Origin of the sequence: Luteolibacter arcticus (genome assembly GCF_025950235.1) — a bacterium.
Lineage (GTDB): Bacteria > Verrucomicrobiota > Verrucomicrobiia > Verrucomicrobiales > Akkermansiaceae > Haloferula > Haloferula arctica.
In genome coordinates, this window is the sequence record NZ_JAPDDT010000002.1 from 170931 (window position 1) to 228601 (window position 57671).

Sequence of the window (57671 nt, forward strand, 5' to 3'; positions counted from 1 at the left end):
CCTTCCTCATTCTGGGTGCGGCTGACCAGATCCCGAACGGCGCGCTCAAGGGCAGCGTGGCCAACAACGGCACCTTGAACGTCGGCGGGTTCAGCGAGACCATCAATGGCCTCAGCGGAGCGGGTGTGATCACCTCGACCGGCGGGGGCACTTTGAGCGTGGGCGACACCAATGCGTCCGCGACGTATACCGGCTCCACCGCTGGCACGCTCAACCTGACGAAGATCGGCAGCGGCTTCCAGACGATCAGCGGAGCCATCGGTCACCAGGGCGACACCACTGTCACCCAAGGCTCGCTGGCGCTGAACCTCGCCTCGACCTTTGCCGATGGTGCGGATGTCCGCCTCAACACCGGGGGCACGCTGATCCTCACCACCGCGGGGACCGATGTCATTGACCAACTGTTTATCAACGGCGCTCCGCAGGCCGTGGGTAAGTGGGGTCGTCCCGGATCGATCGCTGCGCTCGGCGCGAACTTCGAGACATCGCTGATCAGTGGCGATGGCTTGCTCAATGTCACCACCTCCGGCACCACTCCGTATGGCACCTGGATCAGCACCTTCTTCGGAAGTGAAACCAATCCGGCGATCGTCGGCCAAACCGCTGATCCCGATAAGGACGGCGTGGATAACGTCACCGAGTTCGCCTTCGCGGGCAATCCGAACAGCGGCAGCGAGAACGGCAAGATCTACGTCTTCACGGTCGACAGCGACTTCGACGGCGATACGGACAAGGAGCTGATCCTCACGGCGGCCATCCGCACCGGAGCCGCTGCCTTTGGCAATGGAGCGCCCTCGACCGCCGCCTCGGTGGCCGATGGCATCACCTACTCGATCCAAGGCAGCACCACGTTGACCAGCTTCCCGGTCACGGTGAATGCCGTGCCGACTCCCATCACGACTGACCTGCCACCCGCGGGAACCGGCTATAGCTATCGCAGCTTCAGCTTGGGCGGCTCGAATGGACTGACGCCCGGCAAGGGCTTCCTCCGCGCGACGGTCACTGCACCCTGATAGAATCTAGCAGCCTCATCATCCAAAGCGGCCATCCCGAAACGGGGTGGCCGCCTTTTTTGGGTTTCCCCGGGAGCGCCGGTCTTCAGACCGGCCCGAATGGTCCCTTCAAGCCGGTCTGAAGACCGGCGCTCCCGGGAGACCATCTAATGGCCATCCGCAAACGGGATGCGGCGTTCTTCACGCTTCCTCTTCCGTCGGCAGCATCAGTGCGAACAGCGCGGCGGGGATGAACAGCCATGATGCCATGAGCAGCACGCCGGCGAAGTCGCCCTGAACCTTGTTGAAGATCCCGAAGAAGACCACGCCCGCGGCGGAGAGGATGCGGCCGATGTTGTAACAGAATCCTGCGCCGGTGCTTCGCAGCAGTACCGGGAACAGCGGCGGCAGGCACATTGTGAAGAGGCCGAAGCAGCCCTGCATGAGGCCGGTGATGGCGAAGAGGAAATAGACGGTGTGCAGGTCGTGGCCACGCGAGAAGGTCAACCACATCACGAGGAAGTAGCCGCCGAGCATCAGCGCGATCGCTTTCCCGTAGCCGATGTGCTTGGCCAGGAGGCCCGCGAAGAAATTCCCGATGATGGAGCCGACCATGATCCACAGCAGCGCCATCACGGTCGCGTGGTCCTTGGCCTCCTTCGCCACGCCGACCTCGGGCAGGCTGCGGATGTAGCTCTGCTGCCAGAACATGAAGGTCCAGTGCGCGGTGAGCGAGACGGCGCAGATCAGCATAACCCGCAGCGTGATTCTGCGAACCCTGGGGCCGAAGAGTTCGCGGATGCGTGGGGCGGGCTGGCCCTTGCGCGCCTCGGTCCATTCCTCGGTCTCCGGCACCGACTTGCGAATCCACAGCGTGATGAAGGCGGGCAGGATGCCCACGAGGAAGATCCAGTGCGGTGGCTTGCCAGCGAGCAGCGCCCCGGCGGCGCAGGCGAGCAGGATGCCGCAGTTCACCGCGCTCTGCAGGGTCGCGGCAATCCACGGCCGCCAGGACTTCGGCCACGTCTCCGAAAGCAGCGACGCGCCGACCGCCCATTCGCCGCCGATGCCCAGCGCGGCGAGGAATCGGAAGACCAACAAATGCCACCACTCGGTCGCGAAGAACGACAGGCCGGTGAAGCAGGCGTAGGTCAGGATCGTGAGCACCAGTGCCCGGCTGCGGCCTAACAGATCTGCGACCCGCCCGAAGAACCCGCCGCCAAGCGCCCAGCCGACGAGGAACGCCGCCTGGATGATGGAGGCCTTCTTGCCCACCTCCGGGTCGGACTCGCCGGTCGCCAGCAGCCCCGCCACGAAGGCGGTGGCCACCAGCGTGTAGAGGTGCATGTCCAGCCCGTCGAAGAGCCAGCCGAGCCACGCGGCGACGCCGGAGCGCACCTGCTGCGGCGAGAGATCGCGAAGCCTGCTGACCTCGCGATCGCTGGCGGGCACGGGGAGGGTGCTCATGGGAGCACGACGTTTTCCAATCTCCGCACCATGACAAACCGATTCAGCGGCATGAGCCGCACGGCTGCCCGTTCGACCGCTTTACTCGCCGTTCCGCTTGTCGGCGGTCGGCGGCGTGGCGATGACTCCGCCACCGCCGGGTCCGACCGGTGCGGTGGGCGTCAGGTCCTTCTTGTCGGGAAGCCTGAGAAGCCGGTCCGTGGGGAGGCGCATGCCACCCTCTTGGATGACCAAGGGCGCAGAGTCTCCCTCTTTTGGCACCTGGCTGCCGGTGGGCTTGTTGGCCGGCTTGCCGCGCGTGCCCGTGGTAGCGGGCGTGTCGCTCTCCACGAGGATGGCCTTCTTCGGCGCGCACGCCGCGAAGCCGAGGGCAAGGAACAGGCAGCAGACGGGTTTCGTCATCGGACGGGAACGATGAAACAGCCGCCGCGGCTTGGCAATGGCGAAGCCGGGTCAGCCCGCAGGCTCAGTTTTTGGCGTTCGGGAGCTTCACCAGCCATCTTTCCACGTCTCCGATGACCTGCTCCTTCTTGTCGTCGTACATCAGCAGATGGTAGCTGTCCGGGTAGTATTTGTGGCTCCGTGACTCCTTGGGAATGTTGCCGTAGAAGGACTCCACGTCAGCGGCGCTGCTGAAGAAGTCCTTGCCGCCATTGAGCACCAGCGTGGGCACCTTGAAGGTCTGGGCGCACGCGGGCATGCCGTCGATCAGGTCGCTCAGCGCAACCAGCAGCCGCAGGGTGTGCTTGTCGATGTGCCAGGCGTTGGTCTCGGCCTGCTCCGAGTGCAGGGTGTCGTGGGTCATCTGCACCTGCTGGCCACCGGCGATCGTTTCCAGCGAAAGGCGCGCGGTCGGGGCGACCTCGGCGGCACCGTGGACGAGGTCCTTCTTCCACTTCGGGAAATCCTCGCGGAACTTCACGATCGGCGAGGAAAGGACGATCGCGTCGCAGGGCGGCGACTGGCCGGCCGCGATGGCATTCTCGTAGGCGTGGGAAACGATGAGCGCGCCCATGCTCTCCCCGAACCACACGATGCGGGCGTTCGGGTGCTTGGTGCGGACCATGCCGGAGAATTTCGCGAGGTCGCTGAACCACAGGTTCGGGTCGTCGATATCCCCGCGGCGTTCCTTCAGCGGATCCTTTCCCTGGCCGCGGACCTCGTAGGCATAGACGGCGATCTTCGGCTGATCCTTGAGCAGGCGCTTGCCGAGATTCTCGTAGTCGATGGCCGCCCCGCAGAAGCCGTGGACGCCGATCACCACCGTCTGCGGCGTGGCCTCAGGGCGCATCCATTTGCGGTAGCCGAAGGTCTCGTTGCGCACGGCTTCCTCCGGCCGCTCCGCCACCAGCGAGTAGTTCGTGGCGCACTGCGTGAGCAACAAGGGCGCGAGAAGCAGCCCGCCTAGCCGTGCGGCCATGCGCGCCCGGCTGCCACCGGATTTGCAGGAAATGCGCTTCATCCGTGGGCAAAATGCCATTTCTGGCCGGGGACGGCAATCATGCATTCCACAATATCAGCAGGGCCGGTCCGTTAGACAGCGACAGTTTCACGTTGTGGCAGACCGAGGCGGATCGCCGGCAGGATGTCGTCGAGCTCGTTGGCCACCACGAAATCGCCTGGTTTGCACATGTTGCTGAGGAGATTGATGAGCGGGTCCCAGAAGCGCACCCCGGCGGCATTGGAGCGGTTGAAAAGCACCACTGGCTTGCCGGTCATGAGCGGGTTTTGCTGGTGTTTGAAGATCATCAGCGCGAGCAGCTCCTGGACGGTGCCGGCCCCACCGGGGAAAATTACGAAGGCGTTCGAGTTCTCCATCATCACCTCCATGCGGGTGTAAATATCGGGCCGCAGCCAGAAGCTGGACAGACCGTCAGGCAGGCCTTCGAGCTCGATGATGTGCGGTACATTCGAGCCCGCGGTCCAGCCGCCGGCACCGACCGAGCCTTCGACCACGGCGCCCATGATGCCGGAGCGGCCGGCGCCGGAGACGCAGCCGAGGCGGTTCACGGCGAGCAGGCGACCGAGTTCGCGGCCATCGGCGAGGTAGGACGGGTCTTCAAGGGTCGCCGAGCAAAAGACGCAGACGTTCCCGGCGTAGTCGGGGGGCACAGCGTTTTCGAAGGAAGTGCCATTACACTCGCCGATCTTGTGGCGGCCGGCATCCGGGATGCCCTTCTCGCGGCCCAGCTCCAGTGTTTTCAACACGCCTTCCGGGTCTTCCGCCGTGAGCAGGAAGTCCCGGTGGTCCTGCTTGATGGTCCCCATCTTGTTCAGGTGGTCGAGCACCGAGAAAAACGGGTCCCAAGAGAAGTCGGTATTGAGGATGACCGTCGGCTTGCCGGCCAGGTTGCGGTCGAGCGTTTGGTAGCCGACGAAGATCGAGATCGCCTTGAACATGTCTTCCAGCGTCGCGCCGGGCGTGAACACGAAGGAGTCGGCCTCGATGATCTTGCGCTCGATGTTGGAAAGCGTGATGCGCTGGTCGCCGTTGGAATTGTAGATGTCCCAACCGGCTCCAAAAAGCAGATAGAGGAGGCGGGCACGGACCGCGCGGCCGGGGTCATCGTGGCCGAGCACGGTTCCAGAAAGTCTTACTTTAGGCATGGGATTCGCTAAGGTGGGGGTGATTTCAGCAGGCGCCGTGCCGGAGGGTGACGGACGGCCTTTCAACAGAGCAGACTAACGCCATGGATCCCTTTCTTCAAGCCGCCATCTCGGAGGCCGCCGCCGGCCTCTCCGAAGGCGGTATCCCCATCGGCAGTGTGCTCGTGCGGCAGGGTATCATCCTTGGCCGCGGGCACAACCGCCGGATGCAGCAGGGCAATCCCATCCTCCATGGCGAGATGGATGCCCTCCAGAATGCCGGCCGCCTGCCTGCCCACATCTATCGCGAGTGCACGCTCTACACCACGCTCTCGCCTTGCCCGATGTGCAGCGGTGCGATCCTGCTCTACGGCATCCCGCGGGTGATCATCGGCGAGAACCAGACCTTCATGGGCGAGGAGGAGCTGCTAAAGAGCCGCGGCGTCCAGATCGAGGTCGTGCAAAGCCCGAAGTGCGTGGACCTCATGCGCCGCTTCATCGAGGCGAATCCAACGGTGTGGAACGAGGATATCGGTGAGACGTGATCCATTTCGGGACCTGCCACTAGCGGTCATCAATCGTTCGGCCATGAGAACGAGCCGTCTTTACGGAACTCAAGTGTCAGGGCGCCGAACTCGGCGAGGCAGCGGAAGCGAGTACCCTTGAAGAAGAAATCGCGGCTGACGTGATGGTGGCCGAAGATCCATGCCTCCGGCCTGTGGTGGTCGAGCATCGCCTGCAACAGCGTGGCAGTGGAGGAAGGCGTAAAGAACAGCAATGCCATCGGCCCGCCCCCGGCGAACAGGCTCGCGGGACCATCGTGGGAAATCATCAGGCGTGGTCGCGCTTCGGCGTAGGCGTCGAAGGCAGCTTGCATTTGCGCGGCACTCAGTTCCTCCTCCGGCCACCAGTCGCGGCCTTCGATGCGCCATCCGCGATCGATGCTGAAGGCTCCCGAAACCCAGAAGATGCCGCGAGCGGTACCCCAGTCGCCGAGATAGCGTGGATCACGGCGACAGATCGCCGGATCGTCGTGATTGCCGCGGATGAACCGGAAGTCCTCGCGCTTCGTTACCTTTTCGCGGAAGGCCGTGGGTGATACGAACCCCGCGCCGAGGTCGCCGACTTGAATGACCGGATGCCCGGGTTTGGCCAGCCGCCGGAGATTCCCGTGGACATCGCCCTGGAAGGTCACTGACCCGGCGAGCGACTCCATCCAGCGGCAGGCATTGTCATTCATCTGTGGGGAGATTTCAGGCTTCGCAGGACCCATATCAAGCGTGCATCGTCCGCGGCGTGAGCCCCGCCTTGGAAACCCTGATGCTGCCATTTTCCCAAGGGGAGATCGCGGTGCCGTCGCGGGCCTTGTTCCTTGGCGCGGAGCCGCATCCGGATTTGAAGGATTGGCCACAGGTCACCGGTTGGCAGCCGCTCAAGCCGCTGGCGGACGCCTGGGAGAAGGCGGGCTTTGCCCGGGTGGACGAGCCCGTCGGCACGTGGCCGCTGGTGATGCTGCTGCCAGGCAAGTCGAAGGACGAGACGCTCGCGGCCCTCGCGAAGGCGCATGATTTGTTAGAAAACGGCGGCACGCTGGTGGTGGCGATGGCCAACACGGCGGGCGCGCAGCGCTTTGAGAAGGAGCTGGAGAAAGCGACCGGCAAGATCGCCACTCTCTCGAAACACAAGTGCCGCGTCTTTCATGCGGTGAAGGACGGCACTTGGGACGAGGGCTTGCTCGCGAGTTGGCGCGCGCTCGGTGAACCGCGGGAGGTGGACGGCTTCGTGGTGGAAGCGGGTGTCTTCAGCGCGGATCACATCGATCCCGGCTCGGCCTTGCTCGCGGCGAACTTGCCGAAGAGCCTGCGCGGTACGGTGGCCGATCTTGGCGCGGGCTGGGGCTATCTTTCCAAGGCGGTGGCCGATGGCTGCTCCGGCGTGAAGGCGATCCACCTGTTCGAGGCGGATGCACGGGCGCTGGCCTGTGCGCGCAAGAATCTCGGCGAAGGCAACTTCGAGTTTCACTGGCACGACGTGGCCGCCGGCCTGCCGGGGAAGTACGAGACGATCGTGAGCAACCCGCCCTTCCACACCGGGCAAACGTCCGACCTTTACTTGGGGAAGGCCTTTCTCCGCACCGCCGCCGCGGCGCTGCGCACCGGCGGACGATTGTTTCTGGTGGCGAACCGCCAGCTCCCCTACGAACCGGAACTCGAAGCGCTCGGATTGGTCTGGCGCAAGCCGCTCGAGAACGCCACCTACAAGCTCTTGTTCGCGGAGAAGCGGATGGGAACCACCAACGATTTCCGCAGATGAAGCTGGTCAAACTGCTCGCCAACCTCGGCTACGGCTCGCGCAGCCAGGTCGAAAGCCACCTCCGCAAGGGCGTGGTGACCGACATCCGCGGCCGGGTCCTCGGCACGAAGGATTTCCCGCCGCACGCCGAGATCCTCTTCAAGGGCGAACCACTCGATCATCCCGCGCCGCTCACGCTGATGTTCCACAAGCCCGCGGGCTATACGTGCAGCACGGAGGATCCCGGCGACACGATCTACGACCTGCTGCCGGTGCGCTACGCCCTGCGGAACCCGGTGCTTAGTCCGGTCGGCCGGCTCGACAAAGATACCACCGGCCTGCTGCTGATGACCGATGATGGCCAGCTCCTTCACCGGCTGATAAGCCCGAAGCACCACGTACCGAAAACCTATCAGGTCACGCTCGACCGGCCCTTGGAGGGGCACGAGGCCGCGCTCTTCTCCGGCGGCGAACTCATCCTGCGCGGCGAAGACAAGCCGCTGTTGCCTGCGGCGCTCGAGGTGCTTGGAGAAAAGGAAGCGCGGATCACCTTGGAGGAAGGACGTTATCACCAAGTGCGGCGGATGTTCGCCGCCGCGGGGAATCATGTCGTGGCGCTCAAGCGAGTGTCGATCGGCGGACTGGCCTTGCCTAATGACCTTGAGGAAGGGGAGTGGCGGATCCTGGGAAGTACGGAACTTGTCGTAGTTGGCTGACCTTGGCCGCATCATCTACCCAAGCCTCGTTCCCCTCCAGGACCGCTACGTGGTCGGGGAGCCGGCGCGGATCCCCGAAAACTGCGAGCAAAAGCCGCTTCCAGTTCATTTCAGCGCCGCGTGAACCGCTCCACCGCCAGCCGGATTCCGGCGGCCTTGTGCAGTGTCTCGTCGTATTCCTTCTCCGGATCCGAGTCGGCCACGATGCCGGCGCCGACGTGGTAGCTCAGCGTGTCGCCGTCACGGACCAGCGTGCGGATGACGATGTTGAACTGGCTTTCGCCGTGATAGCCGAGATAGCCGAGCGCGCCGCAATAGACGCCGCGCGGGACTTCTTCCAGCTCCGCGATGATCTCCATGGCGCGCTTCTTCGGCGCGCCCGTGATGCTGCCACCGGGAAAGCAGGCCGCCAGTGCCGCGGCGTGATCGACCTCGCTGCGCAGCCTGCCGGTCACGGTTGAGACGAGGTGGTGGACCTGTCCGAGCGTCTCGAGCTGGAGCATCTCAGCGACCTGCACGCTGCCGAATTCACAGACCTGGCCGAGGTCGTTGCGCAGCAGGTCGGTGATCATCACCAGCTCGGCGATCTCCTTCGGGCTGGTCTGGAGCTCGTAGGCGGACCGCCGGTCCTCATCGGGATCGGCGAAACGGGGGCGTGTGCCCTTGATCGGCCGCGTCTCGATCCCCCGGCCGGACAGCCGCAAGAAGGTTTCCGGCGACGACGACAGGATTTCCTTCCCGCCGAGCGAAAGGAAGGCCGCAAGCGGAGCAGGGGAGCATTCGCGCAGCGTCTCGTAGAGGCCATAGAGATGCGGTCCGCGGACCTCCGCCACGAACGCCTGGGACAGATTCACCTGATAGATGTCGCCCGCCGCGATCCACTCGTGGATGCATCGCACCGCATCGAGGAAAGTTTCCCGCTCCATCAAGGCGCGGAACGGCCCGATCTCGGGACGCGGCATCGGAGCCGGGCGACGTTCCGCCGAAAGCCGGCCAGTCTCGTGCCAGCGGCCGCTCCGGTGGTCATGGACCAGCATTTCCGGGAAATCTCCGAACACGAATTCGCCATCGTAGCCGATCCATCCGCACAGGCCGCCGAGCGGAAAGCCGCGGTCCGGCGCGGGCGAGGAAGCGCCCTTCGCCAGCGCTGCCCGAAGCTTCTCGCGATCCGCCGCCTCGTGGATCGAGCCGCTGAGCACCTCCCGCGGCCGGGCGGCGATGATCGAGACCGGCGCGCCGTAGCTGGCGGGCAGGTTTCCCGCTGTGTCGAAGAACACCAGCCCCGGCAGGTGCGCGAGCGAGGCAGCCACTTCCGCCGGCGTCAGGCCGTCGAGCGGGACAAGGGCGGTGGCGGCAGGGTCCACGCCGCGGAAGGTGGTCGCGTCCGGGCCGGAAGTCCAAGTCTCAAAATTGCCGAGAGGCTCGTTTTGAACCGGACGGCTCCCGAGCGACCTTCCGTAGGCGCGGTGGTGACGCCGCGGAAGCCACGAGCAAAGCGGGCTCCACCCTTGCTCCCGCGCTCTTACGAGCGCGCCTACCTACATTTCCGGGGTCAGCGCTTCAGCCAGGTGTCGAGCAAGGCCGGCCACGTCGCGAGGTCGCCCTTGCCCTTCAGTCCGTAGCCGTGGCCGCCCTTTTCGAAGCAGTGCAGGCTGACCGGCACGCCATTGGCCTTGCAGGCGGCGGCGAAGTCGAAGCTGTTGCGGCAGTCGACAAAATCATCCGCGGTGGTGAGCAGGAAGACCGGTGGCGTTTCCTTGCTCACCTGCTTTTCGGTCGAGCATTTCTCCATCATCTCCGGCGTCGGTGCTTTGCCTAACAGGTTGGTCCGGGACCCGCCGTGGGCATTCGGGCCCATGCTGATGACCGGGTAAACCAGGATCGAGAAATCCGGCCGGGCGCTGAGCTTGTCGATCTCGTCCTTGCCCTCCTCCGGGAAGGTGTCGGCGAAGCGCGTGGTGCAGAGGCTCGCGAGATGGCCGCCGGCGGAGGAACCCATCACGCCCACCTTCGCGGGGTCGACGCCCCACTCCTTGGCATTCGCGCGGACCGTGCGGATGGCGCGGCGGGCATCCAGGAACGGCACCGGAAACTGGTAGCCGAGCTCGGGCTTGCCGCTGACGCGGTACTTCACCACCACGCCGGTGATGCCGCGCTCGTTGAGCCATTTCGCGTAGTCGTGGCCCTCGTGGTTCATCGCGAGGATGCCGTAGCCGCCGCCGGGAAAGATGACCACCGCCTGCCCCGTGCGCTTCTCGGCGGGGGCGGGATGGACGATGTACTGGGGCACCTCAATGTCGCCGTAGCGCCAGCCGTCGGTGACGGTCTCCGAGCCCGCCGGCGGGCGCTTGGCACCGGGAGCCTCGCCGGGCCACAGGGGCTTCCAGTCATCGGCGGCGGAGAGGGCGGTCACGAGGCAGCAGAGCGCGAGCAGCGGTTTCATGGCGAGACCCGTTACCGATGTCAGCGCGGAGATGTTTCGGCAAGCCTGCGGGAGTGCCAGTCTTTTAGGATCCGCCGCCTTCCTGCATCCCCAGGAACTTCAGAGCCGCCTCGGTGCGGCAGCGGACGTGGAGCTTCTCGTAAATCTGCTTGAGGTGCCAGCGGACGGTCTCGACCCCCATCGACAATTGGTCTGCGATCTCCTTGTTGGCCAAACCTTTAGCGAGTCCCTGGAGGACCTCGGTTTCCCGGCGGGAGAGGCTGGTCGTTTCGGTGGAAGCTGCTGCGGCGGGTTTGCGGAATGACTCGACCACCTTGAGCGCGATCTCCGGCGTCATCGGCGCACCGCCGGCGAGGATCTCGCGGATCGCCTCGATGATGTCCTGCGGCTTGCTGCGCTTGAGGATGTAGCCGCTCGCGCCGGCCTTGAGAGCGTCGAAGATCTTGTCGCCGTCTTCATAGACCGTGAGGATGAGCACCCGCAGTTCGGGGAGCTGTTGCTTGAGCTTGGCGGTGCACTCGATGCCGGAAAGATTCGGCAAGTGAATGTCCATCATCACCAGGTCGGGCATCAGCTTCGGGATCCGCCGCAGGCCTTCCTCGCCCGTGGCGAAGCTGCCCACGCATTCGCAACCCGGGATCGACTCGACCAATTCGGCGAGGCTGGCGCGGACGGTCGTGTTGTCTTCGACGATGGCGATGCGGTTCATTTCGGGAGCGTGAGAGAGAGTGGAAGTTCGACGGCGACGACCGTGCCGGTAGCTGCGGGGGTGATTTGAACGGTGCCGCCCGCAGATTCCATGCGGCGTTGCATATTGAGCAAGCCGTTCCTTTCCGCCGCGGCGGCGGTGTCGGGATCGAAGCCCTTGCCATTGTCGGCGATGTCCACGAGCAGGCGGTTGTCCGTGAATCGCAGCGTCAACCCGACTTCGGTGGCACGCGAGTGCTTCATCGCGTTGTTCACGGCTTCGTTCACGGTCATCAGCAGGTGGTGGCGCTGTTGGGAGTCGAGCGTGCACTCGGGCAGGTCTTCGTCGACCTCCAGCCGGCAGCGGATGCCGGCGGCGGTGAGACTTTCCCGGACCCGAGAGCACAGGTAGTGGACGGTGGAGGAAAGCGTGTCGTTGTGCGGGTTGACGGTCCACACGATTTCATCGAGCGACTTCGCCATGTGGCGGGCACGTTCCACCATGCCGAGCACCTTGTCACGCGGCGGGCCTTCCTGCATCGCGCCGCCGGCCAGCGTGCCGAGGAAATTGATCTCGGTGAGGCTGGCGCCGAGGTCATCGTGCAGGTCGCGGGCGATGCGGGCGCGTTCCATTTCCACGCGACGTTCCTGGCGCAGCGCCTCGACCTTCCGTCGCAGCCGCCGTCGCGACCACTTGTAAACGACGAAGACCAGCGAGGTGACGGTGGCGACCATGGCGGCGAGCTGGAAGCCGAGGCGTTGCCAGAAGTACGGCTCCTGTCGTACTTGGATGGTGGCGGCTTTCGGACCCCACGACCCATCGCGCCCGGCGACCATGAGGTCGAAGCGGTAGTTGCCCGGCGGCAGCGACGCGTAGCTGACGGTGCGGGCACCCTCGATCTCCTGCCATCCCTCCTCCACGCCGTCCATCCGGCAGCGGAAGCGGACTCGCTCCGGAGCGACGAACTCCGCGGACGTGAAACGGATCCGCAGGGTCCCCGAACCCGGAGCGACCACGATGCCATCGCCCGCCGATGAAACACTCCGGTCCCACACGGTCCCATGGTCGGTGGCCGCGGACTCGATCCGCACCGAGGGCGCGCGCGGTGAGGTCGTGAAGTTCTTCGGATCCAGGTGGATGGCCCCGGAAGCGAGCGAGAACCACAGGGTGCCATCGCTCGCTTTCGCGCACAGGTTGCCGTGTTCGCCGCTGAATTGCGGCGTGGGCAGGCCGTCCTCGCGTCCGAGCCGGATGCCGGTGAGGCGCGTGCCGGATTCCAGTTCATCGCGCGAAACGCGCTGCAGGCCGGCCGCGCTGCCGAGCCAGAGATTCCTTCGTTCGTCTTCCTGGATCTGGACGATGGAGTCGCTGAGGAGGCCCTTTTCCATGCCCCAGCGGACCTGTTGACCGTCCTGATAGCGGACCAGGCCCTGGCCCAGCGTGCCGATCCAGAGCTCGCCAGCGCGTCCCTCTAACAGAGCGACCGCATTGAGCACGTCCTTGCCGTCCCCTTCCCCGGCGCGGTTCCACACGTTGCCCACCCGCCGCCACAGCCCGTGGGAACCGCACGCTGCCCAGACCTGACCCTTGCGGTCTTCGAGCACATCGTGGAAGGGAAGCTCGTGAGCGGAGGGTCCCTCAAAGGCAGGGTCAAACTTCCCGTCAGCCCAGCGCAACACGCCTGTCCCCTGGACGCCCGCCAGCAGCGTGCCGTCGTGCATCTCATGGAGCGCGGAGACTTCCTTGTCCGCCGCCGCAGCAGGCAATGCGATGGATTCCAAGGTGTCGCCGCGGATCTTCAGCAAGCCTTCGCGATAGGTGCCGGCCCAAAGTGTGCCATCGCCGGTGGCGCAGAGGGACCAGATCAGGCCCTTGCCCGGGAGCGCGAGTGAAGGAAATGCCGGCACGAAGCGGTCGTCGCGGTGGCGGAAGATCCCGCCCCCGTCCGTGCCCACCCACACCGTTCCGGCGCGATCGATCACCAGCGCCGAGGTGACCGTGCGTCCCAGCCCTTCCTTGGCCGCGTAGCTCTCAAACATCCGGCGGCGCAAGAGATCCAGGCCACCGCCATTGGTGCCCAGCCAGACTAGTCCCTCGTCATCGATCAGCAGCGAGCGCACATCATCCAGCGAGAGCTGCGTGGTCGAATCGATGGTCGACCACTTGCCATGGTCGAGCAGCATCACGCCGCGGTCACGGGTGGCGATCCATAGCACGCCATCCGGTCCGGTGGTGCAGACGAGATTTGCCCCGGGGCCGCCGGGCATGGAGTCGCCGAGGTTTTCCCAGCCGTCCTCGCTTTCGCGCAGCAGCAGGCCGGTGCCGCAGACGATCATGCGGCCCTGGGCATCGCGGCACAGGTCGCGCAGGTCGTAGCCGCTCCACGGGCCGGGCACCACGCGGGCAACTCCCGGCTGGTCCGGTGACCATCGGCAGAGATGACCGCGGGTCAGGATCCACAGCCCGCCGTAGCCATCGTCGAGGAACGACCGGGTGTCCGCGGGGATGTCACCGAGATCGACGCGGGTGGCCTTGCCCTGCGACCAGCGCCAGCACTCGGTATAGGTGCCGAGCCAGATCGAGCCGTCCTGAGCCTCGCCCAGCGAGTAGATTTGCTCGTTGGGAATTCCTTGGGGAATGAGCCATTTGCCGTTTTCGCGATAGGCGGCACCGCGCCGCGTGCCCACCCAGATCCGGCCGCTGCGGTCGAGGTGCAGCGAGTGGATCATCGTGTCCGGAAGGCCGTCGACGATCGAGTGCAGCTCGAAGCGCAGGCCGTCGAAACGCGCCACGCCGTTGCCGGTGGCGAGCCAGAGGAAGCCTTCGCGGTCCCGCACAACGCCATTGACCGAATTGCTCGGCAGGCCGTCGCCGGTTTGCCAGATGCGGTTCAAGTACGATGCGCCTCGTACTGGCGACCACCCGGTCAGGATGGCGGACAGCATGAGCAGCAGGCGGACGGATTTTCTTCCCATGCGGACAAACGGGTTACCCGGAATCTGGACTCGTTTCCGGGTCTCCGGCAATGGCTTCCAGCGAAGGGCCCCGCGGTCGAGACGATTCCGAGCGACCACTCCGAATGAGGGGGCGTCGCTTCCGGCGCAGCGCCTCGTTCACCCCGGAGGTCGTGGGACACCGGGGAGCCAAGCCCTTTCGGATTTGCGAAAGCGGTTCCAAGGTTTCTCACTCCCGATTTTTTTGGGTGCAATTTTATGCACAAAGAGCTTGCGCCCGACCGGGGCATTCGGGTAGGGAGTGCATTACCCAAGATTTGTATGACGACTTCCAATGGACTGGAGGTCGGTGGAGGAAGGCCAGAAAGCCCGCCGCCACGGCACCCAGTCCGATGATGCAATTTCAGGCAATCCAAAGTCCGCCACCGGCGGGAGACCTGACCAACCACCGACAACAACCCATGAAACCCTCCACCGTCTCGCCGCGTCCCTGCCGGACACTCGTGTTCCAAGCGTCATTGGCGCTTGGCCTCCTCGCCACCGTCCACGCCCTAGAATGGACGAAAGTGGATAACTTCGCCACCTATGCCATCGGAAGCAACATCAACGGCCAGGGAGGCTGGGTGGCGACAAACACCAACACGGCCCAGGTCGTGATCGATCCCGATCTGAACTACAACAAGGTGCTGCACCATCCGGCAACCGCCTCCAACACAGGAGTCGCCATCGCCCTCGCGGCAGGAAAAACGATCCCGAACAATTCCATCGGCACCCTTTTCCTGCGCGTTCGCAAGGGGAATACGACCCTCGACAATTCCTTCGGATTGAACCGCACCGGCGCGGCCAGCCCGGGCACTGCTGGCAACTTCGAAGTGATGGCTCAAATCGGTGGAACCGGATTTTTTCGCGGCCGCGACGGAGGAACGAACCAGCTTAATCCGGCTACCCAAATGGTCGTGCAACCGGCCACGTGGTACAAGGTATGGCTTGTCGCGAACAACGCCACGGCCAACGGTGACGACACTTGGAAGTATTTCATTCAAGGCCCAAACGATTCGTCGAAGATCGAGTTGGTGCCGCCTACCGCCAACGGTCCTTGGAATTTCCGGAATGGCACCGCGTTGTCTTTGATTGCCGTCCAACTGTTCTGCGCCAATGCAACGGGATCAATTTATTATGACGACATTTACATCGACAATTCCGGCGAGAATCTCGGCGACCCAACCGCCGTTGCCAATCCAGACACCGACGGAGACACCCTGAATGACGCGTGGGAGGACTTCCATTTCGGCAATCTCAGCCGTGACGGCACGGCCGATGCGGATACGAATGGCGGTGCCGACGGACTGACCGATCTGGAGGAATACATCGAGAAGACCGATCCCAACGACAGCGATACGGACAACGACCTGCTGAAAGACGGCGACGAAGTGGACGGCATCTCCAATCTGTGGAGCGGCGTGGCCTATGAGCGCACCAATCCGCTCGTCGTGGACTCCGACGGTGACGGGCTGACGGATTTCCAGGAAAATGGATCGCTCAATACGGCCTTCGGGAGTCAGGCGACCAATCCGAATGACGTGGACACCGATGACGACGGCCACACCGACCGGGCCGAGATCGTCTTCTACGGCACCAACCCGAACAACGCCGATAGTACGCCGATGCTGCTCAGCTTGATCAGCACGGACGTGCGGAACGGCAGCTTCGAACTGATGGGCCCGGCACCGGGCGTGCCAAATGCGGCGAAGGCGGAGAATTGGGACACCGATCCCGATGGCGATGTCCCCTATTGGAACTTGTGGACCGGCGAATCCACCGCCAGCGCGAACAGCGGGGCAGAGACCGGCGGGACGAATACTCACGGCATCAAGCACGCTTACATGGAAAATGGCAACGCCGCCTACAACCTCACCGACTACATCGTGGCCGCAGGGGACGTCATTGCTTTCAGCTACGATCATACTGGTTCGGGCAGCACGGTGCGCGGTGGACTTGTCTATAATTCCGGCACGGATCTGGCACCGGCCATCAGTCGCTTTCCTCTCGACCAGCAGGCCCTGACAGAGGTGACCAGCACGTCCTACCTGAACGGTCGCGGCAATATCTACGTGGTTCCCGCGGGGAGTCCCGCGATTGGCAAGAAGGTCGGCTTCGGCCTGAAATCGACGAGTGGATGGCCGTACGTTGACAAGGTGATACTGACCATCCCGGCAGCCGATGCGGATCACGATGGCCTTACCGACGATTGGGAAGACCAGTACTTCGGCAACGACGACGGTATCCCGACGACCGAGGAAATCGCGCTTTACGATTCGGACGACCAGGCACCGGACAACGACGGCTTCACCAACCTCGAGGAACAGGCGGCTGGCTCGAATCCCACCAATCCCAATTCCATTCCCGGCGACATCGACGCGGATGGACTCGCGGACTCCTGGGAACTTGCCTTCTTCCAGAGTCTTTCGAACCCGAACGGCGATCCCGGCGACGACCCGGATGGCGACCACGACACCAACGCGGTGGAGGAAGAACACGACAATAACCCGAACAACCGCGGGGACTTCTACAGCTCCACCGAGGACTCGGTGCCGGACTCATGGAAGGCCTTCCACGGCATCTCCAGCCAAACGGGCCTGGACGATCTGGAGCCCGGCGATCCGGTAGGTGACGGGCTGATCAACGGGGCGGAGTTCACCCACAACACCAATCCGAACCTCAGGGATACCGATGGCGACGGACTTGAGGACGGTGACGAGATCACTGCCGGGGCCAACCCGCTGGTACAGGATTCCGATGGGGATGGCCTGCTGGACGGAGAAGAAGGAGTGGACGAGGAAGAGCCGCGAAACACCCTCAGCCCGATCCTGGCGGACACCGATGGCGACAGCTTCAGCGACAAGTACGAGCTCGACCACGGCACCTATCCGAACGACGCGAACAGCTTCCCAACCCAGCCCACGGGCTTCTCGCTGGTGGAGGATTTCCAAGGTGCCGGGATGACTGTCGGACAGACCTTCAATGGCGTGAACGGTTGGTTCGCCACGATCAATGAGTGGGCCACCGTCGCTGCGGAACCCATCGCGGGCGGTGCCGATCAGGTCGGCTATCTGGTCAAGCCGGGCGCGGTCGGCTCGCCGCTGCGCAAATCGCTCGCGGACTCTGGCATCCAGATCCGCCAGGGTCAGACGGGCACGCTGTTCTTCCAACTCCGTTGCGCCAGTGCGGTCCTCGACCACAGCTTCGGTCTCAGTGACGTGGGGTCAGCGGCCGCAGGATTCGGGGACTTCGAGGCCCAGCTCATCGCTACCGCTGGCACGCTAAGGGTACGCGACGGAAACACCGCGCCGAACTTCTATGACAGTCTTCTTCCGTATCAGCCGGCTACGTGGATGAACATCTGGATGGTGGCGGACAACACCACCGATACCGTGCGGGTCTACTATCAACTGCCGGGCGGCTCGCAGACCGAGATCGTCAATCCGGCCAGCCCCTTCAACCCCTTCGACTTCCGCAACGGAGTGGCGGGGAACCCACTGAACAGCTTCCTCATCGTGGACAATGCTGCCGCGGGCAATCCGGTGTATATCGACAATATCTTCGTCGATCCCACCGCGACGAATCTCGCGATCCCCACCGGTGCCACCAAGCCGGGCTTGGGCGGATCGGACAGCGACAATGACGGCCTGCCGGACACGTGGGAGAATACCTACTTCTCCGGCCTCGGTCAGGGCGCGGCGGACGACTTCGAGCACGATGGCACGGACAACCTGACCGAGTTCCGGCTCGGCCTGATCCCGAACAACGGCTCCTCCCGCTTTGCCGCCATCCGTGGCAGCGGCGGAGCGATCCAGTGGCCGAGCGTGGAAGGCGTGACCTTCAAGATCGAACGCAGCACCACGCTGGGTGCGGGGTCGTGGTCCACGCTGCAACCGGCGTGGCCGGGCACCGCGGGTTCGGCCAGCTTCACCGATCCCGAGCCGCCGCCGGGCAGGGCCTTCTACAAGATCACGCTCAACCCCTGAGCGAGCTAACTCTCCATGGGCCAACGGGTGCCGGGAATCGCACGGGCGGTTCCCGGCTTTCTTGTTTTTCCGGCGGGCGGACCTCCAAACAGCATCCTTTCCACCGCTTCTGGCGAGTGCTATCGAAGGGGGAACCCGACAAACGCCCGGACTCCAACCCGAACTTCCACGATCATGAAAACCGCCCGTGTGGCTGCCGCCTTCCTGCTCTCCCTCGCTGCCGCTCACGCCCAGGACGTGCGGAAGGTCGCCTTCCGCACGCTGGGCCTGGAGGTTTTGCCCGGGCTGAATGAAGTCCATCTGCTGGCCGCCACGCCCAAGGGCAAGGCGGTGACGGTACCCGTCCATGCCCTGTCGATGTCACCGGTGGTGGAGGGTGAGTTCAAGGGCGACGAGGCCGTCTTCTTCGCGAAGGCGGGCGACACCGCCACTCCCGTCGCCAAAGGCAAGCTGACGAAGTCGAAGCGACAGGTGCTGTTCTTCCGGCCGGTGAAAAACGAGCAAGGTGAGGGCAGCTACGAGATCCACGCCTTCGATGACGATGTCGCTGACTTCAAGCTCGGCTCGGTCCGGGCAATCAACCTCTCGCCCAAGACGATTCGCTTCAACATGGCCGGAAAGGAACTGTCATCGATCCCGCCCGGCGGCAATGTGGTGTATCCGCAGCCAAAGGAGGTCGATGAATTCGGCATCTATCCTGCGATCGTGGAGGCCCAGGGCGATGGCGACGCGTGGGCGAAGGTCTACTCGTCGAGTTGGAAGTCCAGCGACCGGCGGCGCGAGATCGTATTCGTGGAATACGAGGACCGGTTCAAGCAGTGGTCGATCAAGCTGATGAGCGATGATCCACCGTCGCAGCAGGGGAAGTGATTGGGCGGCGCATCTCGACAGGGAGCGCGGAATTCATTCCGCACGAGTCCACGGTAAAGTCGGCAGTTCTCATGGCTCCGGGTGGAATGAATCCCGCTCTCCTAGTTCCCGAGGCGCTGCCTACTTCCGCTTCGTCACCGCCGTGCCGTCCTTCACGGTATCGGGCGGGTGAAGCAGCACCTCATCACCTTCGGAGAGCCCGGAAATCACATCGGTGAAGTGGCCGTCGGACTTCCCGGCTTCGAGGGAAACGGCCTGCGCCTTGCCATCGCGGAAGACGAAGGTCTTCCAGGCATTTCCTTCGCGGAACAAGGCCCCGGCGGGAACGACCAGCGCGTCGTCGCTGTGCCATACGGCGACTCGGACTTCGACGCGGTAGCGGTCACCCAGTGCCTTGGCCTCCTCCGGCGGATTCACCAGATCGCACAGGACGAAAACGCGCTGCTCTTCCACGCCGAGCGCGGAGATCTTGGTGAAGGCCGCGGGTTCGATGCGGCGGACCCGGGCTGCGAGTGGCTGGGGCCCTCCCCATTGCTCGATGCTGACGGCGTCGCCCGGTTTCATCGCCACGGCGTCACGCGACAGGATCTCCGCCTCGATCTCGATGTCCGCCGGATCACCGATCTCGGCGATGGGCGTGCCGGCGGTGACCACCGTCTCGCTCTCCTGCATCACATTGAGCAAGCGGCCGGAGACAGGTGCCTTCACCTCGATGGCGTTTCCTTCGATCGTGACGGCCGGGCGGTCGAGCGCGGCATGAGCTTGTGCGATTTCGTGCTCGGCGACCTTGAGCGCGAACTCCGCGGCGCGGACATCGGCCGAGCGCATCGAGCCTTCCATCTCCGCCCGATCGCGGTCGGCTTGGGAAACGGCGCCGCCTCGCAACGAATGGATGCGGGCGAGGTTGGCATCCGCCATGAGCTGAGCGCTTTGCGCCGCCTTGAGCGTCTCGGTCGCGCGGCTGCGCGCTGCCTCGCGGGTCGCGACGATCGCTTCGGCCAGTGCCTTTGCCCGCGGATCGAGCAGGGGAGCAGCCACGGGTTCGATGGCGGTGAGAAGCGTCTCGCCGGCCTTCACCTCGTCGCCCGCCTTGAAGTGCACGCGGCGCATGCGGCCGGCAAGCGGCGCGGCCACCACGTAACGGTTGCGGATGCGCGTCTTGCCTTCTTCCGAGATGCGGACGGTCAGTGGTGCCCGGGCCACGGTGCCGGTCTCGACTTCGACCGGCTTTGGTTTCAGGCCCATTGCCACGACGGCCACCAGTGCACCGCCGATGAGCCATGGCACCAGCCGGCGCAGCAGGCTTTTCGCGGAGCCACTGCGTTTGCCTTCCCAGGGTGGAGTTTCGCCATTGCCGTTGGACATGTTGCTTGTGGGTGAACGTGAGAGTGAAAGATCAATCGCGCGCCTTCAAGACGCCGACGAGGTCGAGTTTAGAGAGCATGCGGCTGACCAGCGCGAATGACAGCGCCGCAGCGGTCAGCACCACGCCGATGGCGACCGAGTAGGTCGAGGAATCGATGACGATCGGCATGCGCACCGTTTCCGTGCTGAAGGATGCCATGATGAACATGGCGAGCCCCTTGCCGAACATCAGCCCGAAGGGCAGCGCGCACAGCACCAGGATGCCGAGCTCGCCTAACAGGACACTGCGCACTTCCGACAAGCGGAAGCCGACCACGCGCAGCGTGGCGAGCTCGCGGCTGCGCTCGGATAGGGCGATGCGCGCGCTGTTGTACACCACGCCGAAGGCCACGATCACGGCGAGCACAAAGTAGAGCTTGCGGATCAAGCCGATGCTCTGGGCGGTGGTCTTGCGGAAAGATTCGAGCTGGTCGCGCTTCACCATCACCAGCGCGGCGCGCGGCGTGTCCTTTACCTCGCGCATGAATTCATCCCAGCGCGCGTGGTCGATGGTGAGGTAGGCACCGTTGATCGTGTCGCCCTCCTTCAACAGCCGCCGCAGCGCGCGGATGTCCATGTAGGCGGCCACGCCGGCGAAGTCCGTGACCAGCCCGCGGATCGGGACGCCGAGCACCGGGCGGCGACCTTCCATGACCTCCACCTGCACCTCATCGCCAATCCGTGCGCCGATGACTTCGGCGAGCTTTTTCGACATCAGCAGGCCTTCCTCCGGCATCACGATCGGTTCGCCGTTTTCGTCTAACAGGCGATTGAGATCCGTGCCCGGTGCGATGCCGGTGATCGAGAGCTTGCGGTGATGATGGGCGAACCGCAGCCGCGTCGGCACGCTGCGGATCGGTTCTGCGCGGATCACGCCGGGCAGGTGCTCGAGATCGTGGAAGCCCTTTTCCGACGAAGGCTCGACGAGGAATACCGCCGCATCCTGCCGCTGCTGGCGGTTCCACTGGAAGGTGAGCAGGTAGTCGATGCTGTCGGACATCGCGCCGGGCAGCACCATCAGGCCGGTGGCCAGGGCGAGGCCCGCCGTGGTGAAAACCGCCTGCCACGGCTTGCGCTCGATGTTTCGCAGCGCCATCCGGAAGGCCGGGCTGAAGAAGCGGGTGAGGCCGATGCGCTCGAACAACGAGGGCTTGAAGTCCGCCGGCGGCTCCGGACGCATCGCCTCGGCCGGTGGAAGTTTCACCGCCTGCCATACCACCGACAGCACGCCGATCACCGAGGCACCGGCGCTGATGCAGAGCGCCAGCCCGAGCGCGCCGTAGTCCATGCGAAACTCAAGCGAGGGAAAGCGGAAGAAGATCGTGTAAAGATTCACCAGCCCGCCGCCCATGAAGCGTCCGGCGATGCCACCGATCAGCGTGCCCAGCGCGCCGATGACGAAGACGAATTTCAGGTAGTGTACCCCGACCTGCCGCGATGAATAGCCGAGCGCCTTCATCTGCGCGATCTGTTCGCGCTGGAGTCTAACAATCCGTGCGAGCACCGCATTCACCATGAACGCGGCCACGCTGAGGAAGACCAGCGGGTAGGCCACGGACAGGGCCTTGAGCACGCGCAACTCGTCATCCAGCCGCTGCGCGGACGCCTGGTCCTTTCTCATGTAGGCTCCGCTGGCACCGTAAGGAGCGAGCAATCGATCCATCTGCGCAATCACCGGCTCGGCCGCCGCACCGGGAGCCATGTCGAGAGCGATGTCATTGAAGGCACCATCCAGATTGTAGGCAACGGCGAGCGCGCGATAGGGCATCCAGATCACGCTGAAGCGGCGATGATCGGGGAGAGTCTCACCGGCCCGCGCCTCGAAGACAAACTCCGGCGACAGGCCGATACCACAGATCTGCAGCGTTTCTCGGTGGCCATTGATCACCGCCACCAGTGAGTCGCCGGGGCGCAGGCCATTTTCGTTTGCGAAGGACTCTCCGACCACCACCTCGCGCCGCGTATCCGTCTGCGGCATGCGACCGCTGCGGAGGAAGATGCGGTTGAGCTTCGGTTCGCTGCCATCCTCCGGCAGCGAAATGATGTGCCCTGTCGCGGGCTCGGCGAGGCCAGGAAGGTCCAGCGTCACATCCACCGCCACCCGCGCCTCGACGGTGGAAACGCCGGGCAGCGCCGCAACGCGGTCCGCCATGGAGAGCGGCGCGCGCTTCAGCGTGGCGAAGACATCAGCCAGCGCGAATTGCTGGTAATAGGCATCGCGCGTTGACTCCAAGGTGAGGATCAGGCTGCGCGTCATGATCATCATCGCCAGCCCGCAGGCCATCACCAGACTGACCGCCACGACCTGGCCCTTCATGCGGCCAAGATCGCGCAGCAGCTTGCGATCGAGCGGGTGGATCATGGGAAAAGTTGAGAGTGGATGGTCGAGAGTTGAGAGTGAGCGGGGGTGAATTGAGTGGCGGCTGTTTGGGATTCGCTCTCAACCATCAACCATCAACTCTCAACATCTGCGTCACCACTTCAGCTCGCGTGCCGGAAGCCGCACCGCGTTGCGTTGCTCGTTGACGATCTTGCCGTCGGAAAGGTGCAGCACCCGGTCCGCCATTTCCGCCATCGCGGCGTTGTGAGTGATCACCACGGTCAGCGTGCCGAGCTCGCGGTTGATGCGCTCGACCGCCTCCAGGACGGTGATGCCGGTCGTGACGTCGAGCGCGCCGGTCGGTTCGTCGCAGAGCAGCACCTCCGGCCGCTTGGCGATGGCGCGGGCGATCGCGACGCGTTGCTGCTCGCCGCCGGAAAGCTGCGAGGGGAAATGATCCATGCGCTTGCCGAGGCCGACCATATCCAGCGCGTCTTCCGGCGTCATCGGGTCGGCGGAGATGTCGGTGATCAGCGCCACATTCTCCCGCGCGGTGAGGCTGGGAATGAGATTGTAGAACTGGAAGACGAAGCCGACGCAGTTGCGGCGGAAGGAGGTGAGCGTGCCCTCGTCCGAGCCATCGAGCGGCCAGCCCTTGTAGCGCAACTGGCCGGAGGTCGGCACATCGAGGCCGCCGAGGATGTTCAAAAGCGTCGATTTCCCGCTGCCGGAAGCGCCCAGCAGACAGACCATTTCGCTGGCGCTCATTTCCAGATCCACCCCGTGCAGCGCGACCACATCGAGCTCGCCGGTGTGATAGACCTTGCGCAGTTGTCGCGCTTGAAACACGACACCGGTGGAAATCGGGACGCTCATCGGCGGCGCGACGATAACCGGGATCGCTGGCGTGACAACCGATTGCCTGCGGATTGCATGCTCGGTCGGTCGGGTTTGACAGCACCGGCGGCAGCCCCTTTCCTCCGGACGTGTCGCCGGACTCCCGACAGGACTTCGCCTTCGCCTTCCTGAGCATTCTGTTCGAAGGCGCGCCGTTCATTTTGTTGGGCACGCTGATCAGCGGGTTCATCGACATCTATCTGCCGGCCGGCACCATGGACCGCCTGCTGCCGCGGCGGAAATTCCCGGCCATCTTGGTGGCGGGATTGTTAGGCTTCATCCTGCCGGTCTGCGAATGCGCGGTGGTTCCGGTGATCCGCCGGTTGGTAAAAAAGGGCCTGCCGGTGTCCTGTGCGCTGACCTACATGCTCGCCGCGCCGATCGTGAATCCGATCACAGCCCTGAGCACATGGAAGGCCTTCAAGGGCCCGGAGATCCCGTTTGGCGAGGGGGTGACCTATTCCGCCAGCCTGGTGATGACCGCCTCGCGGCTCGGCCTCGGGTTCCTGGTGGCGGTCGCGGTCGGCCTGATCGTCTCGCGGATTCCCATGGTGAAGATCCTCCGGCAACGGCTGGTGGACAGCCTGGCCAAGGACAACACGCCGGTTCCTGCCCACGCGCACGATCATGGCCATGATCACAAGAACTGTGGCCACGATCACGGCCACGACCATGGTCACCACCACGAGCATCACGAGGGCTGCGGTCACGACCACCATCACCACCACCACGACGAAAAAAACGACAACCGGCTGGTGGCGGCGTTCCGCTCGGCGATGCGGGATTTCGTGGATGTCGGTGTCTATTTCGTCATCGGCGTCGCGATCACCGCGCTCTTCAATACCGGCATTGCTCCCGGTGCGGAGTGGCTCGACACCCTGGCGAAGAATGATCTCGTCGCTCCGGCCGCGCTGATGGCCCTGGCCTTCGTGCTCAGCCTGTGCAGCACCTCGGACGCGTTCATCGCCGCCACCTTGGACAAGTTCACCTACGGCGCGAAGCTTGCCTTCCTGGTCTTCGGGCCGATGCTGGACGTGAAGCTGCTCTTCCTTTACCAGACGGTGCTGAAAAAGCGCTTCATCCTGTGGCTGGCGCTTGGCCTGTTCGTTGCCATCGGAGCGGCGTCCATCGCCTGGCAAGCCGCCATCTTCACGCTCGCCAAATAGTGAATCCGAAATTCCAGCGCGTGCTCTTCTCGCTCGCCCTGCTCACCTGGGCGGGAGTGCTGATCTACTTCTACGCCAGCGGCCGGATCGTGAAGTACCTCGCGCCGGACTTCCGTCCGCTGGTGATCGTTGGCGGCCTCGGCCTCGCGGTCGTCGGGCTGTTCAATCTGCTGACCGCCACGCAGGACGCCTCGTGCGGTCACGATCACGGACCGGACGACACGCACGACCACGAGAGCCTCGACGTCCATCCGGTGGCGGCCTTCCTGATCCTGCTGCTGCCGCTTTGCGTCGGCGTGGCGTGGACGAAGGACGCCTTCTCGCTCGGCTCGCTCACTCGCAAGGGCCTCATGGATAGCCCGGCGGATGCCAGCTCGCTGTTTCTCGGCTCGTCGATGCCGAAGCTGACCAAGGAGCTGATCGAAAAGCAGCACCCGAAGAACGCGGACGGCTACCACACCTTCGGCCTCATGGAGCTGTTCTTCAGCGCCGGCGACCCCGAGATGCGCGATCTCGTGGAGGGCATGCAGGTCGAAACCGAAGGCCGCGTGGTCAAGGACCCCGATGCCGCCTTGCCGACCCAGCGCCGTCTCTACCGTCTCTTCATTACCTGCTGCGCCGCCGACAGCCGCGCCATCCCAATCATCGTCCGCTTCAAGGGCGAGGCCCCGCAGGTGGAGGAAAACGCGTGGATGAAGCTGTCCGGCACCATGCGCTACCCGGATGAAGGCGAGGGCAATATCCCGGTGCTGGAAGTCGATCACGCTGCCGAGGCCGCCGCGCCGCCGGAAGAGTCCTTCATGCGGTCGAATTTCTAACGGAACAGCAGCCTCAGGCTGTTCAGCACCACTAGGACCGTCGAGCCCTCGTGACCGAGCACGCCGATGGGAAGGGGAATCCATGAGCCGAGGGCGGCGAGGGCGAGCAGCACCACCACGCCGAGCGAGATGGCCAGGTTCTGCCGGATGATCTTGCGGCAGCGGCGGCTGAGCTGCAGGGCATCGAGGATCCGCTCCAGCCGGTCCTGCGTGAGCACCACGTCAGCTTGCTCTAGCACGGCATCGCTGCCGCGCAGGCCCATGCCGATCGAGATGTCGGCGGCGGCGAGGCTCGGTGCGTCGTTCACGCCGTCGCCTGCCATCGCGACGATCTCGCCCTGCGCCCGCCACGCCTGGATCGCGGCCACCTTGTCCTCGGGATGAAGGCCGGAGCGATAGTCTGACAAACCGAGTTCGTCCGCCACCAGCCGCGCCGATTCCTCACGGTCGCCCGTCAGCATGGTCACGCGAATGCCTTCATCGGCGAGCTGCTTGATGAGCGGTGCGGCCTCGCTGCGGGGCGCGTCGCGCAGGAGCAGCCGGCCTTTCAGATCGCCCGCCTTCACCAGCACCTCGGTCAGTCCCGGCGCGGGATCGGGCAGCGCGGAAAGCCATGAATCGTCCGCAAACATGGAACGCCGGCCCTGGCTCGCGGACACACCCCCCACCATTGCCCGCAGGCCTTGGCCCGCCAGCGATTCGAATTCCGTCGCCTGCTTCCGCTCGATGCCCCGGCGCAGGCTTTCCTTCACGATGGCCCGCGACAGCGGATGGGTGGAGTTCTCCGACAGCGCCGCCGCGACCGCCAGCAGTTCGTCCTCTTTTCCCGGTGTTTCGGACTTGCAGTCTAACAACTCCAACTCGCCCTTGGTCAGCGTGCCGGTCTTGTCCACGGCGAGCCGCTGGATGGTGGCCAGGTTTTCCACCGCCACGCCGCCGCGGAAAAGGATGCCGCGCCGCGCTCCGGCGGCGATTCCGGCGAGCACCGCGCTCGGGATGGAAATCACCAGTGCGCACGGTGAGCAGACCACCAGCAGCGTCATCGCACGATAGAAGGCCGACTTGCCATCATGCTCCATGAATGCCGGCACTCCCGCGACGAAGTGCCACCACAGGAACATCACCAGCGAGAAGCTGAGGATTCCTACGGTGTACGTCGTACCAAACCGGTCGGTGAAGCGTTGCGACGGAGCCTTGCTCGCCTGCGCCTCGCGGATCAGGCGGATGATGCGGTCGTTCGCGCTGTCGCCAGGGGCGCGGGTGATCTCGGCCTCCAGCACGCCCCAAGTGTTGAGCGTGCCGCCGAAGACGGTATCGCCGGGGGTCTTGTCCACCGGCACCGATTCGCCGGTGATGGTCGATTCGTCGACGGCGCTCTCGCCCTTCGTCACCCTGCCATCGGCGGGGAATTGCTCGCCGGGCAGCACGCGGACAGTGAGGCCGGCCTTCAGGGTGCCAACCGGGATCTCGCGGGTGCCACCGTCCTCGACCAGCAAGGCCTGCTTCGGTGCTTCGCGGAACAGGCTGCGGATCTCGCGCTCGGTGCGCGCCATCGCCATCGCCTCCAGCGCACCGCTCAGTGAAAAGAGGAACAGCAGTGCGGCGCCCTCCCACCACGCGCCGATCAATGCCGCGCCGACTGCCACGGCGAGCATCAGGAAATGGATGTCGAGACTCAGCCGGCGGAGCTTCCCATAGGTCTCGATCGCCGCCTCCCACCCGCCAGCGAGGTAGGCCACCGCATAAAGGCCGGTCGCGACGTTATGTGGGGCACCGGCTCGCTCGGCCATCACCCCGGCCAGCGTCGCCAGCCCGCACACCGCCGCCGACATAAGCAACCACGGCCAGGCCTCTCTTTCCCCGCTATCCATGATTGCAGCATGCATCACCGGTCCGCTCTACGGCAAGGTACCGCTTTCCAAAGCCGCCGCGTGGATTATCGCGGGTAGGATCTTGTCCGCGCGACCGTCGCGTGATAAGTGGTTCCGGTCGCCCATGTCCTCTCGTTCCGCCATCCGGATCGCTGCCACCGTATTGCTCGCGGTGTCCGCGACTGCGTGCCGGAATCCCCAGCGCGAGGCCATGCGGGAGCTGGAGAAGCGTGGGGTGGAGGTTTCGGGCGCGTCGCTCCTTGCGGCAGTGCAGGATGGCAATACGGATGTCGCCCGCCTGCTCCTCCAGGCGCAGGTTTATTCAGGCCAGCGTGATGCCACGGGCCATTCGCCGCTCCACCTCGCCATCGACCGCGGCTTCTCCGCCATCGCTTGGGAACTGATTGAGAATGGTGCCGATCTCGCCGCGACCACTCCCTCGGGAGTCACCCCCGTTTCCCTTTCCGTGGCCAAGGGCGAGACAGCCATGACCGATCGCCTGCTCGATGCCGGCGCTCCGCCAGAGGGCCTCACCCCGGATGGCGACAAGGTGCTGCCGTGGGCGATCCGCAACGGCCGGCTCGCCTTCGTCCGCCGCCTCATGGAAGGCGGTGCGGATCCGCATCAGAAGGACGCCGCGGGCAATCCGCTGCTCCACGTGGCGATCGAGGCCGGCCGCCGCGACCTCATGGCGGAGCTGCTTGCGCTCGGCGCGGATGCCGCTGCAGTGAATGCCGTGCACGAGTCATCTCTGGTCGCCGCCCTGCGGAAAGACTGGCGGGACCTCGCCGGACCGCTGGTGAAGGCTGGCTCCGATCCGAACCTGCCCGACCGCTCCGGCCGCACGCCGCTGGAGACGGCCATCGATTCCCGCGATCTCGGCCTTGCGAAAACGCTCGCCGCCGTGGGTGCTCGTCCGCTCGGCGGCTCGTGGGGGGATGCGCTCTGGAAAGCCTACGATCGCCGCGAGCTCGATGCATGCCGGCTGCTGCTTTCGCTCGGCGTCTCGCCGGAATCCCGGAACACCCGTGGCCGCCGGCCCCTCGAGGCAGCGCTCGCCGATGACCGCGTGGACTTCCTCCATCTCTTCCTCTGCTATGGCGCGGATGGTCGGCCGCTTTACTACGAGGCTTGTCGTAGAAAGCGCGACTACCATGCCGCGTTGATTGCGGCGCATGGCGGCCAGCCGCGCACCTTGCCCGCACCGTTTCTCGATACGCCGCTCGGCCTCGCCATCCGCGAGGGCGATTCCCGCACCGCGGCGCGTCTGCTCGACCGCGGCGCGCGGCCGGACCAACCGGTCGCCGAGGGACAGTCGCCATTGCACCTCGCCATCGTCCTGCAACGGGCTCGCATCGTGAAGGAACTGCTGAAGCGTGGAATCGACCCGAACACGCCGCTGTCCTCCAAGGTCTCGGATTCGTTTCTCCAGGTCGTCCGCGGAGGCACCCTCCGCTGGCTGCTGAAGAACGACACCAACGTGACACCCATCATGCTCGCCGCCGACAGCGGCTGTACTGACACCGCCCGCGCCTTGCTCGCCGCCGGCGCGCGCTCCAGCGTGTGGACCAAGCGCAACCGCATGTGGCCGCTCAATATCGCGGCGCGGAAGAGCGACGTGAAGATGATGCGTGTGCTGCTCGGCAAGGATCCCGTGGTCGAGCAACGCCGCATCATCGTCGATCTCTCCGACCAATGCGCGGTGATCTACGACTCGTCCGGCCTGGAGCTTTTCAAGACCTCCATTTCCACCGGCCGCAAGGGCTACGCCACGCCCACCGGCACCTTTGCCATCACCAACAAGTACCGCACCTGGACCTCCACGCTCTACGACGCGAGCATGCCCTGCTTCCAGCGCTTTAGCTGCGGTGATTTCGGCTTCCATCAGGGCAACGTTCCCGGCTACCCGGCATCCCACGGCTGCATCCGCGTGCCGGCGGGCAATGCCCAGAAGCTCTTCGCCCTGACCGAACTCGGCGACCGGGTGGAAATCCAGCCGTAGTCACTCGGAAAGGGCGACCTTCACCCGCGCGAAGCGCTGCGGTCCGTCCGAGGGCCATGTGATGGTTCGCTTCACGAAGCCGGGTTCGTCGGGCGAGTAGGCCGCAGTCGAAGATGAGGCACCGACCGGCAATGTCGTGCTGCCGGCGAGATCAGTGAGGTCGCTGGAAGTTTCCACGATGTACGAGAGACCTCGTACTACGGCATCGCTGCGCTCCGGGTAGGTCAGGGTGATCGTCCCGCCCGACTCCGAAAGCATGGGCAGCAATGGGTTGCCGCCGGGCAAGAGCATGGTGCCGCTTTCCGGATCGCCGCCGAGGGCATACTCGAGAAGGTTCTCCAGCCCGTCGGAATCCGGATCATCGCCTTCATCCGCCTCGGTCAATCCCGCTGACCACGCGGCGTAGGATGGTAGCAACGTGAATGATGGTTGCGGGTTGGCCGTGGCGGTGGTGTCGGACTCGACGGCCACGTTTGTATCCAGCGAAGCCACCGCCGGTAGCGACGCCCAGGTCGCCGTGGCCACGATGCTGTCGCCGGAGGACATGACTGCCTTGCGGATGGACCAGACGCCGCCGCCCATCGACTCGACGATCCAGCCGGGCGCGGTCACCGAGTCCGGGGCCTCGGCCGGATCGAAGGAGAGCGTGAGTGCCACGTTCCCGGTCGTTTGGCCGCCGGTGTTTCCCAGTGTGAACGTGAGATCGCCGGCATGAGCCTGCCGCAAGGTGCCGGGCACCGCGGCAGATGCCAGGGACAGCGTGGTGGGCGTGTATTCGGCCGGCCGCATGCGGTAGCCCATGGGGTTCAGGATCGAGTCGATCTGAGTGATGTAGTGGGGTACAAAAGTACAGTAGCCGTAGTACTTCGACCCATCGTCGTCCGCTTGGGCGGCGAGGCCGACCAGCGCCGGCTCGTTGTTGTACTCGACAAATACCGGGCTGCTGGAATCTCCGGGACCCGGTCCATAGTGGCAGTCATCAGGAATTCCGCTCGCTATCGCGTATTCGAATTCGAACATCCGCGTGATGTAGTTGGGCGCATAGGGGGCATTGGCGAAGTCATCGATGCTCGAGAGGCCACCTGTGACGGAGTTTCCAGTCACTACAGGGTTCTTTCCCAAGACCATGATCGTGTCGCTCTTAAGCTGTCCCTCCGTCAAATTGTTCCGATAGCGTACCGGCCTGACGGTGACTGGCAGCGGCGAAGAGAGCTGTGCGACCGCGAGGTCCACCATAGTAGCTCCGTCGAGGATGCTATTGAACGGGCTTATGATCCGGGTATGGACCTGGCCATCCGAGGCGACGAAGCGGGCCGACCAATTCCCGTTGGTGAAGGCGCCCTCAAGATGCCGGACCGACAATACATGCCGCGGTGAGACCAGCGTGAACTGCGTGGCGCTTGCCGCCGGGTTGCCGTTAATCCACCACCACCCCACGCCCGTGAACTTTGAGGCGTTGTGCAGGAACCCCGGGTTCATCACCGGGTTGTTTGGGAAGCCCGAGGAGAAGCGATCGTGCAGCCCGGCATTGTAGGTGCGGAGTTCAAGACCTTGCACTGGCACCAGAACTGATAGCGCCAGCAGCGAAAGATGGAGAGGGTGATTCACAGCAAACGCAACATAGACAGGGAATCGCTCGGGCGCCAGCCCCGCTCCGTTACGATTGCTTATGGGCTTATTCTTCGTCGAAGGTCCACGTCCTGCCCGTTCCCTCATCCCCCTCCAGCCGGGTTTCGCCCTGAAACGAGACCAGCTTGACCCACTTCGCCTCGCAGCGCTCCCGGATTCGCTCGGCCAGCTCGCGGGCGTGGGTCACCACGATGAGCTGGGTCTCCGGCGGCACTCTCGCCATCAGGTCGGCCAGCGGTTCCAATAGTGACGCGTGCAAGCTGCTCTCCGGTTCGTTGAAGACCAGCAGCGGCGGCGGCTTCGGCGTCAGCAACGCGGCGCACAGGCAGAAGAATCGCAGCGTGCCATCGGAAAGTTCGCTGGCGTCCAGCCAGCGGCCGAGTTCGTCGCGCGAGAGCTGGAGTTGGAACCGGTGCTGGTCATCCACCGGCCGCCAACTGCTGCCGGGAAAGGCCTTCGCCACCACCTCATCCAGCATTTCCCTCCGCCCGGACTCGGCGATGCTTTGCAGGTTCGCCGCGAGGTTCGCGCCGTCGCTTGCCAGCACTGGCGACCAGAAGCCGACCCGCGACCGCCGCAAGGCGGACTCCGGATCGACGCGGAAGTGATGGTAGAAGCGCCAGGCTAACAGTGTCTCGCGCACCGCCGTGAGCGCCGGGTAGCGCAGTCCATCGCGCACCTCGCTGAGCATCGATTCCGGCAGGTGATAGGGCAGGGGGATGGTCTCCATCTTCCCATCGTCCCCGCGCACGCTGATCGCGGTGGCCATGCGCTTCGCCATCGGCCGGCCCTTTTTGCCCCCGAGGCGGATGATCTCCGTCTTGATGTCGGGATCGGTGCGGAACATCGTGGGGTCACCCGGTGTCGTGGGGATCAATCCGCACTCGTGGGAGAAGGCGAAGTGATCGTCCTCGATCTCCCAACCGACGCGCCGCGGCTCGTCCTTTTTTCTCTGCATGCCGGCCCACATCAGGCCCGGCATGCCGCCCTCGGCCTCCACCGCTTCGGCGAAGCTTCCTGCCGCCATCCGCTGCAGCAGCGCGAGGGAGCGATAGAGGTTGGATTTCCCCACACCATTTTCGCCGGTGATCACGGTGATGCGCCCGAAGCGGATCCGGAAATCCCGGAGCGAGCGGTAGCCGCGGACGTGGAGGGTGCGGAGCACCGGAAATGCCTGTCCGATGTCGGGTGCCTTGGCAAGCAGCCGCCGCGGACCTTCCCCTTGTTGGTCCGCGGAATCCGGCTTACGGGGAGGAGATGAACGCTGCATTCCAGACCCTCGCCGCCATTGCGCTGGCCTTGCTTGGTGGAATCCCATCCGCATCGGCGGACGAGCGTCCAGGCCGGGAGAAGGCATTCGCGGAAGGCATGGCCAAGCTCGAGTCGCGGCACGGCGGACGGCTTGGCGTGACCGTGTTGGAATTGGACAAGCGGGCAAGCCTTTCCCACCGCGGCCGCGAGCGCTTCGCGATGTGCAGCACCTTCAAGTTCCTCCTCGCCGCCGCGGTGGCGGCACGAGTCGATGCCGGTGACGAGCAGTGGGACCGCAAGATCGCCTACGGGAAGAAGGACCTCATCCCGTGGACGCCGGTGACCGGCAAGGAAGAGAACCTGAAGGCTGGCTTCATGACCGTCGACGCCTTGTGCGAGGCCTCCATGACGTGGAGCGACAACACCGCTGCCAATCTTCTCCTCGCCACCATCGGTGGCCCGGAAGGTCTCACTCGCTATCTCCGGTCGATCGGGGACGCGACCACACGGCTCGATCGCATCGAACCCGACCTCAACGCGAATGTCCGCGGCGACGAGCGCGATACCAGCACGCCCGATGCGATGATCGCGACCATGGAGAAGCTCTTGTTCGGAACGCCTCTCACGGACGCGTCCAAGGAAAAGCTCATCGGCTGGTTGGTCGCCAACCATACCGGCGACAAGCGCATCCGCGCGGCGATGGATCCCGCCTGGCGGACCGGCGACAAGACGGGCACCGGTGAAAACGGCGCCGCCAATGACATCGCGGTCGTTTGGCCGGAGGGCCGCAAGCCGTTCCTCATCGTCGTCTTCTACGATGCCGCCGAAGCCACTCCCGAGCAACGCGAGACCGTCATCGCGGACGCTGCCAAGCAGGTCCGCGAAACGCTTGTGATAGAGAAACGATGAACCTCAGCTCACTGCGATGCGCGTCCGCAGCACGTGGTGAGCACCAGGCTCGATCGTGACCTCTGCACCGGGTGCGTTCGCGGTTTCGACGCAGATGAAGCGCCGGAAATCCTCCGCCGGCAGGTCGCCGAGGTTCGCGGCTTTTTCCGGACCGGGGTTCCAGACGATGGTGGAAGCGCTGCCGTGCTTGTGGATCTGGAGGGTCCGCCTGCCATCGCGGATGGTGGCCGTGGATGTCGAGGCGTAGATCCGGTCGATCTCACCTTCGACTTTGATGTGGCCTGCCTGCACGCCGGGCTCTCGTCGGCCACCGGCGGTTTCGACAAATGAGGCACCGTCCAAGCCGGCGATTTCCACGTTCGCGATGTCATCGACTGCGAGGTAGGTGTGCAGCGCTCCCGTCATGCAAAACGGCGTGCTGCCGGGATTGTGCGATGAGAGCGAAACGTGGAGTTCCGCACCGAGCCGGACCTCGACGATGGCATGGAATTCCTGATCCCAGATCGCCCGGGTGGCATCGGCGGATTTCAGCTCAAAGCGGAGTTCGACCGATTCGCCGCCATCCTGGCTATCGGTCAGCTGCCAGAAGCGGTTGCGCGCGATGCCGTGCGCGGGCTTCGAGGGATCGGTCGGGTGGGCATTGAACCACGGCCAGCAGATCGGGATGCCCCCGCGGATCGCCTTGCCCTCCCGCAAGACCGTCTCCGGGCTGCAATACAGCACCGGCTCGTGGCCGGCGGGCTGCCACTCCATCACGTGCGCCCCGTGCAGGGCCACCCGCGCCCGACAGGATGGATGATCGATCTCCAGCACCGGGTAATCCTTCGCGGGATAGGTCAGGCGGACGCAGGCGGGCGTTGCGATCATGGCACCCACGCTAAGCCCCGATGCCCGTCCCGCAAGGGGCAGGAGGCGATCGATGGATGAGATTCTCCCATGTCGCCCATGCGTCCCAGCCGCGAACTCCTCGAGATGGCGATGCGATTCGCAGGAGCCGAGAGCTAGGCGTCTTGGGCCGGCCCGCAGCGGGCGGCCTCGGCGCGGGAAGTGCTTCGCGATTGTAAAATATTCGCAGTTATGACCTTATCGACTTTAACCTGATCCGTCGCCTTCATGCTTCGCTCTTGCCTGATCCTCTTGCTGCTCGTTCCTCTCCCCGCCTTCGCGGAGGTGGACTTCGTCGCCGATTTCGAAGCAGGCAGCCAATGGTTCACCGAGCCATGGTCAGCCGCGGCCCGCACGGAGATGGAGGCGTTTCTCGAGGACGTCGGCCCGCTATTCGACTCCGAGGCCACGGTGCGGGTGCGCATCACCGATGACGAGGACGTCGCCTATGCCTCCGCCTTCAGCACGTGGCACGAACGGATCCCCCACGAGACGACCGGGGGTGAAATCTTCGCACCGGCCCCCTGGATGATCATGGTGAAAGGAGTCCACAAGCCGGCAATGACCTCCGATGTCACGCTGAACTGGAACCTCAATGTTGCCGCCCTCTATGCCGGCAATTCGGCCGACTTGATCGCCAATATCCGCGGCCTCGGACGGCATGAGATGCACCATGCCTTCGGCGCTTCTACCACTCTCTATCTCGAAAGCGGGGTGTACGACCCGCGCGGCAAACTGATCAATGCGAGTCTGATGGATACGCTCGTCCGCGATCAGGACGGCAATACCTTGCTTGGAACGTACAACGTCGTGAGCGGTGCCTACCTCGTCAAATCCTTCACCCTGGCAGGGGACTGGCAGTTGGCTCCCTACCTCACCGGTCTCTATTTTCAAGCCCGCGACCGGCAAGGCAGGATGGTGCCGATGGCTCCCATCAGCGGGAGCAACTACATCGACTTCAGCCACATCAAGGGCATCTCGTACGTGAACGATCACCCGACCTGGAGCACCTACGTCGATACCGATCTCAATTTCCTCCGCGCGCTCGGCTATCCACTGGCCATCGACTCCCCCCTGCTCCAGCAAACGGTGCCGGTCACGGGCTACACCTTCACAGCCAACCAGGCTTCGCTGACCTTCAACACGGTCATCGGCCGCCACTACCGGCTCGCCACCTCGACCGATCTCAGTCACTGGAGCGTGCTCCCGGTCGGGAAGCCTGGCACCGGCGCATCGGTGGGTTTGACTTCTCCCATCAATCGCTCGACGGATCCACGGCGATTCTTCCAAGTGGTGGAGATCGCCGAGTAATCACCTCGCCGGCATCGGCGCGCCCCGCTGCACGCGGGAAGCCTCCGCGAGAAAGGCGAGCCGGTGGCCCGCCAAGCCATCCAGCCCAGGCGGCAGTGCCTGCGGACCTTGGAACAGGCGGTCGAGCGAATCGACGATGCCGTAGTCGCCGCCGCCATGGCCGGCATAGCCTTCGTCGGCGTTCTTCACGATTTCCACAGGCTCGATCCGCCCATCGTCGTGATGCCGCAGCCACAGCTCTGGCGATCCCGCTTCGTGGTACGGGAGGCCGCCTTTCAGCGACGCCTTCGTGCCGTAGATCTCGATCGCGCGACCGAAGTCGAAGGCGGTCATCGTGTGGGTCATGGTGATGCCATTCTCCATCACGCAGGCGAGCACCTGGTGGTCCACGACGTCGTTGTCGCAGCGGTAGGCGCAGCGGCCCCAGGGCGAGGTGCGCAGGAAGTCGAGGATCGTCTCATCATCGGCCCCATCCGCGCCATCCATGACCATGCCGAGCCAGCGGCGCTTGTCGGTGAGGTAGCGGTGGCTGTCGTAGAGGCAGTCTTTCGCCACCGGGCAGCCGTCGGTGCAGCGTGCCGGTGCTCCGGCCGGCGCATTCTCCTCGCGGAACCAAGTACGATCCCCATAGGAGGAAAGCGATGCCGCGGGCGAATCGCCGAGCCAGCAGAGGAGGTCCGCATCATGGGAGCACTTCGCCACGATCATCGGCGTCGAGCCCCGCGAGCTGCGCCAATGGCCTCGGACGAACGAATGCGCCTGATGGAACGGCTCCACGCCCTCATGGGTGCGCACCGAGATCACCCGGCCAAGACGACCACTCTCGATCTCCCGCTTCACCGTGGAGTAAAAGGGCGTGTAGCGCAGCACGAAGCACAATGCCACCCGCCGCCCCAACTCGCGGGCGCGGCGATCGATCGCCTCGCAGCGTTCCAGCGACTCCGCCGCAGGTTTCTCTAACAACACATCGTAGCCCGCCTCCAGCGCCGCCATCGCGTGGCCGAAGTGCTGCGAATCCTGGGTGGCGATGATCAGCACGTCCGCCTGCTTGCCGCCGGTGAAAAGTGCTTCCGCCGAGCCGAACGTCTTCACCGCCCCTTCCGGTGCCAGCGCCGCCACGGCCTCGCGCCGCACCGCCACCGGATCAGCAGCGGCCGTGAGGCGGTAGCGCTCACCGAATGACGCGGCAATCTTTGCATAGGTCCGGCCGCGCGAACCGCAGCCGAGTACGGCGATGGACAGGGAAGAGGACACGGGCAAAGGCTTATGCTCAGCCAGCGGTCACCGTCCAGCCGACGTCTTCTGGGAACGACGGTTTTTCCACGGATCAAAGGCCCTTTCCGGAAGGGTTCCCGGAATGATTTTGACCACTTTTCTGACCAGAGTAATGTGGTCCCATGAACGTCCGCCAGATCAGCATCAGCGAGTTCAAGGCGCACTGCACTGAGGAGATCCGCGAGGTGGAGAAGGGCGACCTCGTTCTGGAACTCACCCGGCACGGGAAAACCGTCGCCATGGTCCTGCCGCCGTCTGCCGCACCGTCCGCGCCCACGCTGGAGGACTGGGTGGGCAGCGGTAGGGGAACCGTCACGTTCGCCCCTGGCTACGACCCCGCAGCCTCGGCCTTCGATCCCGGGGACTGGGAAAGTTGAAGCTGCGTCATGGACTGTTAACCCAGCGGCGCGAGCAGCGCCGACAGCGTTCCCTCGTCCGGCGCGGCGGCGCGGGCGGCGTCGGAGAGGAGGCTGTCGGCGAGCTGGCTTTTCTTGGCCTGGAGCTGGTGGATGCGTTCCTCGACGGTGCCTTGGCAGATGAGCTTGTGGACGAAGACCGGTTGGGTCTGGCCGATGCGGTAGGCGCGGTCGGTGGCCTGGGCTTCGGCGGCGGGGTTCCACCAGGGGTCGTAGTGGATCACGGTGTCGGCGGCGGTGAGGTTGAGGCCGGTGCCTCCGGCCTTGAGCGAGATCAGGAAGACGGGGAAGCTGCCGCCCTGGAAGCGCTCGACGAGTTCGCCGCGGTTCTTCGATTCGCCGGTGAGCTTCAAGTACGGCGTCTTTCGTAGTTGGAGGAGCTGCTCGATCAGTTCGAGCATCGAGGTGAACTGCGAGAAGATGAGAATGCGGCGGCCTTCCTCGATGAGGGTGTCGAGCAACTCCGCGAGGTAGTCGAGCTTGGCGGAGCCCGCGGAGTCGGCCTCGAGTTTCGATTCGCCTTCGAACTTCAGCAGCTTCGGCTCGCAGCAGATCTGGCGGAGCTTGAGGAGGGCCTCGAGGAAGACCATGCGCGAGCCTTCGAGACCCTTGATGGCGATCGATTGCCGGACGCGCTTGTCCATGGTGGCGCGGACGGTTTCGTAGAGGTCCTTCTGCGCGGTATTCAGCTCGACCGGGTGGATGAGGATGGTCTTCGGCGGGAGCTCCTTGGCGACCTCGGTCTTGTTGCGGCGCAGGATGAGGGGCGCGACACGGGTCTTGAGGGCGAGGCGGCGGTCTTCGTCGCCGTCCTTCTCGATCGGGTTGCGGAAGCGCCGGTTGAACTCCTCCTGGCCGCCGAGGAAGCCGGGCATGAGGAACTTCATCAGGCTCCACAGCTCGCCGAGGTGGTTCTCGACCGGCGTGCCGGAAAGGCAGAGCCGGTGGCGGGCATCGAGCTGGCAGGCGGCTTGCGCGACCTTGGACGTCGGGTTCTTCACATACTGCGCCTCATCGAGCACGGCGAGGTGGAAGGTGTGGCTCTTCAGAGCGTCGATGTCGCGTTGGACGAGCGCATAGGAGGTGAGGACGAGGTCGGCGTAGGGGATGGAGCGGAAGTACTTTTTCCGCTGTGGGCCATCGAGCATCAGGATGCGCAGCGAGGGCGCAAATTTGTTCGCCTCGGCACGCCAGTTCGGCACCACGCTGGTCGGCGCGACGACGAGCGTGGGCTTGCCCTGCGAGCGGCCGCTCTCCTTCTCGGCGAGGATGTGGGTGATCGTTTGCAGCGTTTTGCCAAGGCCCATGTCATCGGCCAGAATGCCGTGCAGCTCGTGGCGGGCGAGGAACTGCATCCAGTGGAAGCCCGCCATCTGGTACTCGCGCAGCTCGGCCTTGATGCCGCCGGGCTGGGGCATCTTCTCGATGCCGGAAAAGCTGGTGAGCTTGGTGGCGAGCTCGGCGAGACGTTCGGGAGCCTGGATGCCGAGTTCATCCGACGTCGCGATGGCTGCGGCGTCGAGCGGGTGAAGCTTGAGCTTCGAGCCCTTGAAGCGCCGCGGGTCGATCAATGCGGCGAATTGCTTGAGGATGCGGCGGATCCGCGCTGCGGGCAGACGCAGCGCGCGGCCATCTTCCAAGTGATGGAGAAAGTGGCCATCGGCCGGAAACTCCAGCGTGGTCTCCATCGCACCGCGCTCTAACAACTGCGCGAGGATCGGCAGGAGGTCGAGCTGCTTGCCCGCGACGTCGAAGCCGACGGAAAGGTGGAACCAACCGGTGCCATCGTCCTCAAGCTGATAGACGAAGTTCTCCGGATCCAGGTCGATGATCTCATGGCCGACCTCATCGGAGAAAGACACCGTCCAGCCGCTGCCTTCGAGGATGGGTCCGCCGGTGGCGCGCAGCCACGGCCAAAATTCAGCGAGCGCGCCGTGGCTGGGATTCGGAAACCACAAGCCGGCTTCCGCTGCGGAAGACGACTTGCCCTTTCCCGCGAGGCCGAGGAGGAAGCGGAACTGGGAATGCCCGGCGAGACTGGCAAGGCCGGCCTGCTGGAGAGACAGGATCGCATTCATCTCCGCGGCGATGTCGCGACGGAGAACGAGCGGCCCTTGGGGTGTATCGAGCCGGTGCTCGCGCGGGCCAGGGATGCCACCGAGTGAAATACGATGTTCGCCGTATATGGCGACCGGCCGGGCCACCACCCAGTCACCGGTGTCGGGAAACTTGAGGGCCTGGAGCAGCAGCCGGATGACCTTCGTTTCGGTCGCTTCACGGACCACGTCGAGGTGGAAGGTCGGGGTGACTTCCAGATGAGGAAGATCGGCCGGATCGACGGGATTTCCGATCGCGCCGGGAAGCGTGACCTGGCTGCTGCGGACCGGCCGGCCATCGAGCAGGCGCGACAGGTTCTTCGGCTTGCCCGCTTCCTCCAGCATCGCCGCGGCATGCGGGCAAAAGCTGCGGATCTCGCAGGAGCAGGTGCTCTCGAAGTCCCACTCGCCACCCGACGGCCACAGCACCACCTCACAGCGCTCGCCGCCGACCTCGGCGCGGAGGGTGAAATTGTCCTCATCCGGCCACTCGCCGTGGAGTTCGCGGACCTTCGCCCGCAGGCGCTGGCCGGCTTGCAGGCAATCGTCATCGAAGCGCTCGTGCCAGAGTGTGTCGTCGAAGAACGGGTGGATGTCGGGCGGCGTATTCAGGTGAGCGCGGAGAGTCAGGGAAAGAGCCGCGACTTGGCAAGCGGTGCCTCCATTGCGCGCGGCGTTCTCCGGTCACCGCCTGGCGTATTGCTCCGCTAGGGTCTTGGCCACCCGCCGGATAAGCTCGTAGGGAATCGGCTGGTCGAAGGGAAACTTCAGGTTGTTTTTCGGCCCGAGGTAGGGCGCGAGTTCCCGTTGCAGGGCCTCATCGCCATTCACCGGCGGGTAGATGCCGAGGTGCTTCTTGAAGGCCGCGAAATAGAAGAAGATACGCTCCACCTTGAAGGCGGGCATCTGGTAGCCGATGGTTTCGGTCGCTTCGGGGACCTCTTCTTTAACGATCCCGCGGACCGTTTCGAGAATCTCACGAATCTCGGGCGATCGCCCCGCAAGATACGCATCGATCGTTGCGGCGGCCGGTTCTTTGCTCATCGCCACGTCACGGTTTCACAGAAATCACCCCCGCCACTCGCCGCGCTCGTCATTCTCGAGCTGGATGCGGTCTTCCAGATTGCGGGCCTTCACGCGGTGGCTGCGTTTGGCCCAGCGCTCCACGGTCATCTGGCGTTTCTTGATCTGGTGGCGCAGCTTTTCGATCTCATCGTCGAGGCGGAGAAAGCTTTCGAGGCGTTGGAGATCGACCGTGCCGGCTTCGACCGCGGCGCGGATCGCGCAGCCCTTGTCGTTGCCGTGCTTGCAGTCGGCGAAGCGGCACTCCTGCGCCATTGCCTCGACGTCGGCGAAGCTGTCGCGGAGCGTCTTCTCATCCGTCCACATCTGGATCTCCCGCATGCCGGGATTGTCGATCAGCATGCCGCCGTCGGGCAGCGGGACGAGTTCGCGCGAGGTGGTGGTGTGGCGGCCCTTGCCGGTCACTTCGTTGACCTCGCTGGTCCACTGCCACTCCTCGCCATAGAGCTGGTTGACCATCGTCGATTTACCGACGCCGGACGAACCTACGACGCACATCGTAATTCCGTCCTTGAGATAGGACTGGAGGACTTCGAGCCCCTCGCCATTCAGCGCGCTGGTGACGTGCACGTCGGCCTCCGGGCACAGCGCTCGCAGCTCGGCGGCGCAGGCTTCGTTGTGTTCGGCGGGGAAAAGGTCGGACTTGTTCACCAGCACTACCGCCTTCGCACCGCTGCGGCCGATCAGCGCGAAGTAGCGCTCCATCCGCCGCGGATTGTGGTCGGCACCGGAGTCGGTGACCACGGCGACGACATCGACATTCGCGCCGATGACCTGTTCCTCGACGGTCTTCCCGGGCATCTTGCGGGAGAAGCACGAGCGGCGCGGCAGGTGGGCGCGGATCACGTGGTCCTCGTTCTCCCCACCCAGCTCGACGGCGACCCAATCGCCCACCGCGGGCAGGTCGGCATCGGAGACGGCGTCATGCCAGACCTTGCCGGAGAGCACGCAATCGATCTCCTCCACGTCTTCCGCATCCTCGGCGACGAAGGCGGAGTAGTTGATGGTCGTCTCGCGAATCAAGCGCGCGGGTACCCACCCCTTCGCCCGGTAGGGGGCGAAGGCGGCGTCGAATTTTTCATCCCATCCGAGCTCGGCGAGCGTCATCCGGGCGGACGGTAAACGCCGGGGCGGGGCCTGTCGATGCCGGTTGGAAATGAGGGGAATCAACCGCGGATGACTCGGATGAACACGGATTCATGAAGAAGGCGAAATGGGCGGATCTCCGGCGATCTGGGCCTTCATCCGCGATATCCGCGTCATCCGCGGTTCGTCCGTTTTCCCATCTCACCACCAGGATTCCATCTGCACGCCCCAGCTCCAGCCCTCGGTATCGCGGGCATAGTCGGCACCGCCGACCCCCCCTTCCAGGCCATTCGCCCACATCGCGTAAGTGACGAAGGCGCGCAGCACCGGGCGGCTGAAGAACTCGTCCCCGAGCGAAACCTGCGGCGCCAGGGTGATCTTGCCCAGCGTGCCGCTGTGGCCACCGGCGGTGCCGGAGACCCAGTCGACGCCGGGTTCGAGGGCGAGGCTGAAGTGCTCGTTGAAGTGCCAGATCGGCCGCACCCCGGCGGAGGCCCAGTGCTGGTAGGGGGCATTGTCGCCGAATTCGGTGTATTGATACACCAGCGCGCTGCCGATCGAGAAGCACTCGAAGGGCTTGATCACCCACTGGTCGGTCGCGCGCGCGCGCCACGATTCCTCGGGATCCGGGCGGATGAAGGTTCCGGCGGGACCGGTGAAATTCTCGAAGCCGGTGCTGAAGGTCTTGGCCGGTCCCGTGCCGACCTGCAGCGAGGTCTTGTGCAGGCTTTCCATGTCCAGGAAGTCCTCGCGGGTGCGGACCAGGCTCACCGAAAAACCATCGGAGTCGTCTGCCTGGACGCCGGTCGAATCCACGCCGGAATCCGCCATCGAATAGACGAAGCCGAGCTCGCCCTTTCCCCCGAAGAACGGCCAGTCGTACCAGCGGAAGTCGAAGTTGCTCTTGCTGAAGCCGGCGACATTAAGCGGATCGGACGTGGCGATGTCGCTGTAGATCGCGCTTTCCGCGCCATCGCCGATCCAAGCGAAGGCGAACTTGCCGGAGCCGAGCGGCACGTCCTCGATGCCCGCGCCGCCGCCGCTCATGTCCCAGAAGTAGAAGTCATTGATATGGATGTCGTGGCGCCGGTAGAAGCGGCTGCCCGCCCAGAACTTCGCCTCCGGCATGCCGGGGATGACGTTGGCGATCGAGCTCCACAACTCGGGCACGGAGAAGTCGGTATCGGCGGACGAGCCGTAGTTGTCGTAGGGATTGTAGAAGGCGAGCCGCAGGTTCAGGCGGGCCACCGGATCGTGGGTGGTGTCGCTATTCGGCCCGAGCAGGCCGGCGGGGAAGAAGGTCTTGGCAAAGGCGAGCTCCCCGTAGTTTTCGGCCTCGTTGCCCAGCCGGTACTTCGCCACGCCGGGAATGCCGAAGGCGCGCTGCGGGCCGCCCGCGTCCGAACGGCCATAGCCGGCGCGGAAGTAGCCGGTGATGTCGAGATAGCCTTCCAGCACCTGCTCGATCCGGGCGTCGAGCGCCGTCTCAGCATCCGGGCGGCGGGCGATGTCGCGGGTTTCGGTGTCTCCCTCGAATTGCTTGTCAGCCTGCCGCCGCCATTCACGGGCTTCGTTGGCCACGGCGGGGGCTTCCTGTTCCTGCGGCGTTGGGGGTTGCTCGGCAGCAGCTCGGCGTGGGGCGGGAGATGCGGCAGCCGGTGCGGGTTTTTCCTCCAGCTCCTCGATCCGCGATTCCAGCTTCTGAATGCGGGCCTCGTACTCCTGCCGCATCGCTTGGATTTCCTTCCGGAGTGCTTCCGTCGCATCATCTTGGGAAAGCGCCGGGAGCGCCGAGATGAGCATCGCTCCGGTGAGGCAGGAAATGCGTTTTGCCATCCGTAACATAAGCCCGGTATGCCGCAGGCGGGTCAAGTCCACGCTCGCTCATCGGCCTCAGGCCTGCGTCAGAATCCGAGCCGCAGCCGGACCGACGCGTGATAGGCCCGGCCGACTGGGAGCTCCGGCCCATCCGGCGCAAGGGTCAGCCGCCATTTCCCGCCGCTCCGGTCGAGCCGCTGGATCGCCGCCGCCCGCACGATCGCCCCCCGGTGGATGCGCAGGAATTCCTCCCGCGGCAGGAGGCCTTCCCAATCCCTCACGGTGCGCCGCTCGGTATAGCGTTGCCGGCCCTTCGAGTGGACGATGGTGTAGTCTCCCGAGGCCTCGATCCAGATGATCTTGGAAACGGGTACCGCCACGGAACCCCCGCCGCTACGCAGGTGGATCGTGCGGTTTTCCCGATCCGCCGAGGGAAATGAGGTGCCGTTGCCCGATCCGCGGTGCCAGAGGGCGCGAGCGATCAGATTGGCGGCATCCTCATACTCCAAGACCTGCGCTTCAGGCCAGACCCGTGTCTCCCGCACTGCGTCGTAGCCGATCTGGAAGGCCAGCTTGCCATCGCGAAACACCGGCAGCGAGAGCAGCGAGCGGATACCTTGCCGTTGCAGCTCCGCCTGTAGCCCGCGCGCGCGCCGCGGCATCGCATTCACGTCGGGGACGATCACCCGGCCTTCGCGGTGCAGCCCTTCGTGGATCCACAGTATTGCCTCGACCGGGATGCCTTGCACTTCCGCGAGCTGAGGAAGAATGCCCGGTGCGACCCACTCGTGGGTGTTCCAGAGGAAGGTGAAGGCGGCATCGTAGCGGACCACCCAGGCCCGGTCCGCACCGTGACGGTTGCCAAGCAGGCCCAGGACGCGGGTCACGCCCGCATCCAGGTCCTCGTCCAAAAGCCAACCCGCCACCGCCTTCCAATCCTCGCCGCTCAACACGCCGGCTCTCATCTTCGATCTTCTCGCAACACTCTAACAAAATGATGAGGTGGCCAAACTTTGTCAAAAGATCCATGGGAGACATGTCAGGAAAGTTATCGGGTGATGTCGTTGGTCGGCAAATAATGTCGTTGGTCGCTATAGCATTGAGTCCCGCCCGGCGGCGGTGGAGTCATACGATGTCGGACGCGTGCTCATGACCAGCCGCGTTCCGGTGCCTTCCCACCGCAGGCCTCGCCTGCGGGGAGAGGGCGCTGACGCACGGTGCCGGGGCGAACAGGCGGGTGCCGGTTCGTTCCGGTGCCCGTGCCCTGTTTGCTGCCCCACCGGACGCTTGCCAAGGGTGCCGGGCTTTCCTTCACTCCCGGCCCCGTTTCCCGGCCATGGCCCTTATCGTGCAAAAATACGGCGGCACCTCCGTCGGCTCCATCGACCGCATGCGCAACGTCGCCGCGCGGGTGAAACGCACCCGCGACGCCGGTAACCAAGTGGTTGCCGTGGTTTCCGCCATGTCCGGCATCACCGATGGCCTCATCAAAATGGCCAAGGAGTTCTCCGAAACTCCCTCGGAGCGTGAGATGGACGTGCTGCTGGCCACCGGCGAGCAACAGTCGATCGCGCTGGTCTCGATGGCCCTGCACGAAGCCGGCCTCGACGCCGTCTCGGTCACCGGCCGCCAAGCGGGCATCTTCACCAAGGGCTCCCACACCCGCGGCCGCATTGAGGACATCGACCCGTCCTACATGAAGCGCGAGCTGGACGCCGGCAACACGCTGGTGGTCGCCGGTTTCCAAGGCATCACGCCGGAGGGGAAGATCCACACCCTCGGCCGTGGTGGTTCCGACCTCACCGCGATCGCCGTCGCCGCTGCCTTGAAGGCCGACGTCTGCCAGATCCTCACCGATGTCGATGGCGTTTACACCTGCGACCCGCGGATCGTGAAGAATGCGCGCAAGCTGCCCGAGATTTCCTACGACGAGATGCTTGAGATGGCCTCGTCCGGCTCGAAGGTGATGCAGTCGCGTTCGGTCGAGTTCGCCAAGAAATACGGCGTCGTCTTCGAAGTCCGTTCCTCTCTCAATGACAACCCGGGCACGCTGGTGCTCGAAGAACATCCTGCCATGGAAAACGTCGTCATCCGCGGAGTCTCGATCGAGCGCTCCCAAGCCCGCGTCACCATCACCAATATCCCCGATGTCCCGGGCATGTCCGGCAAGATTCTCGGAGCGCTGGGCGAGGCGGAGATCAATCTCGACATGATCGTCTCGAACATCGCGAGCGATGGCTTCGCGCGGCACTCCTTCACCATGCACTCGAATGACCTCGGCAAGGCGCAGGCATCGCTGAAGGCGGTGCTGGCCGAGATCAGCTCGGATGCGAAGATTGAGACCGAGGCAGGCATCGCGAAGCTCTCCGCCGTGGGCATCGGCATGCGCTCCCACTCGGGCGTCGCGGCCACCATGTTCAAGGCGCTTGGCGAAGCCGGCATCAACATCGGCATGATCTCCACCTCCGAGATTAAGATCGCCGTGACAGTGGATGAGACCAGCATCGAAGACGCCGCCCGCGCGGTGCACGATGCCTTCCAGCTCGACAAGGAACCGGTGAAGTAATGAGGCAGGCCCGGCTTGACCCGGGCCGGGATTTCAGGACGGCTGTAGGGCGTGGAGAATCCTTACCAGCCTCCGGCTTCAGCCGACGAGTCGCCGGTACCGCCGGTCGCGGGATTGAAGAATCCGCGGCCGCTCGCGCTGGTGGCCGTGTGGCTTTACGGCATCTCGCTGGGGGCGGAAGTCGCCGATCACCTGTGGCGCTCGCTGGCCGCCTTGCCACCGGCACTTTTTCCGGACGGGGTTCCGTCAGCCTCCGCCACCAACGAAGGTTTCGGCACGGTGGAATACCACTCCCACGACACCTACTATGTCGACGCCGGGTTCGGGCCGCTCGATTGGCTGATGACCGTGCCGGGGCTCGCCTCCTACGTCGTTTACCTGGTGTGGAAATATCGGGCGGCGACGAATGCCCGGATTCTCGATCCTTGGGCCATGACGATTTCCCCGGCGATGGCGGTCGGGTCTTACTTCATTCCGTTCGTCTTCTTCGTGGTTCCCTACCGGGCGATGGTCCAGATCGCGCGGGCTACCTTGGGCAATGCCTTGGGCGTGGGACTGTGGTGGGCTTGCCATATCGGACTACTGCTTTTTGTCATCGCGATCGCCATCCAGGCAGTCATGGAAAGTCCGCGCGAGCGACCGAGCCTGCTTGAGCACCTTTACGTGGTGGGTGCCGTGATCACCTTTATGATCTCCACCTGGCTGGTGATGAAGATCACGCGCGCCCAAGCGGCGCAGTGCGTGGGCTAAGTCGTCATACCTCATCCGCCTCGAAGAGCTTCTTCAGCGCGTCCGCGAAGCGGTTGTAGAAGAAGCCAAGCACGACCAGCGCCACGCCCAGCGCGAGGAAGGCGGCGATGCGGATGAACGTCCCGAAGTCCCAGACGTCGACAGCGAACAGCTTCACCAGCGCGACCGCCAGCAGCGCGAATCCGGCGTGGCGCAGCGCGGAGAGCTTCCGCCATAGGCCGGCACTGACGAGAGCGAAGCCGAGTGAGGTCCAAAGGATGGCAACCGGCTTCCAATCGAAGTGCCACACGACGTACTGGCTCGACCAGAGTGCGAGCAGCGCCGCCGACGCCATCAACAGGACATGGCGGAGGGTTCGCTGCGGGGCATTTCTTACAGTGGTGAGCAGCGGAAGCGCAAAGCACGCCGCCACCGTGATCGCGCCATGAGGAAAGGGAGCATCTGGCATCGGCGCCCACGGGTAGGTGACGCTGGTCCTTACGAGCAGCCACGCGACCGCCGAGGCAAGAAACGCCCAGCTTTCGTAAACGATGACCTGTCCACGGCGGATCGACAGAATCGCCAGCAGCACGGCGCTGGCCGCCACCACCTCGCCCCATGTTTCCGGCGCGAGCGTGTTCCAAGCGATCAGCCAGGTGAAACCGGCGGCAAACCGGGCGAGGAATCCGGCCACGGAGCGGGGTCCCGCCAGCGCGATCACGCCGAGCGCGGCGGCCACCGGCACGAAAAGCAATGCCGCGGCATCCCTCGTCAAATCCGTCTGAAGCTGGACGACGGGCGGCAGCAGCAGGACGGCCCCGATTTGAAGAATGGGGGAGACCACAAGGAAGCGTCCCACCGCCGCGATGCCGATCGCCGCGGCAGCCAAGCCGATCAGCTCGCCGGTTTCGGAGAAGGTCGCGACTTCGATGCCTTTAAAGGTCGCAGCACTGATCGTGAGGGCCGAGAGCCACAGGAAGGCCTCGGGACTCTTCGCAATGTCGTGCGGCGTGATCGCCCGATCCTTCCCTAACCACAGCCGATGCGAAGCCAAGGCAAGCAGGCCCGCTACCACCGGCGGCCACCATGGCAGCTCGAATCCTGTCGGATAGAGCAGCGGAATGCTCGCGAGTCCAAACACCAGCGCCGCCCATCCCGCCTCGGGCAACCGCCGCCTTGGATCGCGCAACAAGGTAAACGCCGACCACCCGAGAGCCACTGCCCCGCATGCGGGCGCGCGCCACGGGACGGCAAGATGATGCCCGCAGAAGACGAGTCCCACCACGCTCCCCGCAAGAAACACCAGCGCCGTCGCTACCCGCGCCGCGTGGGATTTTTCCTGCTCAGCCGCCACCACCTCGCATCCCGCCCGCAACGGAAAGGCCGCCGCCACCAGCAGCGTGGCCACCAGCGCCCGGCTCCACAGCGGCGTGTCGGAGTAGGAGCTTGCATCACTCAGGGAAAGGACGAGCGCCATCGCTGCGGCGAGCATGGCGAACACGAGTTCGCTCTTTCCCCCAAACCGCCGGAAGGCGAACGACAAGGCCAGCGTCTGCCCGGCGAAGCCCAGGGCCAGATGATAGCCATCGAGCTTCAGGGCCATCGCCAGCGTCAAGGCGCTGAGGCCCTGGGCCAGATGAGCGCCGCCCGCCGCATCGCGCGATCGGCCGGCCACTCCCAAGGCGAGCAGCACCGCGCCGAACACGGCGGGCACCGTCCAATAGTCATCGATGCTCCGTTGCTGCTCCACCCACAAGGCGGAGAAGAGCAGGAAAAACGCGATGTTGTTCGCCGAGGCGAAGACCGCCCGGGCCCGATCGGACATGCCATCGAAGTGCCGCGACACCCCGATCACCCCTGGCAGCGCAAACGCCACCCACACCGGCGGAAGAAACCACAACGCCGCGGGATCATCCGGCCGCCCCCCGTGACCGCCGGCAATTTGCCACCAGAGGAAGGCGAGGTAAGTCCCGGCCATCGAGGCCACGCCGGGCAAGCACCAGCCGCGCCGCAGCATGAAGGCGGTGCCCGCGCAGGCGAGCACGACATTCGAGGCCGCCGACAACCAGCCGAGCGGCTGGAGGACCGTCGAGTACGACGCGAGCAGCAGCCCCATCGTGGCCGTCACCCGCGAATCGCGGCGCAGCGAGACCCCGACGATCACTCCGGCGGCACCGAGCAGGAGCACACCCGCCAGGACCGGCGAATCGATCACCTGCAAGCGCGGGGCATGGTGGGCGGCAAAGGTGCACCAGTAGAAAAACGCCAGTCCGCCCGCCAGCAGCACGTCGCCGAAGCGTCTCATCGTTTCCCGCGCGCCGAGAAAGACTCCGGTTCCGCAGATCAGGAACGACCCGAAATACAGGGCCGCCAACCGGATTCCGGCGGACAGGTCGCGGATCCAGTTCTGGTAGGCGTAGTTCCCTAGCAGCACGAGGCCGGTTATCAGCAAGGCGATGCCCAGCCGGACCAGCCAGATGCGCCCGAAGCGGAGTTCGAACGAGCCCTTGGGAATCGGCGGCGGGAGCGGCAGGACCTTTCCGAGAGCTGGCGGAGGAACCATCTCCCGTTCCGCTGACTGCGCGGGAATCTCCTCTGCGAACACCGGCAGCGGCGCGGGAGCGGGAAGCTCCTCAGCAGGCGGGGGAGACGGGGCAACCGCGGGCATCACGGGCGCCACCAACTTCTGTTCCAGCAAGGAAATCGCCTCGTGAAGGTCCGCGATCTCGGTCGCGCGCTGGGTAGCAAGGGCGTGCACACGGTCGCGCAGCCACTGGAGTTCCCGCCGGTAGCTGTCGCGTTCTTCTTCCGTCACGATCGCCTTTCTACTCGATGGCGGGAGAACTCCAACCATCGAGAAATCAAAGGGAAACATCGTCAAAACCGAACGAGGCCGCTCTGAGGGGAAATCCAAAAAGGCTCATTTTTGTTCAACCGAACATCTTTTATTGACGACGCCACGCTTCTTTGCGAGAAGTTCGCCCGAACACTCCTAACGCCATGGCCAAGACCCTAGAAGACGCATCAGACAAACTCGCAGACGCCCGCAAACGCAATCTCGATCTGGCTATCTCCAGCATCCAGAAGGAGTTCGGTGAAGCCGCCATCATGCGAATGGGCGACGGTCACCGCGTCGATGTGGACGTCATCCCGACCGGTAACTTGCTCATCGACCGCGCCCTCGGCGTCGGTGGCTTCCCCCGAGGCCGCATCATCGAGGTGTTCGGCCCGGAATCCTCCGGTAAGACGACCCTGACCCTCACCGCCATCGCCCAGGCCCAGAAAAAGGGCGGGCTGGCAGCCTTCATCGACGTCGAGCACGCCCTCGACCCGCAGTACGCCAAGATGCTCGGCGTGAATCTCGACGATCTGCTCGTTTCTCAGCCTTCGTCCGGTGAGGAAGCCCTGCAAATCTGCGAGGCGCTGGTCCGTTCGAATGCCATCGACGTGATCGTCCTCGACTCCGTCGCCGCGTTGGTGACCAAGCAGGAACTCGACGGTGAAATCGGCGACTCCACCGTGGGTGCCCAGGCCCGCCTGATGAGCGCGGCCATGCGCAAGCTGACCAGCTTCATTTCCAAGGCGCGCACCGTCTGCATCTTCACCAACCAGATTCGCGAAAAGATCGGCGTGATGTTCGGCAACCCCGAAACCACTCCGGGCGGCCGAGCACTGAAGTTCTTCGCCTCCATGCGCGTCGATATCCGCCGCATCGGCCAGATCAAGGCGACCGACGGAACCGTTCAGGGGAGCCGCACCAAGATCAAGGTGGTGAAGAACAAGGTCGCCCCACCCTTTGCCGAGTGCGAGTTCGACATCATGTACAACGAGGGCATCTCCTCGGTCGGCTCGCTGCTCGATCTCGCGCTGGAAATGGATCTCATCCAGAAGCGCGGCTCGTGGTTCGCCTACAATGGCGCGCAGCTCGCCCAAGGCCGCGACGCCGCCAAGGAAGCGCTCAAGGCAGACGAGGCACTCTACAACGAGCTCAGCGACAAGGTTCGCGAGAAGCTCGATTCGGCGAAGAAGAAGTAATCCCCGCGGCTCCGGAAAATTCTGCGAACTCAGGTAGGTTCGCGTTCGATGAAGCGGTGGTCCCCCGGGGCCGCCGCTTTTGCCGCTTCTTCATGGGTAGGCGCATTGGTGACAATGCGGAGGCACGGGGACTGCCCGCTGCCAAGGACCGTTCCGCACTTTCACAAGTGCGCCTACGGAAAAACATCTCACCCTTCGCATCAGGTGAATTGGCGACGATACGGGACATGCGAACTGCCCGCTCCTCAAGATTCCACTCCTCACTGGGCCCGCTCGCCTCGCGGCAAGGCTTGCCATTCAGGCTTTTTAGAGAAACCCCTCTGCCGTGTCCGACGATTCGTTGCTCCCGTTGTTGCGTGAACGCTTCGGCCATGACGGCTTTCGTGGCGGGCAGCGGGAGGTGGTGGAGGGGTTGCTGGCGAGACGCTCGATGCTCGCGGTGTTTCCCACCGGCGGGGGCAAGTCGCTGTGCTACCAGCTTCCGGCACTCTTGTTAGACGGGATTACGCTGGTCGTTTCGCCGCTGATCGCCCTGATGAAGGATCAGGTGGACGCGTTGCGGGAAAAGGGCGTCGCGGCGGCACGGCTGGATTCGACGCTGGAGCCGGCGGCCTACGAGGCGGTGATCCGGTCTCTTGAAGATGGCTCGCTGAAGATCCTCTACGTGGCTCCCGAGCGGCTGTCCAACGAGGGCTTCCGGGCGCGTCTGCGGAAGCTGAAGCTCGCGCTGGTGGCGATCGATGAGGCGCACTGCATCTCCGAGTGGGGCCACAATTTCCGGCCGGACTACCTGAAGCTGGCCAAGCTCTGCCGCGACCTGAAGGTACCGCGCGTGCTATGCCTGACCGCGACCGCCACGCCATCGGTGGCGAAGGACATTCGCAAGGGATTCCGCATCGCGAAGGGAGACCTCGTGCAACTCAGTTTCCACCGCGCGAACCTGGACTTGAAGGTGACGCCGCTATCGGCGACCAGGCGCAAGCAACATTTGTTAGAGCAATTGCGCGCCAGCGATGGGTCGGCGATCGTTTATGTGACGCTCCAGCATACCGCAGAGGAGGTGGCGACCTTCCTGCAGAAGAACGGGCTCTCGGCGCAGGCCTACCACGCGGGCTTGCCGGACGAATTCCGTGCCGCCGCGCAGGATGCCTTCATGGCCGGACGCACGCGGATTATCGTCGCCACGATCGCCTTCGGCATGGGCATCGACAAGGCGGACATCCGCGCGGTCTATCACTACAATCTGCCGAAGAGCCTCGAGAACTACACCCAGGAAACCGGCCGGGCCGGACGCGATGGCCAGCTTTCCTACTGCGAGCTGTTAGCCTGCGGCGATGACCTGGTGACGCTGGAGAATTTCATCCACGGCGACACGCCTTCACCGGCGGCGACGCGGCACTTCATCGACCACGTGCTGCGGCTGGGGAACGAGTTCGACCTTTCGACCTACGAGCTTTCGACCGTCAATGACATCCGCCCGCTGGTGGTGGAGACGATGCTGACCTACCTGGAGCTGGAGGGTGTGATCGAGGCGACGCGGAAGTTCTGGTCATCCTATCAGATCCGACTGCTGCGGGATATCGAGAAGGTCCTGGCCGGCTACGACGCGAGGCGGAAAACCTTCCTGCGGAAGATCTTCGCTGCCGCGAAAGAAGGCCGCAGTTGGCTGACCTTCGACATCCGCCAGGTGGCCATGGCGACCGGCGAGGATGACCAGCGGATCACCTCGGCACTGATGTATCTGGAGGAAGCCGGCGATGTGGCGCTCAAGAAATCCGGCATTCGCCAGGGCTACCGCTTGAAGAAAGATCCCGGCGACCTGCGCGAATTGGCGGGCCGCCTGGATGCACAGTTCCGAAAACGCGAGGCCGCCGACCTCGCCCGGCTGCGGCAGGTGGTGGAACTCGCCGAGCAACCCGGCTGCCTGACCGGCTTTGTGACCGGGCATTTCGGGGAAAGGCTTGGTGAACCGTGCGGCCACTGCGATCGCTGCCGGGGAATTGCGCCGCAGCCGGTGCCGCGAACCAAGGCTCCCGCTCCGGATGATGACGAGTTGCGCGCAATTCAAGCACTGCGGGTGGAAGGACATGCCGCGCTCAAGGCCCCCAGACAGCTCGCCCGTTTCCTGTGCGGGATCGGCAGCCCGGCGGTGACGCGCGCGCGGCTGTCGCGGCATGATGCCTTCGGTCTGTTGGAACGGCTGCCGTTTTCCGAGGTGCTGGATCTGGCGGAAAACTTGTAGGGGCAGGCCATGACCTGAAATTGTCACCTCTTCCGGCAACTCCGGGATTGCGGGGATGCGTGAATTTCCCTAGGGGTCCTGCCGCTCCCCCCCGAGACCAGCAGGTTGCTCACGCTGTTCCCCCACAGCTTCCATGCATCCTCCCACCCCCCGCAACCGGCCAGGTCCGGGCTCGCTCCGTCTTCGTGACGTGGGTCGCGCACCCCCATTTGAGTCCACGACATCCCCCGTATCTCGCCGTCTACGCGGACCTTGGCAGGAATCGGGAACTAGTTTTTCCGGAACTTTGTTAGGCCCCCGGAGTTCTCGCGTTACCGGTTCTTCGCACTCCTTCCGTCGAACGCCAAAGCCCGCACTTCCTACCGCAAAATTTGATCGACGGATCGATTTCGTGACGGGAATGTCACCCGCCGCTGTTTGACACCCCGCTCGCCCTTGCAATGGACGCGAACCAGAACCGCAGAGAATTCAAATTCGTTCTCCCGCCGCATCTCGGCGAGGTGATCCGCCAACGTGTAGGCGAGGTCATGCAGGCCGACCGTGGGGCGGAGGACGGTTATCCGGTGCTATCGGAATATTACGATACGACCGAGCGGACTTCCTATTGGCAAAAGCAGTTTGGCGTCCCAAATCGCCGCCGCGTTCGCAGCCGTGTCTATGGCCGCCGCGATGGAGTGATTCCGGCGAGTGCTTTCATCGAGGTGAAGCACAAGCTCGATGGCGTGACGGTGAAGCGCCGCGTCCCGGTCAATCTCGACGAACTGGAGCAGCTTTCCGAGGGGATCATCCCGATCAGCCGTGAATCCGCCACGCCAGCCGACCACCGGGTGCTGGCGGAGATCGCCGACCTGGTGAATGAGCGCGGCAGCAGGCCGGTGGTGCAGATCCGCTATCATCGCTTTGCCTACGACAGCGGACCGGAGGGTACGATCCGCATCACATTCGATAGCGATCCGCTCTGCCGTTTCCGTCGCGTGCCGTTGACGCCGGATGATCCGGACTTTGAACTGCCTTTGTTGGAGCCCGGTTCCTCGATCATGGAGGTGAAGACGATCGGCCCGGTGCCCTATTGGTTCCGGAATCTGATCGGCGAGTTCAATTTGGTGCCCCGCGGTTTCAGCAAGTACACGGCCGCGTTGGAGCTTTACGAATTCAAGAGCCGCACGCCGATTTCCCAGACCCCTCCCCCTCCGCCACCCACCCGTGGCATCCCCAGGAAGACGGAGTTACTGGATGAAAAGGGCCGCCGCCGCCCTGCAGCGACCACCACCCTGCGCCGCAGCACTCCAGCGCCGGAACGCAGCACCGGCGTCTTCCGCGTTCTGTTCGCACGACTGCTCTCGTTCCTGCATCTTCAAAGGGCTCGCTGAATCCCGACTTCTCCCCTGCTGTTCTCTCCCTAAGACCTAAAGATGACTTTCGAAGACTTGCTCAACCTCGGCGGAGGCGTTACGCCCGGCACCCCACCCCCTAAAGAAGTTGCCTTGGCCATGGCCGTGAGCCTGGCGCTGAACCTCGCCATCGCGACCCTCTATCGCAAGACCTACAAGGGAACCCGATACTCGCAGGACTATGTCCAGACGCTGATCATGATCGGCGTCGTGACCACCATCCTGATCATGGTGGTGGCGGGGAATGGCGCCATCGCCTTTGGCATGTTCGCGGCGTTCTCGGTGATCCGCTTCCGCCGCACCCTCGGCCAGTCGCGTGACCTCGCCTTCGTGTTCTTCGCCATGGCCATTGGCATGGTGGTCGGCGCGCGACTCTACAGCATGGCGGTCATCATCACTGCCATTGTTGGCGTGGCGGTCTACTTGCTGACCAAGACGGACGCCTTTGCCCCGCGCCGCGCCTCGCACATGCTGACGCTGCGGATGACCAGCGACATGGACTTCGAGCAATTGCTCCTGCCGGTGTTCGATAACTTCGCCGATCGCGTCCAACTCGTCAGCGTCTCGTCGGCCCAAGCCGGCATGATGACCGAGCTACGCTATGGCCTGCAGCTCAAGATCGGCGCCAGCACGCCCAAGCTGCTGGAAGCCCTGCACCTCGTCTGCGGCAACAACCGCGTGATCCTCACACCGACCGGCAACGAGCTGGACATGTGAGCCGTCGGCGGGAACTCGATGTCATTCATTTCCGATGAAAACCCTGCCCAAGCTATTGTTCCTTTCCTGTCTTGCCGGACCGCTGGTCGCTCCGGTCGCCCTTCGGGCTCAGGAGCCTGCCGCCGAATCGGCCAAGCCGGATGAAGGCGGCAAAAAGAAGAAGAAAAAGAAGAAGGACAAGGATAAGGATAAGGATAAGAGCAACGGCAAGGCCAAGGCCAAGGACAAGGACGAGGGCAAGAAGGAGTCGAAAGATGAGTCCAAGTCCTCTTCGTCCGGATCGAGCGCCAAGGAAGTACCTCCCGAGCTTGTTGCCCCTCCCGTTTCCAACAATGGCGACTGGTGCCAGTGGCTTCAGAACAAGCCCGGCCTGCTCTACGAGAACGAGAAGAATCCTTGGATCCAGTCCTTCGAGATCGGCGGGCGCTTCCACTACCAGATTGCCTCGCTCGAGGGCACCGACATCAACGGGATGGATTTCAGCGACACCTACGATGAATATCGTAGGTTGCGCTTCGAGACCCAGACGCGGTTCCTCAAGTACTTCGTGGCGGAGGTGAATGTGAACCTGGTGAACGACAACCGGTTCCGCGCCGATCCTTTCAACGAGCTGGAGTGGGGCTACGATCGCTTCGACGAAGCCTCGGTCGAGTTCGACATCGGGGAAGCCTTTGGCGACGGCTGGCTCGACGGCATCAAGCTGAAGTACGGCCGCATGAAGCTGAAGATGACCGAGGAAGTCCACATGTCCTCGAATGAGATCTTCACCGTCGAACGCTCGGGCATCGCCGACAAGCTCGGCGGCAATCTCAGCCGGCCGACCGGCGTGACGCTGGAGCTCGACAAGGGCAACTGGGATCTGACCGTCGGCATGTTCAGCGCCGAGGATGATTCCGATTTCCTCGCGGGCTGGGGTGAAGGCGAGTTCTTCTACGGCAGCCTCGAGTGGCGCGCCACCGAGGACCTGAAGCTGGTGCTCGACTACAGCCAGAACAATCATGATGGCCTCGACGATGCGCTGGGCTATGGCTGGGCGGCCGCCCTTTCCGCGATCTATCAGAAGAACGACTGGGGCATCATCACCGAGGCCATCTACGGCGACAATGGTGGCGGCATCAGTGCTCCCATCGAGCGCCGGCAGGGCGATTTCCACGCGTTCGTGGTGATGCCTTGGTACTGGATCCTTGAGAAGAAGCTCCAAGCGGTGGTTCAGTACCAGTATGCCAGTTCACCGGAGTCGCAGGGCCTGCAGTTGCCCGCCCGCTACGTGCGCGCGGAACATGAGAATCCCTTGGTGGACGTGGACAATGGCCGCGGCAACGAGCACCACTTCCTCTACGCCGGACTCAACTGGCACCTCTGCCCCGACCGCGTGAAGGTCATGGGTGGCTTCTCCATCGACGATCTGACCACCCGCGAGGGCGAGGTGAAGGCCTACACCTGGCAGCTCGCTTTCCGCACCGCCTTCTGACCGCGGATTGACGGCTGACGCGCGCCCGCCATGGTGGGCGCGCTTTTTTTTTGCTGCATGAGCCTCTACTTCCCCGACGACCTGATCTCCCGCGAGCGGCTGGATGCCGGGCATGACAAGCCGGCCCGGCTGGCGGTGATCGGCCATCCGGTCGCCCACTCGCTCTCGCCGCGCATGCACCAGCCGGCGCTCGACGAGGCGGGCATCGCCGCCCGCTATATCAAGGTGGAAGTCGAGCCCGGGCGGGTGGCGGAGGTGTTTGCGCGGATGCGGGCACTCGGGTTCATCGGCTGCAATGTCACCGTGCCGCACAAGTTCGAGGCATTGGCCGCTTGCGACGAGGTCGATGCCGGAGCCGCGGAGATGGGTGTGGTCAACACGGTGCGGTTCGAAGGCGGGGTGACCCGTGGTTTTAACACCGACGGCTACGGCTTCGAGGAAGCGGTTCGGGAAACGCTCGGCGTGGCTTTGCCAGGCGCGGCGGTGATGATTGCCGGGGCGGGCGGCGGGGCAGGCGGGGCGATCGCTGTTCACTGTGCGCGCCAAGGAGTCCGCCGGCTGGTGCTGGCGAACCGCAGCGTGGACAAGATCGAGGAGCTGGCTGGCCGTATCCGTTCGCATCACGGCGGCGTGGGAATTCTCACCGCGGGCTTGGACGATCCCCGTCTGAAAACCTGGGCGAGGGAATCGGACCTGATCGTCAATTCCTCGTCGCTGGGTTTGAAGGAAGGCGATCCGTCGCCGCTACCGGCCGATTGTTTCACTTCGCGGCAGGCGGCTTACGACACGATCTACCGGCCGGGCACCGCCTTTCAGCAGGCAGCCGAGGCCGCCGGTGCGCGGGTTGGCACCGGCCGGGAGATGCTGCTCCATCAAGGCGTGAAGGCATTCCAGATTTGGTTTCCCGGCAGCACTCCGGTGGCGGCGATGCGGCGCGGCCTGGCTGCGGGTTGAGAACCTACTTCGCCGGCGGAAGCTCCATCCAGTGGGTGGCCCTCAATTCGGCGATCTGGAATACCCGCTCGTCCTCGCCTTCGCGGGTGACCCGGACGTGCAGACGGATCATTTCATCCGGGTCATATTTCACCACCTTGCTGGCGAACGGCCCGAGCCCCTTGGCACGGGTGGCGAAGGCGTCTTCGATGGCGCGGCCCATCTCGGAGGCGCGCAATACGCGGATTTCCGGCGAGGCGGAAACGGCTTCACCGGGGCTACCGGGACGCGGGGCGTAGAGTACCAGACCGATGAAT

The 57671-nt window shown here is 64.4% G+C and carries 44 protein-coding genes (2 of these 44 cut by a window edge); 20 read left to right on the forward strand and 24 right to left on the reverse strand.

The genetic code is table 11. The features are described from left to right. Positions 1 to 1013 carry the end of a beta strand repeat-containing protein gene (locus OKA05_RS05540; protein ID WP_264486115.1) on the forward strand. 4291 nt of this gene lie to the left of the window's left edge, so the window shows 1013 of its 5304 coding nt (coding positions 4292–5304); its start codon lies off the left edge, out of view; its stop codon occupies positions 1011 to 1013. 180 nt (positions 1014 to 1193) lie between these two features. On the opposite strand, the gene OKA05_RS05545 is transcribed toward OKA05_RS05540, so the two are convergent. The 4 genes from OKA05_RS05545 to OKA05_RS05560 form a co-directional block, all read right to left on the reverse strand. Further along, positions 1194 to 2459: an MFS transporter gene (locus OKA05_RS05545; RefSeq protein ID WP_264486116.1), complete on the reverse strand. Its 1266-nt coding sequence runs from the start codon at positions 2457 to 2459 to the stop codon at positions 1194 to 1196. Between the two features lie 81 nt (positions 2460 to 2540). Continuing rightward, the gene (locus OKA05_RS05550; protein ID WP_264486117.1) at positions 2541 to 2861 is read right to left on the reverse strand and encodes a hypothetical protein; all 321 of its coding nucleotides are present in this window, start codon (positions 2859 to 2861) and stop codon (positions 2541 to 2543) included. A gap of 64 nt (positions 2862 to 2925) precedes the next feature. Next, positions 2926 to 3921, reverse strand: a complete 996-nt coding sequence (locus OKA05_RS05555; protein WP_264486118.1) for an alpha/beta fold hydrolase — start codon at positions 3919 to 3921, stop codon at positions 2926 to 2928. Between the two features lie 71 nt (positions 3922 to 3992). Then, entirely contained in the window at positions 3993 to 5066 is a 1074-nt protein-coding gene (locus OKA05_RS05560; RefSeq protein WP_264486119.1) for an LOG family protein, read from the reverse strand. A gap of 83 nt (positions 5067 to 5149) precedes the next feature. Here OKA05_RS05560 and OKA05_RS05565 point away from each other — a divergent pair, with 83 nt between their 5' ends. After that, complete coding sequence (locus OKA05_RS05565; RefSeq protein ID WP_264486120.1) at positions 5150 to 5590, forward strand: nucleoside deaminase; 441 nt, start codon at positions 5150 to 5152, stop codon at positions 5588 to 5590. Between the two features lie 29 nt (positions 5591 to 5619). Here OKA05_RS05565 and OKA05_RS05570 read toward each other — a convergent pair whose 3' ends face one another. Continuing rightward, complete coding sequence (locus tag OKA05_RS05570) at positions 5620 to 6285, reverse strand: metallophosphoesterase family protein (RefSeq protein ID WP_264486121.1); 666 nt, start codon at positions 6283 to 6285, stop codon at positions 5620 to 5622. A 56-nt stretch (positions 6286 to 6341) separates the two neighbouring features. On the opposite strand from OKA05_RS05570, the gene OKA05_RS05575 reads away from it, so the two are divergent. Next, positions 6342 to 7358 (forward strand): class I SAM-dependent methyltransferase, encoded by a 1017-nt coding sequence (locus OKA05_RS05575; protein WP_264486122.1) that lies wholly within the window; start codon positions 6342 to 6344, stop codon positions 7356 to 7358. Further along, positions 7355 to 8053: a pseudouridine synthase gene (locus OKA05_RS05580; protein ID WP_264486123.1), complete on the forward strand. Its 699-nt coding sequence runs from the start codon at positions 7355 to 7357 to the stop codon at positions 8051 to 8053. The genes OKA05_RS05575 and OKA05_RS05580 overlap by 4 nt, the downstream gene beginning before the upstream one ends. Before the next feature lie 110 nt (positions 8054 to 8163). On the opposite strand, the gene pabB is transcribed toward OKA05_RS05580, so the two are convergent. The 4 genes from pabB to OKA05_RS05600 form a co-directional block, all read right to left on the reverse strand. Beyond that, positions 8164 to 9417, reverse strand: coding sequence for an aminodeoxychorismate synthase component I (gene pabB, locus OKA05_RS05585; RefSeq protein ID WP_264486124.1), 1254 nt, complete (start codon positions 9415 to 9417; stop codon positions 8164 to 8166). Between the two features lie 188 nt (positions 9418 to 9605). Next, the gene (locus OKA05_RS05590; RefSeq protein ID WP_264486125.1) at positions 9606 to 10496 is read right to left on the reverse strand and encodes an alpha/beta hydrolase; all 891 of its coding nucleotides are present in this window, start codon (positions 10494 to 10496) and stop codon (positions 9606 to 9608) included. 64 nt (positions 10497 to 10560) lie between these two features. After that, the gene (locus OKA05_RS05595; protein ID WP_264486126.1) at positions 10561 to 11205 is read right to left on the reverse strand and encodes a response regulator; all 645 of its coding nucleotides are present in this window, start codon (positions 11203 to 11205) and stop codon (positions 10561 to 10563) included. After that, positions 11202 to 14159, reverse strand: a complete 2958-nt coding sequence (locus OKA05_RS05600) for a sensor histidine kinase (protein WP_264486127.1) — start codon at positions 14157 to 14159, stop codon at positions 11202 to 11204. The genes OKA05_RS05595 and OKA05_RS05600 overlap by 4 nt, the downstream gene beginning before the upstream one ends. Positions 14160 to 14599: 440 nt before the next feature. Between OKA05_RS05600 and OKA05_RS05605 the strand changes: the two genes are divergently transcribed. Beyond that, on the forward strand, positions 14600 to 18163 hold the full coding sequence (locus OKA05_RS05605) for a hypothetical protein (RefSeq protein ID WP_264486128.1): 3564 nt from the start codon (positions 14600 to 14602) through the stop codon (positions 18161 to 18163). Positions 18164 to 18337: 174 nt separating this feature from the next. After that, a complete protein-coding gene (locus tag OKA05_RS05610; RefSeq protein ID WP_264486129.1) occupies positions 18338 to 19033 on the forward strand; it encodes a hypothetical protein in 696 nt (231 codons plus the stop codon). 120 nt (positions 19034 to 19153) lie between these two features. Here the strand turns inward: OKA05_RS05610 and OKA05_RS05615 are convergent, their stop codons facing one another. From OKA05_RS05615 to OKA05_RS05625, 3 genes are all read right to left on the reverse strand, one after another. Beyond that, positions 19154 to 20398 carry an efflux RND transporter periplasmic adaptor subunit gene (locus tag OKA05_RS05615; RefSeq protein ID WP_264486130.1) on the reverse strand — a complete coding sequence of 415 codons (1245 nt, stop codon included), beginning with the start codon at positions 20396 to 20398 and terminating at the stop codon, positions 19154 to 19156. A gap of 31 nt (positions 20399 to 20429) precedes the next feature. Then, a complete protein-coding gene (locus OKA05_RS05620; protein WP_264486131.1) occupies positions 20430 to 22799 on the reverse strand; it encodes an ABC transporter permease in 2370 nt (789 codons plus the stop codon). Positions 22800 to 22910: 111 nt separating this feature from the next. Next, positions 22911 to 23633 (reverse strand): ABC transporter ATP-binding protein, encoded by a 723-nt coding sequence (locus OKA05_RS05625; protein ID WP_264486132.1) that lies wholly within the window; start codon positions 23631 to 23633, stop codon positions 22911 to 22913. Between the two features lie 110 nt (positions 23634 to 23743). On the opposite strand from OKA05_RS05625, the gene OKA05_RS05630 reads away from it, so the two are divergent. Beyond that, on the forward strand, positions 23744 to 24820 hold the full coding sequence (locus OKA05_RS05630) for a permease (protein ID WP_264486133.1): 1077 nt from the start codon (positions 23744 to 23746) through the stop codon (positions 24818 to 24820). Continuing rightward, positions 24820 to 25638 carry a TIGR03943 family putative permease subunit gene (locus tag OKA05_RS05635; protein WP_264486134.1) on the forward strand — a complete coding sequence of 273 codons (819 nt, stop codon included), beginning with the start codon at positions 24820 to 24822 and terminating at the stop codon, positions 25636 to 25638. Before OKA05_RS05630 ends, OKA05_RS05635 begins: the two co-directional genes overlap by 1 nt. On the opposite strand, the gene OKA05_RS05640 is transcribed toward OKA05_RS05635, so the two are convergent. Continuing rightward, positions 25635 to 27524, reverse strand: coding sequence for a heavy metal translocating P-type ATPase (locus OKA05_RS05640; protein ID WP_264486135.1), 1890 nt, complete (start codon positions 27522 to 27524; stop codon positions 25635 to 25637). The two genes, OKA05_RS05635 and OKA05_RS05640, sit on opposite strands and share 4 nt — an antisense overlap. 109 nt (positions 27525 to 27633) lie before the next feature. Between OKA05_RS05640 and OKA05_RS05645 the strand changes: the two genes are divergently transcribed. Next, positions 27634 to 29511, forward strand: coding sequence for an ankyrin repeat domain-containing protein (locus OKA05_RS05645; protein WP_264486136.1), 1878 nt, complete (start codon positions 27634 to 27636; stop codon positions 29509 to 29511). Here the strand turns inward: OKA05_RS05645 and OKA05_RS05650 are convergent, their stop codons facing one another. Continuing rightward, positions 29512 to 31119, reverse strand: a complete 1608-nt coding sequence (locus OKA05_RS05650) for a hypothetical protein (RefSeq protein WP_264486137.1) — start codon at positions 31117 to 31119, stop codon at positions 29512 to 29514. Positions 31120 to 31186: 67 nt separating this feature from the next. After that, positions 31187 to 32305, reverse strand: a complete 1119-nt coding sequence (locus OKA05_RS05655) for an AAA family ATPase (protein ID WP_264486138.1) — start codon at positions 32303 to 32305, stop codon at positions 31187 to 31189. A gap of 92 nt (positions 32306 to 32397) precedes the next feature. Here OKA05_RS05655 and bla point away from each other — a divergent pair, with 92 nt between their 5' ends. Beyond that, complete coding sequence (bla, locus tag OKA05_RS05660) at positions 32398 to 33300, forward strand: class A beta-lactamase (protein WP_264486139.1); 903 nt, start codon at positions 32398 to 32400, stop codon at positions 33298 to 33300. A gap of 3 nt (positions 33301 to 33303) precedes the next feature. On the opposite strand, the gene OKA05_RS05665 is transcribed toward bla, so the two are convergent. Next, positions 33304 to 34167, reverse strand: a complete 864-nt coding sequence (locus tag OKA05_RS05665) for a D-hexose-6-phosphate mutarotase (RefSeq protein WP_264486140.1) — start codon at positions 34165 to 34167, stop codon at positions 33304 to 33306. A 246-nt stretch (positions 34168 to 34413) separates the two neighbouring features. Here OKA05_RS05665 and OKA05_RS05670 point away from each other — a divergent pair, with 246 nt between their 5' ends. Beyond that, positions 34414 to 35496, forward strand: coding sequence for a hypothetical protein (locus tag OKA05_RS05670; protein WP_264486141.1), 1083 nt, complete (start codon positions 34414 to 34416; stop codon positions 35494 to 35496). Here the strand turns inward: OKA05_RS05670 and OKA05_RS05675 are convergent, their stop codons facing one another. After that, entirely contained in the window at positions 35497 to 36750 is a 1254-nt protein-coding gene (locus OKA05_RS05675; protein ID WP_264486142.1) for a Gfo/Idh/MocA family protein, read from the reverse strand. It lies immediately after the preceding gene. A 143-nt stretch (positions 36751 to 36893) separates the two neighbouring features. Between OKA05_RS05675 and OKA05_RS05680 the strand changes: the two genes are divergently transcribed. Beyond that, on the forward strand, positions 36894 to 37148 hold the full coding sequence (locus OKA05_RS05680; RefSeq protein ID WP_264486143.1) for a type II toxin-antitoxin system prevent-host-death family antitoxin: 255 nt from the start codon (positions 36894 to 36896) through the stop codon (positions 37146 to 37148). A 17-nt stretch (positions 37149 to 37165) separates the two neighbouring features. Here OKA05_RS05680 and OKA05_RS05685 read toward each other — a convergent pair whose 3' ends face one another. The 5 genes from OKA05_RS05685 to OKA05_RS05705 all read right to left on the reverse strand — a co-directional run bounded on the left by OKA05_RS05685 (position 37166) and on the right by OKA05_RS05705 (position 44235). Then, positions 37166 to 39712 (reverse strand): DEAD/DEAH box helicase, encoded by a 2547-nt coding sequence (locus OKA05_RS05685; protein WP_264486144.1) that lies wholly within the window; start codon positions 39710 to 39712, stop codon positions 37166 to 37168. A 255-nt stretch (positions 39713 to 39967) separates the two neighbouring features. After that, entirely contained in the window at positions 39968 to 40327 is a 360-nt protein-coding gene (locus tag OKA05_RS05690; protein ID WP_264486145.1) for an iron chaperone, read from the reverse strand. Between the two features lie 24 nt (positions 40328 to 40351). Then, positions 40352 to 41473 (reverse strand): ribosome small subunit-dependent GTPase A, encoded by a 1122-nt coding sequence (gene rsgA, locus OKA05_RS05695; protein WP_264486146.1) that lies wholly within the window; start codon positions 41471 to 41473, stop codon positions 40352 to 40354. Between the two features lie 180 nt (positions 41474 to 41653). Further along, positions 41654 to 43288 carry a carbohydrate porin gene (locus tag OKA05_RS05700; protein ID WP_264486147.1) on the reverse strand — a complete coding sequence of 545 codons (1635 nt, stop codon included), beginning with the start codon at positions 43286 to 43288 and terminating at the stop codon, positions 41654 to 41656. A 68-nt stretch (positions 43289 to 43356) separates the two neighbouring features. After that, positions 43357 to 44235 carry a LytTR family transcriptional regulator DNA-binding domain-containing protein gene (locus OKA05_RS05705; protein WP_264486148.1) on the reverse strand — a complete coding sequence of 293 codons (879 nt, stop codon included), beginning with the start codon at positions 44233 to 44235 and terminating at the stop codon, positions 43357 to 43359. Positions 44236 to 44606: 371 nt separating this feature from the next. Here OKA05_RS05705 and OKA05_RS05710 point away from each other — a divergent pair, with 371 nt between their 5' ends. Beyond that, on the forward strand, positions 44607 to 45836 hold the full coding sequence (locus tag OKA05_RS05710) for an aspartate kinase (RefSeq protein ID WP_264486149.1): 1230 nt from the start codon (positions 44607 to 44609) through the stop codon (positions 45834 to 45836). 51 nt (positions 45837 to 45887) lie between these two features. After that, complete coding sequence (locus OKA05_RS05715; protein ID WP_264486150.1) at positions 45888 to 46586, forward strand: DUF4328 domain-containing protein; 699 nt, start codon at positions 45888 to 45890, stop codon at positions 46584 to 46586. 4 nt (positions 46587 to 46590) lie between these two features. Here OKA05_RS05715 and OKA05_RS05720 read toward each other — a convergent pair whose 3' ends face one another. Next, the gene (locus OKA05_RS05720; protein ID WP_264486151.1) at positions 46591 to 49380 is read right to left on the reverse strand and encodes a DUF2339 domain-containing protein; all 2790 of its coding nucleotides are present in this window, start codon (positions 49378 to 49380) and stop codon (positions 46591 to 46593) included. Between the two features lie 185 nt (positions 49381 to 49565). On the opposite strand from OKA05_RS05720, the gene recA reads away from it, so the two are divergent. The 6 genes from recA to aroE all read left to right on the forward strand — a co-directional run bounded on the left by recA (position 49566) and on the right by aroE (position 57375). Next, a complete protein-coding gene (recA, locus tag OKA05_RS05725) occupies positions 49566 to 50600 on the forward strand; it encodes a recombinase RecA (protein WP_264486152.1) in 1035 nt (344 codons plus the stop codon). A gap of 325 nt (positions 50601 to 50925) precedes the next feature. Continuing rightward, positions 50926 to 52842: a RecQ family ATP-dependent DNA helicase gene (locus OKA05_RS05730; protein WP_264486153.1), complete on the forward strand. Its 1917-nt coding sequence runs from the start codon at positions 50926 to 50928 to the stop codon at positions 52840 to 52842. 440 nt (positions 52843 to 53282) lie between these two features. Next, positions 53283 to 54212: a polyphosphate polymerase domain-containing protein gene (locus tag OKA05_RS05735; protein ID WP_264486154.1), complete on the forward strand. Its 930-nt coding sequence runs from the start codon at positions 53283 to 53285 to the stop codon at positions 54210 to 54212. A gap of 42 nt (positions 54213 to 54254) precedes the next feature. Further along, the gene (locus tag OKA05_RS05740) at positions 54255 to 54950 is read left to right on the forward strand and encodes a DUF4956 domain-containing protein (protein WP_264486155.1); all 696 of its coding nucleotides are present in this window, start codon (positions 54255 to 54257) and stop codon (positions 54948 to 54950) included. Between the two features lie 34 nt (positions 54951 to 54984). Continuing rightward, complete coding sequence (locus tag OKA05_RS05745; RefSeq protein WP_264486156.1) at positions 54985 to 56421, forward strand: porin; 1437 nt, start codon at positions 54985 to 54987, stop codon at positions 56419 to 56421. 57 nt (positions 56422 to 56478) lie between these two features. After that, on the forward strand, positions 56479 to 57375 hold the full coding sequence (gene aroE / locus OKA05_RS05750; RefSeq protein ID WP_264486157.1) for a shikimate dehydrogenase: 897 nt from the start codon (positions 56479 to 56481) through the stop codon (positions 57373 to 57375). A 4-nt stretch (positions 57376 to 57379) separates the two neighbouring features. On the opposite strand, the gene OKA05_RS05755 is transcribed toward aroE, so the two are convergent. Next, on the reverse strand, positions 57380 to 57671 hold the 3' portion of the coding sequence (locus OKA05_RS05755; RefSeq protein WP_264486158.1) for a hypothetical protein. It continues 791 nt past the right edge of the window; the window shows 292 of its 1083 coding nt (coding positions 792–1083); the start codon falls outside the window, past its right edge; its stop codon occupies positions 57380 to 57382.

Excerpts from the sequence above, each read along its gene's own strand:
- OKA05_RS05545 (WP_264486116.1), bottom strand. The coding sequence starts at position 2,459 with ATGAGCACCCTCCCCGTGCCCGCCAGCGATCGCGAGGTCAGCAGGCTT.
- OKA05_RS05550 (WP_264486117.1), bottom strand. The coding sequence starts at position 2,861 with ATGACGAAACCCGTCTGCTGCCTGTTCCTTGCCCTCGGCTTCGCGGCG.
- OKA05_RS05555 (WP_264486118.1), bottom strand. The coding sequence starts at position 3,921 with ATGAAGCGCATTTCCTGCAAATCCGGTGGCAGCCGGGCGCGCATGGCC.
- OKA05_RS05560 (WP_264486119.1), bottom strand. The coding sequence starts at position 5,066 with ATGCCTAAAGTAAGACTTTCTGGAACCGTGCTCGGCCACGATGACCCC.
- OKA05_RS05565 (WP_264486120.1), top strand. The coding sequence starts at position 5,150 with ATGGATCCCTTTCTTCAAGCCGCCATCTCGGAGGCCGCCGCCGGCCTC.
- OKA05_RS05570 (WP_264486121.1), bottom strand. The coding sequence starts at position 6,285 with ATGAATGACAATGCCTGCCGCTGGATGGAGTCGCTCGCCGGGTCAGTG.
- OKA05_RS05580 (WP_264486123.1), top strand. The coding sequence starts at position 7,355 with ATGAAGCTGGTCAAACTGCTCGCCAACCTCGGCTACGGCTCGCGCAGC.
- OKA05_RS05590 (WP_264486125.1), bottom strand. The coding sequence starts at position 10,496 with ATGAAACCGCTGCTCGCGCTCTGCTGCCTCGTGACCGCCCTCTCCGCC.
- OKA05_RS05595 (WP_264486126.1), bottom strand. The coding sequence starts at position 11,205 with ATGAACCGCATCGCCATCGTCGAAGACAACACGACCGTCCGCGCCAGC.
- OKA05_RS05600 (WP_264486127.1), bottom strand. The coding sequence starts at position 14,159 with ATGGGAAGAAAATCCGTCCGCCTGCTGCTCATGCTGTCCGCCATCCTG.
- OKA05_RS05605 (WP_264486128.1), top strand. The coding sequence starts at position 14,600 with ATGAAACCCTCCACCGTCTCGCCGCGTCCCTGCCGGACACTCGTGTTC.
- OKA05_RS05610 (WP_264486129.1), top strand. The coding sequence starts at position 18,338 with ATGAAAACCGCCCGTGTGGCTGCCGCCTTCCTGCTCTCCCTCGCTGCC.
- OKA05_RS05615 (WP_264486130.1), bottom strand. The coding sequence starts at position 20,398 with ATGTCCAACGGCAATGGCGAAACTCCACCCTGGGAAGGCAAACGCAGT.
- OKA05_RS05620 (WP_264486131.1), bottom strand. The coding sequence starts at position 22,799 with ATGATCCACCCGCTCGATCGCAAGCTGCTGCGCGATCTTGGCCGCATG.
- OKA05_RS05625 (WP_264486132.1), bottom strand. The coding sequence starts at position 23,633 with ATGAGCGTCCCGATTTCCACCGGTGTCGTGTTTCAAGCGCGACAACTG.
- OKA05_RS05640 (WP_264486135.1), bottom strand. The coding sequence starts at position 27,524 with ATGCATGCTGCAATCATGGATAGCGGGGAAAGAGAGGCCTGGCCGTGG.
- OKA05_RS05645 (WP_264486136.1), top strand. The coding sequence starts at position 27,634 with ATGTCCTCTCGTTCCGCCATCCGGATCGCTGCCACCGTATTGCTCGCG.
- bla (WP_264486139.1), top strand. The coding sequence starts at position 32,398 with ATGAACGCTGCATTCCAGACCCTCGCCGCCATTGCGCTGGCCTTGCTT.
- OKA05_RS05665 (WP_264486140.1), bottom strand. The coding sequence starts at position 34,167 with ATGATCGCAACGCCCGCCTGCGTCCGCCTGACCTATCCCGCGAAGGAT.
- OKA05_RS05670 (WP_264486141.1), top strand. The coding sequence starts at position 34,414 with ATGCTTCGCTCTTGCCTGATCCTCTTGCTGCTCGTTCCTCTCCCCGCC.
- OKA05_RS05680 (WP_264486143.1), top strand. The coding sequence starts at position 36,894 with ATGAACGTCCGCCAGATCAGCATCAGCGAGTTCAAGGCGCACTGCACT.
- OKA05_RS05690 (WP_264486145.1), bottom strand. The coding sequence starts at position 40,327 with ATGAGCAAAGAACCGGCCGCCGCAACGATCGATGCGTATCTTGCGGGG.
- rsgA (WP_264486146.1), bottom strand. The coding sequence starts at position 41,473 with ATGACGCTCGCCGAGCTCGGATGGGATGAAAAATTCGACGCCGCCTTC.
- OKA05_RS05700 (WP_264486147.1), bottom strand. The coding sequence starts at position 43,288 with ATGGCAAAACGCATTTCCTGCCTCACCGGAGCGATGCTCATCTCGGCG.
- OKA05_RS05705 (WP_264486148.1), bottom strand. The coding sequence starts at position 44,235 with ATGAGAGCCGGCGTGTTGAGCGGCGAGGATTGGAAGGCGGTGGCGGGT.
- OKA05_RS05710 (WP_264486149.1), top strand. The coding sequence starts at position 44,607 with ATGGCCCTTATCGTGCAAAAATACGGCGGCACCTCCGTCGGCTCCATC.
- recA (WP_264486152.1), top strand. The coding sequence starts at position 49,566 with ATGGCCAAGACCCTAGAAGACGCATCAGACAAACTCGCAGACGCCCGC.
- OKA05_RS05735 (WP_264486154.1), top strand. The coding sequence starts at position 53,283 with ATGGACGCGAACCAGAACCGCAGAGAATTCAAATTCGTTCTCCCGCCG.
- OKA05_RS05740 (WP_264486155.1), top strand. The coding sequence starts at position 54,255 with ATGACTTTCGAAGACTTGCTCAACCTCGGCGGAGGCGTTACGCCCGGC.
- OKA05_RS05745 (WP_264486156.1), top strand. The coding sequence starts at position 54,985 with ATGAAAACCCTGCCCAAGCTATTGTTCCTTTCCTGTCTTGCCGGACCG.
- aroE (WP_264486157.1), top strand. The coding sequence starts at position 56,479 with ATGAGCCTCTACTTCCCCGACGACCTGATCTCCCGCGAGCGGCTGGAT.